The organism is Lachnotalea sp. AF33-28, from assembly GCF_003477885.1.
Lineage (GTDB): Bacteria > Bacillota > Clostridia > Lachnospirales > Lachnospiraceae > AF33-28.
This window is the reverse complement of record NZ_QUEE01000002.1, coordinates 346,029-403,699: the sequence shown is the minus strand read 5'-3', so window position 1 is coordinate 403,699 and position 57,671 is coordinate 346,029. Positions and strand designations below refer to the sequence as shown.

Here is a 57,671-nt window from a genome sequence, read left to right as displayed (position 1 = left end):
CATCAAACCTTCCTCATATGCCTGCCGAAACATCTTCAGCCACTGGATATAATCCTCATCGGTCAGCCTGTCATACAGTGTTCCCTCCACTTCATATGGCACGGCAAGGAAATTCTGCAGGAAGGTGGACAGCCCATAGCCGGAACCGCCCTGGGCATAAAACGGGGTGATCGCCTCTCCCTTGTAGGTGCTGTAATCGCTTTTCAGCAGGCGCAGCGCTTCCAGAAAGCCTTCCGGCGTCGTCATGTCCGGTGATCCCATATCTTCATACAGATCCTTGCGCACCAGAAATGTCTGGGTCGCCGCGGTCATGCCGGTCTCGGCCATCTGTTCCTCTCCATAAGCATCGTTAGGGATTGCGTAGAGGTTGCCGTCTTCCTTGGTATGCCATTTGATCACACTGCCATCCACCACCTTATAGAAATAAGGATCATACTGGTCTGCCAGCTCATTTAATGCATAGACATAGCCGCCTTCATACAGCTTGCTGTAGCTGCTCTCCCAGCTTCCCAGAGAAATCAAATCCGGCAGTTCTCCGCTGATCATCAGCAATGACAGTTCCTCATTGACATCGCCGGTGGGCGTAACGATTTCCACATTGACGCCTGTCTTTTCAGTTATGTTCCTGGATACCAAGCTGTCGCCCCAGGTATAGGGGTACCACGATGCGCCCACAAACCAGGACAGATCCACCGGATCCGTATTGCTCTTCCATGCAGGCTGCGCTGCATCGGCTTCGCTGCCTGCTGCCGTTGTTTCCTCACGGCTGCCTTCGGTGACAGCAGCAGAAGTTTCCGCCTGTCCGGTCTGTGTGCTGTCAGCGTCCTTGCTGCCGTCCTTCTTACAGGCGGTCAATGATAACATCATGACCGCCGCCAGAGCTGCCGCTGTGATTCTTTTCCATTTTTTCATGTTACTTCTCCTCCTTCTTTATCCTTTTATTGCTCCGATCATAACCCCTTTCACCAGATATTTCTGGATGAACGGATAGATACAGATAATCGGCAGAGTCGCCACAACCATGGAAGCGAATTTGATCGTCACCGATGGTGTGGAGCCGCCCAGTGCCAGCATGGCCTGCTGTTGCTGCGTCGTCATGGAACTTTCCGCCAGCAGCTTATACAGGATGGTCTGCAGCGGCTGCAAAGATTTATTTCTGATATAAATGATACCCTGATAATAATCGTTCCAGTGGTATACACCGGCAAATAATACGATAGTGGCAATGACCGCCTTGCAGTTAGGCAGCAGTATCTTCCAGAATATTTTGTATTCCGAAGCGCCGTCGATCTTGGCGCTCTCCAGCAGGCTGTCCGGAATAGTCCTAAAAAAACTGATAAAAATGATCATATCATAAAAGGTGAACATGCCCGGAATCACAAAGACCCAAAAAGTATTGTAAAGGTGCAGCTTTAGCATCAGAATGAAATTGGGAATCAGACCGCCGTTAAAAAACATCGTGATCATGGCAATTTTCATATACAGCTTACGGCCCACCAGCTGTGGCCTGCTCAAACCGTAGGCCACCACCGCGGTGAAGATGACATGGGCCGCCGTAGCGATCACAGTTCTTGCAATCGTCACCAAAAATCCGCTGACAATATACTCATTTTGAAATACCACCTTATAGCTGTCAAAGCTTACAGAGGAAGGCCACCACGCGGTGGCACCCAGCGATGCGGAATCGGCGGCCGCAAGGGAATTGGCCACAATGTACCACATCGGATACAGCGTAATAAAACAAACCAGAAGCATGATGATCATCAGAAAATAATCAAAGGGCTTACAGGCCTTCTTCTTTAATTTGCCTTTCATACGAACCCTCCTATATAATGCTCTCGCCGGTCAGCTTTTTCGATACGAAATTGCACAACTGCAGCAGGCCGAAGGCGATAATGCTCCTGAAAAACAGGACTGCCGTGGAAAAGGAATACCGTCCTTGCCCCAGACCCATATTGTAAATATACAGATCTATGGTTTCCGCCTTGGGCATGTTTGCCGAATTTTTCATAAAGAAAATCTGATCGAAATTGCTTCCCAGGCAGTTGCTGACGCCCAGTATGAACAGGATCGCAATGGTTGGCCGTATACACTGTACGGTGATATGCCACATCTTCTGCCAACGGTTTGCGCCGTCCAGTTCCGCCGCCTCATACAGGCCCGGATCAATGCCGGATATGGCCGCCAGATAGATGATCGCGCTCCAGCCCATTTCCTTAACCGTATCCGATACAAATGCGATTCCCCAGAACTTATCCGGATCGGCATTGTAAAGCATCGGCTTGCTCTGCAGTCCCAGCCCCACCATCAACTGGTTGACGATTCCGCTTTCCGAAAGCCAGTTTAACAAAATTCCCCCGAAAATCGCCCAGGAAATAAAGTGGGGAAGATAGGAAATAGTCTGTACTGCCTTTTTGAACTTCGGACTGCGGATCTCGTTGAGCAGCAATGCGAACAGTATCGGGATCGGAAAACCGATACAGATTCTTAATGCGCTCATTCCCAGTGTGTTCTTTACTGACCGCCAGAATCTGTCGTCAGACAGAAACGCCTTAAAATGTTTCAGCCATACCCATTCATTTTCAAACAGATGTACCGCAATGTTGTAATCCATAAAAGCAATGATCAGATACAACAGGGGGATATAACAAAAGACCAGCATCCATGCTATACCCGGTATCACCATGCTCTGCAGCTGCCACTGCTTGCAGAACAGCTTTCGTCTGGATTTATTATTCATCATCTCTTCCCTCCTCCTGTTACCAGTCTATCAAAAAGGGAGGTTCAAAAAAACACCTGTATTTTGGATCGTATCCCAAAATTTTGGGTTTGCTTGACAGCCGCCCCAAACTTCAATAGACTGATGACAATGATGACAGAATTCTATAAAAGAAAGGATACACCGCATATGACTGAAGAACGACTGATATGGGAAGATCATTTTGATACGGCATCCCTGGATTCCACGAAATGGAATTACCGATATGGAAACTGGAGTGCAGATGAGAAAGGGCGGCCCGTTGCCGCCGGGTGGGGCAACAATGAACTGCAGTATTATACCGATTCTCCTAAAAATTTGTGGCTTCAGGAAAGCTGTCTGCATATCGCCGCCAGACAGGAACTGTCCCCGCCGCAGCTGCAAAAGCGCTGTGCTTATACCTCCGCCCGTATCGATACCCGTGGACGCTTCTCCTTCTGTTACGGCAGGGTGGAGATACGCGCCAGATGTCCCGCCGGCACAGGTCTGTGGCCTGCCGTATGGATGATGCCGGAAGACAGCGCCTACGGGCCCTGGGCCGCTTCCGGCGAAATCGATATCCTGGAGGTCAAAGGCCGCCTGCCGGACAGGGTCTTTAGCACCATCCACTATGGAGGCGTCTCGCCTGATAAGACGCATCAGGAATACTGCTTCCGTCTGCCCGAAGGAGATACCGTCTGCCGTTTTCATATTTATGAACTGATCTGGAGGGAGGGAGTTCTGTCATGGAAGATGGACGGACAGGAATACGCCTCTGCCTCGTGCTGGGAATCTTTCACAGATGGAATCTCTTATCCGCAGCCCTTTGACCGGCCTTTCTATCTGCTGATCAATCTGGCCATCGGCGGATGGTTTGATACGGAGGCTTCCGGGTATGTGGAGGAACAGGCCCTGCCCGGTGAATTTGTGTTGGATTATATCAGAGTATACCAAGAGGCGGATACCCCGAGGTGAAACGAAACAGCGGACGGCCTTTAAAACGGCTGCCCGCTGTTTCGTTATACCCTACTTTACCGGTAAACGGCTGTTGTATTACGGTTTCCCATTTTCACATGCCACGGCGTTTAAGGATTTTTTACCACGCTTACATTATCGATCTGTACCGTATGCGCCGTATTTGCCGTATCTCCAACATTTCCCAACATAAACACCAGTTTCGCCCCGCTAAAGGCGGAGCCTCCCGTAAATGTAAATCTCTGTGTGCTCCATGTATCTGTCACATTCACCGTCTGATTCAATGCAGGGGATACCCCTTCTTTCTCAAGCGCCACCGTGATCTGCCGGGCAATGCTGCTTTTTATGTCAAAACAGATGGTATAGGTTCCCGTCGCAGATGCATCTATGTTCTGATAGAGCTGTGAAGACCAGGCGTTGGGCAGAACAGTCGGCATATAGGCTGAAAAACATCCCAAAGTGCTGTCATAGCTATAGACACTTCCGTTTTCCGTCCAGGTCGTCCAGCCGTCCAGGTTTCCGTCAAAATCCCCGTTTACCACCCGCTCTTCCTCTGTCACCGGCATCAAGGTAATATTGTCAAAATAAAGGCTGTGCGCGCTGTTCACCGCGCCATCCACATTTCCGAGGAAAAAAAGAAGTTTTGCATTGCTGCAGCCGGACAGCGGCACAAAATCAAAGGAATAATGCTGCCACTGCGTCCCCGCCGTAACCGTCCGCGCAAAAAGCGGCGCATTGCCGGCGCCTTCCAGACCCACCGTCACAGGGCGCTCCATTGTTCCTTTCATATCAAAGTCCAGGCGGTATGCCGTTCCGGTCACAATTTCAGCGTTCTGATACAGCTGTGTCGACCAGGTATTTGGAAGCGTCGTATAAATATCCGCTTTTAATGCCCCATCCTCCACCTGGAATACAGAACCGTTCTCTGTCCAGGCAGTCCAGCCGTCCATCCCGTTATCAAACCCGGAATTCGTCAGCAGATTCACAAAGGGAATCTGTCCCTGTCCGGCCGCCTCTTCATAATTTCCTGTATACTCATATACTCTGACATAATCAATCTCAAAGGTATCCGCGGTCCATGTTGATGTGTCCGGGTCTCTCGGAAAAAAGCCGCCCACCGCAAGATTCAGCATCAGATAAAAATCCCGGTCAAATGGAGCCGGATAAGCGTATTGAGTTCCGTCTGTATCCACGCTGTACCAATCCTTCTGAATCTGGTACAGGTTGCCATCCACATACCAACGGAATTCTCCGGGAAGCCATTCCATGGAAAAGGTATGAAAGTCATTGGCAAAAGACTCTGTGCCGTTAAGATAGTAGTATCCGGTATTATATACCCATGGATTTCCGTAATGCAGCGTACCGAGCGCCGTATTCGGTTCACTTCCCTTATACTCCATAATATCTATCTCACCGCTGATGGGCCACTCACCGCCGTATACATCGGAATCCGAGGGCAGCATCCAAATCGCCGGCCACAACCCCTGGCCTTTGGGCAGCTTCGCCCGGAACTCAAATTTCCCGTAAGTCCAGTCAGCCTTCCCCAGAGTCGTTAACTTTGCCGATGTATAATTCTCTCCGCCGTAGCTGCCCGGCACCGCCTGTATGACCAGCATGCCGTTTTCCAGCCGCACATTTTCCGCATTAGACGTGTAATATTGCTGCTCATTGTTTCCAAATCCGCCGCCTCCGACAGTATAATTCCATTTGCCTGTATCCAGCGCGGTTCCGTCAAACTCATCGCTCCAGCACAGGCTCCACTTATCCCCGTCCAGATTCGGATACTTTGTTCCCAGCTCCTCCGGGGTTGCCGCCTGGCAGACATTTAAGCTGCCTGCCCAGATAGTCAGCGCTGCAGTAACTGCCGTCAGGGTACTCATCCACCTTTTCTTCATGTTTTTCCTCCTTCATTTGATTGACCGGTTAAGCAATCCGGCCGTCCATGCAATTCCGCTTTTACTATATCAAATTTGCATTTATAAAAATATGCCTCAATTTTGTATCATGTCCCATTATTTTAGTTCAGTCTCTCCCTCTCCTGCAGAGAAAAAGCCGAAGAGAATCCGTCTATACGGAAATCCCGCCGGCTTTTCTGCATGTTACGCACATCATCCTTGTTTTCTGCCTCTGACTTACAACTTCACAAATCCATCACCCGATGAGGAACTGGGATATTTACTTAACATAGTCAGGTAACAATACTATTCTGATCACATCAGGCGGTAATTCTTCCTGTACGCATGTGTGATGTCCTTCATATCCCACAAAATCCCCCGCTTCTCACATTCCTCCTGCAGTATCCCAAAAAGCGTCCGCGCTCTGGGACTCTGGCAGCGATAGCGGCTGCCATACCGTTCCAGATACTTCTCCGCCAGCCCCTGCCCGGGAAACGTTTCCTGCAGCTTTTCTAAGAACCAATCCCGCTGGTTCTGCCGCAGCGTCACTCCAAAATAGGGATAGATAAATCTTGCGCCGCTCTCCTCTGCCATCCGCACCAGTTCGCGGATATCCTCCGGTGAATCCTCCAGAAAGGGCAGCACCGGCATCAGCAGGATGCCCGTAAAGATCCCCGCGTCCGCAAGGCGCCGGACCGCCTCAAACCGTTTGGATGAAGGAGGAACCCCGGGCTCAATCTTCTCCGCCAGATCGTCGCGGGATGTTGTTATGGTAATCTGGCACAGCACAGGAGAATGCTCCGCGATATCCGAAAGGATATCGGTATCACGTGTGATCAGGGTACTCTTTGTGGCGATGGCCATGCCAAAGCCAAAGGCATCCGCCAGCTCCAACGCATGCCTGGTCAGCAGCAGTTCCTTCTCATAAGGATTATAAGGGTCGCTCATCGCCCCCGTACCGATCACGCCGGCGCTCTTACGCCTTAACTCATCCCGGATTATCTCCAGAGCGTTCTGTTTGGCCTTTACTACATCAAATTCCCCGATCCGATAACAGGAAGAACGGCTGTCACAGTAAATGCAGCCGTGGCAGCAACCTTTATAAATGTTCATGTTGTACTCGATGCCAAACCAGTTTCCCGGCTTTTTCGTTCTCGAAACAATCGTACTTGCAGGTATGTACTCCATCACAATCCTTCCCATTCTACAGTTCTGCAATCCTGCCGCATTTCAAAACGATAGTCTCCCAGAAGTCCCTGCTTGCGTAAAAGCAGCATTCTCGCCTGCTTCACAGTCAGATCATATTCCATAGCGTCCCCTTCTGATTGTCAGGTTTTCATATTTCAGCAGCATACTTCCTCCTCTTCGATCATCCATTTATTGGATTCAAGATAATAAAACAGCCGGATCTGCTGCAGGCATTCCTTTCTTTCCACCATGCAGACAAATTCCATCCGGCGGGTTCCGGCTGTCCGGTCCTCCTTCGTATAGCAGATACGCTCAATCCTGCAGGTACACAGTTCATGATTTTCCTCCAGCCGTATATAGCTGGGCTTTATCTTTCCGATCGTATTAAAGGCGGCGATGACATCCACCGGAATCCTCATTTATCTCACCTTACTTTCTTCAACTCTTTTTCATAATCCACCGTCTGCTTCTCACGGCCGATTCCGCCGGACATGTGGCAGATCTGTCCGTTCAGGAACACACCGCGCATAATGCAGTCTTCCCCATACTTTTCCCGCAGCTCATCCAGCGTCCTGCCAAGCCTCTGCAGCTTCTGGGGCCTTTCTCCCGTAAAAAGGTTCATCTGGCGGGTATCCTTGCCGTAGACGGCTTTGCCGGTATGGACGCCTAAATGGCGCGCCGCGCGGCCATCCCACAGCTCCTCAAACAGCCGGACGGCATGCTCCCACAGTTCATCGGTCAGATCCGTCTCCTCCGGCAGCGTAGTCTGATGGGATCCCCCGGTAAAATCGCTGTAAACGATGCTCACGGATACCACTCCAACGGAGGCGCCGTCCTTTCGCAGCCTGCTGCCGATTGTTTCACACAGCGCGAGAAGCACCAGACGGGCCTCTGAAAGGTCTGTCACATCCTTAGGCGTCGTCATGCTGTTCCCATACCCCTTGTTAGCCAGAGGCGCGGAAACCACCTGTGATACATCCACCCCATTGGCAAACGCATAGATGAGCTCTCCCTGTTTTTTCAAATGCGTGCGCAGTACGCCCTGATCCGTGCGGGCCAGGTCGCCGATCGTGCGTATGCCCAGCGCAAACAGCTTCTTTGCTGTGGCATGCCCTACAAAAAACAGCTCGGACACGGGCAGCGGCCACATCTTTTGTGGAATTTCTTCCGGAAACAGCGTATGAACCTGATCCGGCTTGCGAAAATCCGAAGCCATCTTGGCCAGCAGTTTATTGCTTGAAATACCGACATTAACAGTAAACCCAAGTTCCTGGCGGACCGTATCTTTTATCAGATGGGCGGCAACCATGGGGAAACCGTAAAGCCCCGCAGTACCGCTCATATCACAGTAAGCCTCATCAATGGAATACTGTTCCACGTTCGGGGAAAAACGCCGCAGGATTTCCATGAGCGCTGCCGAACAGCGGTCATACAGCCGGTAATGGGGAGGGACCAGCTTCAGGGAAGGGCATTTTCGGCGGGCCTCAATCAGAGTTTCCCCGGTCTGAACGCCATACTTTTTAGCAGGCTGGGATTTGGCCAGTATGATTCCATGCCGCAGCCTCACATCCCCGCCCACTGCGGAGGGTATGTCCCGAAGATCTTCTTTGACATGCAGTATCTCTCTGCGGTAAACAGCCTCCCAGGAAAGGAAGGCGGAATTTACATCAATATGGAATATGATTTTATCAAACACACGTTCACCTTCTTTCTATTCTCACTATAGCAAACGTGTGTTCTAAAGTAAAGTGGTAATATCATCCAGCGCAGATACTAACATGCGCGGTTGTTAAAATAAGCTCATCTGCTCATAGTCCGAGCTCCGGTCAAGTTCCTCCGGTCTGACCGCTAAGAGCGCTTCCACATTGCTGTCATCAAGCAGCCAGGCTTCTGCCGTCTCCCTTTTAAGCACCAGAGGCATCCGGTCATGGATATCCTGCACAGAAGGATTCGGCGCTGTGGTCAGGATCACAAAGCGCATCCCCTGGTCAAAGAGCTTATAGATTCCCGCCATATACAGCGTCCCGGCATTTTTCGGACGAAATGCGTATTTGGTCCTGTCCCGGCTCCATTCATAATATCCGCTGGCAGGCAGGATACAGCGCCTGTTTAGAACGCTGTCACGAAACATCGGCTTTTCCAGAACGGTTTCGGAGCGCGCATTGATGATCAGCCCTTTTTTCTGAAATCCGGGAAATCCCCATTCAATCATCTCTGCGTCAACCGCTCCTTTTCTGGCCGTCAGGACAGGCGCCCGGTCGGAAGGGCGGATATCCCTGCATCCGAATTCACTGCTGGCACTTTTTTTGTCAATCTGCTGCAGTATCTTTTTAATTTCCTTTGAAGTCTCATCATCAATGAAGTATCTTCCGCACATAATCCCTCCTGATAATTTTTATTTTTCTATTGTAACCCTTTTTCCATTCCGACATAACATGTAGTGTAAACAAAATTATTTTCGGAGGAATTCAAAGATGAGTGATTTAGCAGCAACAAATTGCGGAACAAACTGTGGTGGATGCAGCAACGGCGGCGGTGGCTGCAATATTTTATTCCTGTTACTGATCCTGTGCTGCTGCGGCGGCAACAACGGCGGCGGCTGTGGCTGCGGCGACGGAATACTGGGCGGCGGCTGCGGAGGCGGCTTCGGCGACAACAATTGTCTGTGGCTGATCCTGATCCTCTGCATGTGCGGCGGATGCTGCTAATACCGGCATCATTTGGGGGGCGGCCATTGTGCCGCCCCTTCCGTATTTTCCTGCAAATTTCTCCTGATCCTATTTCCCAGAAAAGTAAATTTCTTCCGTGCACTTCTCCTTATATACATATCCGGCAGCGCTGCCGCCCGCATCCCCATACCAGTTCCCGGTCACTTCATTCACGATGTACAGCTCCCCGTTCCTCTCCTCCATCTCAAACAAAAGCATTTTCTTTCTTGGATGGTCATTCGGACAGTGCAGGGCCATCATGAGCCTTCCTTCAAAGGTGTGAAAAAGCATGGAATGGGCGCCGTCATGGAAATAGAGCGGCTCTGGCCTCTGCTCCCAGGGTCCGAACAGATCTTTGCTGCGGCTCTTGGCGTACCCGCAGGCGTACCCTTTCGCTGTAAAGGTAGACCACAGCATGATCAGGGAACCGTCCTGCATCCGATGCAGGAAAGGTCCGTCGGTCACAAAGCCTCCCTGTGCGAAGCTCCCCCTCCAGGGCGCATCGGAAGCCCGAAACAGGATAACCGGATCTCCGACGGCACTTCCCAGATCCTCCGACAGCGGAATCGCCGCAATCTGCCCGTCTCCCACCTGCAGCCACTCATGGCAGAATACCATCCACGGTCTGCCCTGCCTGTCCGCATACAGTGTTCCGTCGAGACAATGCCATCCCTTCGGTGTCACCGGTTCCTTTTTCACAGGGACAAAGGGGCCCAGCGGAGAATCGCTGACCAGGCACTGACAGGCCCGATAGCTGCCAGGCGCGCGGAAAGAGGAAATCAGGACATATTTTTCTCTCCAGATATGGCATTCGGGAGCCCAATAATCCAGCTTGGCCCAAAAATCGGTCTCATCGCTGTCAAACACCTTCTTTGGATCGCTCCAGTGAATCAGATCCTCACTCTCCAGCGCATAAAAACAGCCCGGAAATTTCAGGTCGGGATAGCGGTCCCTGTTAAAAACTGCGGCATAAGTATAGTACTTCCGGCTGACCGGATCGGCCAGTATAAAAGGATCACTGATATTAATCTCTCTGACGTGAAATGTATACTTCATTTTCTCCCTCCTCGATGTTCATAAACACTTAGCTTAAGTATAGAAGATCTGCATTTAATATGCAACCAAAAGGAAGGGACAGTCACAGTAAAACTGCAGCAGTCCCTGCCTTTATGCGGCTTTTACTTTCCCTTTTCCCCCTTATCGTTCTTTTTTCCTTCTTTTTCCTCCTGTTTTTTCTTAAGACATTCTTCATCTATCTCATAAACAGCGTTGCCGTCCACAACCAAACGACCTTCCATTTCATTCACTCCTATCCTATGGCAAAACTGCCATCTCTATTTATAATATGCTGTCATACCAAAAAGGCTCTCCGCATAAAATAAATAGAACTAAAGCATGCAGATGCCAGGAGGCTTTGCCCATGGAACAGGATGATACTCCAAAATTAACGGAATTTGACACTTTAATCGCTGACCACAAAATGCAGCTGATCAAAGCGGCCATTCCTTACATACCATATAGTGAACAGCGCTTTATCTCTGTCTATATTAAATTTAATGAGCTGATGACCACCATGCGGCTGTTTGATTCCAACAAAGACGCTCTGGGAATCTGTTCGGTAAATGAAAATGCCACCACAGCCGACATGTTAAACGCATTAAAGGTACACTGTAACCAATCTGAAAAAGAAATGCTGGAAATGATTGAAAACTTCATGCAGGTTTCCGCTCTCTACCGCCAGTATGCGGCATCCTCTCCGGATTCGGGGGACGGACAAAATACCGCTTCGGCCGGCGGCGCTTTTTCACCGATGGATCTGCTCAAAGGAATGCTCACGCCGGAACAGCAGTCCACATTTGACACCTACAGCACGCTGTTCGACACCATGAAGTGAGGTTCACCGCATATGGGATGAAAGCTGCTGAAGGCAGCGTTCACAAAGAGGGAGGTTTGATTATGGATGCACAAAAAATGTCGTTTTTACTGGACCTGGTGAAAGAGGCAAACACACAGAATTCCAATTCCATGATTCCGTTTCTGCTCTCCGTAACTTCCAGAGCAAATCAAAAGGGAATTACCTTTTCGGATGATGAGACGGAACTGATTGTAAACCAGCTGAAAAAAAATATGAAGCCAGAGGATCAGGCAAAAATTGAAATGATACGTAAAATGTCTTCCATGCTGGCAAAAAACAGCAGTAGCTCATAAACTGCCGCAGCATAGCGAAAAAATGAACATCTACGGCGCACACCAGCGCTCCGGGATGTTCATTTTTTGTTTCATCATTTATGTCTTTCTGCCGCTTCCGGCACAGTTTTTCTTATTTCATTTCCTGGCATCTGGGGCAGAAATAGACATTTCCGCCCAGATATGCCTGCCTGCTGATCATGCCGCCGCAGACAGGGCAGGGCTCTTCCAGCGTTTTTTTGCTAAGGATCGTCATATAGCCGCCGTATTGCCCGAACAGCGTCTTTTCCGTATCCCGGCCTCCCTGCTGCGTCATCCTAAGAAGGACCCGCTTTATACTGCGGTAAAGGGAATCCAGATCCTCATCCGTAAGATTTTCCAGCCTGGCCTTCGGATGCAGCCCCGCCTCAAACAGGATATCCTGCAGCACGCCGTTGCCAAGTCCCGGAATCCTCTGCTCCGTAGCCAGAAAAGCCTTCGCGCTCATATTCTTCTTTTTATTTTTCGCTTCCTCATACATCCGGAGGAAATAGGCTTCATCAAACGCATCGGTCAGGGGAGAGGGCTTTCTTCTGGCCGTCAGGTAATACGGATTCTGATCCTCTCCCGCTCTTGAAACACTGATTCCCCCATACATCTGGATGGTACAGACGATACAGGAGCCGTCCTCAAATCCGATATACATCTGATGCTTAGCGGGCAGTTTCGCACCCGCCTCATAATAGCGCACATTCACCCCGTCATTAAAACGGATCACCGCATCTCCTGCATCGGTTTCCAGATATCCCCCCCAGGCGCGGCTTTCCCCGATTGTCTTTCCTTCCAGCAGGGCCGGATAATCTTCCTTATTGCCATAAAAGAAGGCGAATCTGTGAGGTGTCAGACCGGCTGTAACCTCTTCAATCACTTTTCCTCTCACCGCTTCATTCATACAGGCCGCAAGCGCATGGCTCTCCGGTAATTCAATCATTCTCTCTTCCTCCTGTCCCCCGTTTGTATTTCAATCTGCAAGTTCGGCCGCACGGATATAGCACATATAGTCCCCGGGCCCAGGAACCGCCTGAAAATTAGGGCTGCAGCAACCGCTCTTTAAATCCTCCTTAGGATACAGGGCGGTATATGTCCCATGTATCGGAAAACTTTCAGGATAGGATATCAGCTCTTTTCTTCGTAAATCTGCCCATCGCGTTATCCAGGTATTCATGATTTCCTCCGCTGTCTGTGGATTTAATATTTATACAATACCACATCTAATATGACATAAGAGTGTCATATTTAGTTATTATTCACGGTTGCCGATAAAGCAGCGTATGACAGACCATACTCTGGTCTGTCATACGCGGGAAGTTTACGGCAGCTGTGAATAGCAACCATATTTAAGCAAAGATCATCTGCCGGCAGTTCTTTTTCATTTCTTCTCTGGCCTCTTCCTCCATGCTGCTGTCCGTAATCACGCAGTCAAAATCCGAAAGCATGGCATGGCTCATCAGGTTTACAATGCCAAACTTCGTGGCATCGGCCAGCAGGAAACGCTTTCTGGCAGCCGAAAATAAAGCCCGCTTCACCGCCGCGTCCCATGTTTCCGGCACCGTAGCGCCTTCGGCGGCCGTGCAGCCGTGGGTGCCGATAAATACCCGGTCGGCATGGATCATCTTCAGATATTCCACAGTCATATCCCCGAAGACACCTGCTGAAATTTCATTGTATTCACCCGGAAGCAGCACCAGACGGAGCCGGGGATTACCGGACACGTGATGAATCGCAGGCCAGGAATTGGTGATCACCGTCACCCGTTTTCCTGCCAGATATTTTAACATCTGCAGGGTGGTGGTGCCGCAGTCGATGAGGATCGTATCTCCATCCTCCACCATGTCGGCTGCCGCCTTTCCGATCCGCAGCTTTTCATTCACCATATGGCCGGCTTTCACCGTGAAGCTCGGTTCATGGGAGACATTCCGGTCCAAATAAGCCCTTCCGTAATCAATGGTAACCAGGCCCTGATGCTCAAAGATCTGCAGATCACGCCGCACAGTCATGGAAGAAACTGCAAGCTTCTCTGCGAGCTCATTTAGATCCGCCGAACCGTCTTTCTGCAGTAAATTGAAGATTTCCGCTCTTCGTTCCGTAGCATTCATGGGCGCAGCCCCTCCTTTTCTCTCATCCTCCGACGGTGGCCTTAAGGCCCATCCGGCCGGCCAGCCTAACCGCATCTTTTGCAGCCTCTTCCGGGCATTCCGGCACTTCTTCCAGTGGGTACGGAAGGCCCAGCGCCTTGTACTTACCAAGTCCCAGCTTATGATACCGCAGAATATCCACCTGACGGACGCAGCTGCCCAGCGATTTCACAAACTCCAGCCGCCTCTCGATATCCGCGCGGCCGTCATTCAAGCCGGGCACAATGACCATGCGCACGATCATCTCTTTTCCCATATCCGCCAGCTTCTTTGCGTTATCGAGGATTATCTGATTATCTGTACCGGTGCATTGTTTATGCACCTTACGGTCCCAGGCCTTGATATCATACAGGATCAGATCCGCCAGTTCAAGTGCCGGATACACAGCCTCAAAATCCCACAGCCCGGCCGTATCCAGCGCCATATGGATATGATCCTGCTTAAGCAGCTTCATAACCTCATACAGAAACTCCCTCTGCAGCAGGCACTCCCCTCCGGAGAAGGTAACCCCGCCCCCGGAGTTTTCATAAAACGCACGGTCACGGACCAGCTTCCCGTACAGCTGCAAAACGGTCATCTCCATGCCTTTTTCCTCATAGGCGTCATAATAACAGATATCCGGCATTTCGAAGAGGTTTGTGCATTTCTCACGGTCGATGATACAGCCCTCATCCCCAAATATAACGGACCCGTCCGCCCCATGGGCCACGCAGGCGCCGCATCTATGACAGCGGGAAGCATAATACATGATTTTCCTGCCGGGATACATCGCCTCCGGATTGGAGCACCACAGGCACCGCAGATTGCAGCCTGTAAAGAAGGCGGTGGTGCGGATTCCCGGTCCGTCCTTGGTGGAATACATCTGTATATTGGATAAAAGTCCTGTTAACGCTGACACGTCCAACGCTCCTTATCTTTTTATTTCATTGCTCTCCTCTATTGCCAGTCATGCTCTGTTCTTGCGATGATGGCATCCTGCGCCTCCGGCATCAGGGTGGAAAACAGGGCACAGTAACCGGCCACACGCACCATCAGATCCACGTGATCCTCCGGATGCTCCTTGGCATCCTTAAGCGTGGCGCTGTCCACAATATTGAACTGGTTATGAAACACATTATAAAATCTGGCGGACTCAATAAACGCCGTAAATTTCTCCAGATTTTCCTCCCCTGCCAGCGCTCCCGGTGAAAACCGCATATTCAGCAGCTGGCCGCCTGCAATCTTCTTATTGGGCAGCTTGGATATGGAATGGATCACCGCGGTGGGGCCGTTTCTGTCCGCTCCCAGGCAGGGAGAAGCGCCCTCATTCAAAGGCTTTCCCGCCAGCCGCCCATCCGGCGTGGCTCCCACATCAAATCCGTTGGGCACATAGGAGGTGATATTGGAGGTGGACATGGTATAGCGGCATCCCTTGGGCCCGCAGCCATAGCGGTCCGTATGATAGTTGGGCAGCAGCTGCAAATAGGATTCATAGACATCCGCCACAATCCGGTCCACATAGTCCTCATCATTTCCAAATTTCGGCGCTTTCCGGCACAGCTTGCGTATCCTGGCGCCCTCCGGCCCTTCAAAATTGGCATCCATGGCCTGACGCAGCTCCTTAAGCGTCAGCACGTGATCGTCAAATACCAGCTTCTTGACCGCCGCCAGGGAGTCTCCTACCACGGAAGGGCCGATGTTGGACTGGCTGATAAAGTCGTATTCAGAACCGCCGTTCTTTAATGTTTTTCCTCTTTCCAGGCTGTAATTGATGGTGCAGGAAGCAAACGCGTCCGAATCGTGATACTTCAGCGAACGGTCACAGACCATGTCACAGTCAATAGCCAGCTCAAAATAAAACTTCAGCGCCTTTTCCCAGGCGTCCCAGAGCTCTTCATAGGACTGATAGTCCACATCCCGCCCTTCTTTACCGGTGACGGTAAAGAGCTGAATGCCGGTGGCCGGGTCCATGCCGTTATTCATAATCAGCTCCATGATCTTTCCGAAGTTGATATAGGTCATGCCCGTGGCGCGGTGTCCCCATCTGCCCGGAATCGCCGTTTCCACGCATCCCATAGAAGCGTAATCCCTGGCCACCCCGATGTCAAGCCCCAATGTCATCATGGCCGGTATCACCACCTCGTCACAGAAGACGGAAGGCATACCGAATCCCTTGCGGATCAATTTCGCCGCATCCTTTATCAGGGAATGAGGCGTCGCCTCACAGAACCGCACGCTCAGGTTCGGTTCCGGCAGTCTGGACTGGTTCATCGCTTCCAGGCACAGATAAGAAATATCGTTGGTTCCTTCGCTGCCGTCGGGGCGCATGCCCCCCACCATCAGGTTGGAATACAGCGGGTAGCCGCCGCTGTACTGTGTATGGTCCCAGGGCCGCACTTTATTCAGGCTGTTGGTCATGATGAAGAAATCGGTGATGATTTCCAGCGCCTTCTCCTTTGTGATTACGCCCGCATCCAGATCGGCTTTATAATAAGGGTAAATATACTGGTCAAATCGGCCGAAAGAGAAGGAATGCCCGTTGCTCTCGATCATCATCAGCAGATGCGTCAGATACACGGTCTCCACCGCCTCATGGAAGCTGCGCGCTCCCCCTTCCATCAGATGAGCAAACATCCGGCCAAGTTCTTCCAGCTCCGCCTTCCGCTTCGGATCCTTCTCCGTTTCCGCTTTCTGCGCGGCCAGAATGCTGAAACGCCGGATATACTTCAAAGCAGCATTCATCGCGATCACAGCCGCCTGGTAAAAATCCTTCTGTTCCTTGGTAAGCCCTTCCTGTTTCAGCTTTTCTTCAGCGATCTTCGCCATACCGCCGTATCCTGTTTCCAGCACAAATTCATGGTTGGGTATGATATGGCCGTCTCCCGACATGCTGATGCCGCCCCGGTGCAGGACGCCCTGAGCCTCCGCCTGCAGATTGATCTTCGGCAGATTTCTAAGCACCTCGTCCTGATGGGTGATTCCCTTCCAGCAGTCCTGAAGCCCTTTCAGTTTCTCCTTTGTATCTTCTGTTATCTGAAAGGAATCGCCGGAACGATGTTCAAACTCATCCAGCTCCTCAATCACCCATTGAAAGGAATATTCCGGGAAAATCGGCGCGGCGAAATTTCGGCTGGCCTGATTTCCGATAATCAGCGTATCGTCCTCGATGTAAATGGTCATATTGGACAGAATATCGTCAAAGGCCTTAGCCCTGCGGATCACGATGGGCTCGCCCTCCGTGCGTTTATAAGATTCGGTGATGATACAGGCCCGTTCCGGGCAGATGGTCGCCGTGCGGCGGTTCATCCTGTCCTGCAGGCGTTCTATCCGTTCAAAATCGCAGTCCTGATTCTGCGGCTGAAAGCTTAAAAATTCTACCATAAATTTCTCCTCCTAATTATATTGTCACCAGCCAGAGGCTGATGACCTGCGCACACGCACCTTTATCCTACAGATAATCCGTGATATGGCTGTCTTTGAAGCGCCTCTCCCAATCCTTCTTAAAATCCTCCAGGGACTTCACCGTATACGGATGGTTTACAAATGTGTCGATCAGATCCGGCGTCATCGTGGCAGCCTGACAGCCCGCCACCGCCAGCGCCTGTATCTGCTGTACATTCTTGAAGCTGGCGCCCAGGACCTTTGTAGCAAATCCATAGTTATCCAGAATCCGGATAATATCGCACACCACTGAAACACCGTCACCTGAAATGTTGTCAATCCGGTTCACATAGGGAGCCACATAGTCCGCCCCGGCCTTGGCCGCAATCAGGGCCTGCGCCGCTGTAAATATGGCCGTCACTGTCACCTTCAGCCCCTTTGCCTTGGCCATTTTCGCAGCCTTTATTCCCTCCGGATTCATCGGGATCTTCACATGAAAGTTCGGCCCGAAATAGTCCGTCAGCTTCTCGGCCTGTGAAACCATATCCTCCGCTTTTTCTGCCGTAGTCTGCATATGAATGGTCTGCGAAGGCTGTATCAGTTCTTTAAACTGAGCCAAAACCGTGCGCACCTCGTCTCTCACCCCGGATAAGATCGATGGGTTGGTGGTGAAACCGTCCACCGGATAATACTCCACCGCCCGCCGGATTGCCGCCATATTCGCTGTGTCCAATAAAATCTCCATTCTGATCTCCTCTTTTCTCTTAGATTTTTTTCTCACAAAACTTTCTGCATGGAATGCCTTCGCATTTGAGCGCCGAAGACTCCGATCCGCCTATGTAAAGTGCCTTATATAGTATATGGGTTCTTATCTTTATTGTAACACATATTAACATTTTTTCAAGTTATTATTTGTTACTATCTTGCATCGTTTCAGACTTTACGTTACAGACTTCCAGCAGCACAGCCCGGATTCGGCTGGGATTTTAGCAGGTTATATGCTATAATACCGACAGACATTATAACGGCGATGATTTCCGTCTAAGGAGGAAGCAATTGATGAGCAATTCATTTTCAGAAATCATACTTTTTCAGGTGAAACCCGACAAACTGGATGAATTTGAAACACTGGTCGGTTTAATCAAAGGAGAACAGGAGGAGCTGCCCGGTTGTATCAGCGTTAAGTATATGAAACGCTTTTATACTTTTGACGGCGTCGAAAATGGCGAGCCGCCAAGGCAGCTCGCCAAAATTGTGAAATGTGTAAAATACTATTTATTTTTGGAATTTGACACCATAGAAAATTGCGGAAGGGCAAATGGCTGGTTTTTTGATCATTACGCAAAACGTGTTATGAAATTGCTCCTTATGCCATTTGATATAAACAGCGGTTATACGATCTGATGGGAGGCATTGCGAAACGCATGATCTAACGCGTTCAGCAACGCCTCGGCGAATTCACCTGGCTTATCCGCTCAATGAGCTTTTCAAAATTCAGCATCCATTTTAAATCAGCAAATGTCATATACGGCGAAAGCACACGGAAAGTAACTGTGATGGTAACTTACTGCTATACTCCCAAAAATGCAGCCAGACAGGTCATCACCAGCAGGCTTGCGAAGATGGAGATGGAATTGGCAAAACTGGACAGAGCTCCGTTCCCGCCGCTTTTTTCCGTAAAAGCCGGCGCCAGCGCGCTGACAGGCGCGAATACTACAACGGCCAGAACCCTTCGCACCTCGTAGGAAAAAGGCGTGCACCAGAACAGCAGCAGGGAAAAACAGGCTCCCATCGCGAGACGGACCGCCACAACTTTAGCGGTATCGGTAAGATAGACCGGATTTTTTTCCGGTTTGAACATCAGACCCACCATCAGCATGGCCATAAAACCGTTGGCATTGGCAATGGGTTTTGTCAGGGTCAGGATCCATTCCGGTACCGCGATGTTTAAAGCATAGAGAAGCAGCATGAGCATATAGGCGTCAAAGGGCACTGAAGTCAAAAAGCGCTTCCATAACGGGGGCAATGCGGGCTGTCCGTCTTCCCTCCCGGCGCCTGTTTTCTGCCCCTGCAACAGCGAAGTGGTGATGCCGAAGGAGCCGCCTGTCACCATCACCGCATTTCCCGTGTCAAACATACAGGCGATGGCGGCACCGGCCGGGCCGAAGAAGCTCTGTATCAACGGAAGGGAAAAGCAGCCGATGTTAAATCCGGCGGCGTTGATCATGGAAAACACACGTCTTCCTCTCTCCTGCCCTCTCGTCAGCAGATACATGACAAGTAAAGGAAGAAGGCTGCAGCAACATCCGATCAGCACCACCAAAAACAGGGACATATCCCGTTCAAAGCCGTCAAACGCGTGGATCACCGCTGCCGGCAGCGTGATGTTCAGCACAATTTTGCTTACAGGGCGGTAATCGTTCTCCCCGAAAAATCCGCCTCTTTTCAGGAAATATGCTCCGAATATAATGATGATAAAAGCCGCTGGCGTCAATAAAAAGCTCATGTTCTTCCTCCCATAGCCGGATCGAAATAATCTAACTGGATTTTAGCACAGGGAATGTTCCTTTGCAACCTCAATGCAGCCCGTCCACCTCCGGCCGTTCCTTTGCGCTGTGGAATCCCGGCCAGCGGCAGATTTCTCCTCTGGTCTGCCGTTCCTTCACCGGCGCCGGCAGCCCGCCCTTTACACAGCAGGCCGCGCCGTTTTCCAGCATATGCGCCGCAAGCAGCCCGCGGAAATATTCGAGCCGGTCAGCATATTCCGGATTTTTTGACAGGTCTTCTCTTTCCATAGGGTCTTTTCTAAGGTCAAAGAAAAGTTCCGCTCCTCCATAGGCTGTCCACAAATATTTCTCATATCCCTCCATGACGGTAAACAAACGGTTTTCCACGTTTCCGTAAAAGGGCGTCCGACGCTCTTCATCCGCAGAAGCCAGCAGATTGACGCCCTCTGCCTGCTGCGGCGCATCGATGCCTGCCATGGACAGTATGGTCGGGAATAGATCCGCCATCTCCGCCAGGCGTTTTGAACGCTTTCCTTCCAGACTGTGATGGGAGAAAGGCGCGTAGGGCGGCCGAATCAGCAGCGGCACATGGGCGGAACCTTCCAGGAATACAAATTTTGCCCCCATATGATGGTCCCCCAGCATCTCACCGTGATCGGAAGTGAAGATAATCCAGGTGCTGTCAAGCAGTCCCAGCTCACGCACCCTGGCAAAGAGCAGGCCCAGCGAATAATCGATCTGCGTGATTAACGCGTAATAAGCCCGTTTCACCTTTTGCAGCTGCGGCGGCGTCATGCGGTAGGCATGGTTGAGCATATAGGTATCATACAACCAGCTCTCATCCATGTCTTCAAGGCTGTCCGACCAGTTTCCGTAAACAGGCGCCTCCATCTGCCCGTCCTCATAGAGATTCCAGTAATTCAGGCAGGGGTCAAAAGGCGGGTGAGGTTTGGTAAAGCTGGTCCATAGAAAGAACGGCCTGGTGGGATCCCTGGTCTCCAGAAAATCAATGGACTTTTTTGTAACCCAGTGGGTCATGCTGTAGGATTCATGCACTGAAGAAAGGGCCGGTTCCATCTCATTTTCCCCGGTGCCGTGATCTTTAGGGATGCCGCGCTCCGGATGCTCCCTCATCTCCCTGTAATAATTCAGAGCAAGATCGATGTGCTCGAATCCGTAATTGGCTCTGGCCGGCTCAAAATGCATCTTTCCCACGCCCCGGGTCTGATAACCGTTCCGGGTCAGAATCCCGGGCAGCGTATCGTGGAATTTCATAGGCAGCCGGTCCGGAAAGTTACCCACGCAGCCGCTTTTATAGCCCTGCAGTCCGGTCATGATGGTCCCCCGGGACGGCATGCATACCGGGCAGTCCGCGTAAAACCGTTCAAAGACGGTCCCTTCCTCCGAAAGCCAGTCCAGATGCGGCGTCAAGATGGTGCGGTTTCCCAGCGCCGCTATGGTGTCAAAACGCTGCTGATCCGTGGTGATTAAAATTATATTGTTCTTTTTATTATCTGACTGTCCCATATGCATACCTCTTTCAGTGCGATCCTAAGCGGAGTGTTTTAGTTCAATAGGGCGTATTTTTCTATTGACAAAGCGGCCTTCCGGAAAACGGATGCTAAAAATCCGTCCCGAAAAGCCGCTTTTTTGCTTATCACAGGATGTGCTTTATTTTGCAACCGCTTCTCTTAAAACAGCATCATCCTCTTCCATGCGGGCGATCCAACCGTCCACATCCATTTCCTTATTCACCAGGCTGTTGATGGAATTGAACAGCTCGTCCATGATTGTGATCTCTGTCTTTTCCGTCAGCGTCCAGTTCACAAAGCAGGGCATCAGTTCGCTGTCCAGCATCTTCAGATTCTCATAGTTGGACTCTGTCATATACTCCTTCACCATATCCGCGCCGCCCTTGATCGCCATACAGGCCTGTGTCTTCTCAGCATTCATCAGCAGATTGTCCTGGCGGTACAGGAATTTCAGGAATTCCTTTGCCAGCTCCGGATTTTTAGCTGCTGCCGGAATCTCAAAGGTTTCAAAGCCGATGTTGGCATACTGCTGCTGTCCGGCCTGGGCTGTAGGGGTGGGAAGGAAACCGTACCGGAAGCCTTCCGGAGCCGCGTCCGCCATCTCTGTTTCGATCCAGCTGCCGGATACGCAGAAGACTGCCTTGCCCTGTACGAATTCCGTCTGCGCCTGGGTATGGGTCAGCGCCACGCTGCCATCTAAGATATATCCGTTATCCACCATCTTCTGATAGAAATCCAGCACCTCTTTCACTTCCGGCTTCTCCCATACGCCCTCTTCATAGTTTGCGATGGCATTCAGCAGATCCGCACCGCCTGCACTGGCCAGAGCCGCAAATAAAACACCCTGATTATATCCGGGATACACGCCCGGGTATACGAACAGCGCCATGCCTTCCTGTTTCGCCTTCTCCCCCAGCGCCAGCATTTCATCAAAGGTCTTGGGCAGTTCCCAGTTCTTCTCTTCAAACAGCCCCTTATTGTACCAGGTTCCCCAGGAATAGTACCAGCTGGGCGTATAGAGAATACGTCCGTCCTTATAGGGCTGGCAGTAATCCAGGATGCCGTCTAAAAGCGTGTCTTCAAATTCCCCCACCACATCGCTTAAATCCAGCAGCGCATCTTCTTTGATCATAGTCGTGATGATGTCCTGCTCCTGTGCAAAAGCGATGAAATCCGGCGGATCTCCGGATACCACGCTGGGCCGGATGATGTCCCCCAGCTGCGGCGAGCAGGTCAGCTCCACCTTCACATCATACTCATCCTCGAATTTTGCACATACGCTGTCCCAGAAATCCGTTCCATAGGCTCCGGCAAACGCCGCCACCTCCAAAGTCTGGCCGGCAAATGCGGACTCCTCACCGCTGTCCTTTGTATTGCCCTGTGTTGTCTGCACTGCCTCTGTCCCCTTTGTTGTCTGCTCCTGTGCCGTAGTCTCCCCAGCAGGTTTCTTCTGGCATGCCGCCAGAGAGGCCATCAGCAGAGCGCCTGCCAGTAACAGGCTGACACCCTTACACAATTTTTTCATACGAAATCCTCCTTCCGACTTTCATTTCTTTGTACGATACTATCTTAACAGCAAACCTCCCGTTTGATAATAAACAAAATTGACCAGCGCATGTAATATTTCATCCTGTTCCGTCATTTTATACAACAAAATAATACATCTCTTTTATTTTATATCATTTTAGTCCATCGTTTTTCAGTTTCAAGCCGTTATTCCATGTGTTTTTATTGTATTTTTGCAGTGCTTTTCCCATATATCCGATTATTTTGTACAACATCGGCCGGACATGTCTATTGCCGGTGCATATTACAGGTTGACCGGCACTGCCGATCCGTTCAGAGGTTTCACAGACAGGGCGGGCCTTTTTTTGTCCGTTTCTATCCGGATATATTTTTCCTCCCCCGCCTCCAGGTTGAAATAATTGTCGGAGAGCCTCACGTCCTCAAGCTCCCCGTCAATCCCGACAAAGCGGGCGAATACATCCGACTGTATGCGGATGCCGCCTTCTGCAGCCCGGACCGTAAGCTTCGCATCGGGCAGCAGGGTTTCCTTATATTCTCCAAAAAACCTCCATGCCTTCTGTCCGCCTGCTTTTGACTCCGCCGCCACATAAAACAGCCTGTGGCGGTTCGGGATAATGACATTGGGATAATACCGGCCGCCTGCCTGCAGCGCCCTGCATCTTTTGGCACTGCCCGGCTGCACCTGTACCTGTATCTCCTCCTGATGGTACAGATTGCCCAGATAATCGCATACCCTAAGCTTTACCGTATCCTCATAGGTATCCCGGCTCTGATTCACCACCCAAAGCACGGTGGAAACCGGACTTTCCGCCTCCAAAAAGATCTGTACCGGAGCAAAAAAGCGCTTTGCATAGTACCAGGATGCCTTCGGAATCAGATCATAATCGATCATGCTCCAGCTGTGACAGGGCGCGCTGTCATTAAGCTGCCAGATCAGCGCGCCCGCGGTGGCAGGAAAATTGCTGCGGTAATGCTGCACCGCATACGCAAGTCCCTCCGCCTGCACAAGCATGCTGTAATCGATATACTGCTCCGCATTTTCCGGCAGACCGGTATGCTGCTCCATATAGTAATACATGCGTTCCAGGCTCTGATCCCGATTGAAATATCCGAAAGAAAAGCTGTCCGTCCGCAGGTTCTCTTCTCCTGTATATTTCTTTACCGTGCAGGCGGCCGGAGCCCCGTGCAGACCGAATTCGCTGACGAATCTGGACGTATCCTCTTTATAGGCCGTATAGGGAACATCCGTAAACCATACATCCCAGTTGTGCCGGTCTCCGCTTTCCATGGAATTAGCCGGACCGCTTTCGCTGAAAGGGGAAGAGGGCAGGTATATCCGGCTCTGATCCAGTTTTTTAAGCCATGACGGGATCAGCTCTTCAAACAGCTTTTTCCCGTAATACTCCCGCTGCAGCCCGATCTTCTCGCAGAGCATGGTAAGCTCCACATTGCCGGCCCACAGCGCGATACACGGATGGACCCGCAGCCTTATCACCGCTTCTGTGATCTCCCTCTTTACATTTTCCAGAAAGTCCTGATCATAATCCGGATACTCTCCGCAGGCGAACATGAAATACTGCCATACCAGTATCCCCTTCCGGTCGCAGAGTTCGTAAAACAGCTCCTTCTCATAAATACCGCCGCCCCAGAGACAGAGCATGTTCATATTGGCCTCTTTGGCCATTTCCAGCAGCCTGATATACCTGGCATCCTCCCCGGCCTTACCGAGTATCCCGTCCACCGGCACCCAGTTAGCCCCCCTGGCCATCATCGGAATTCCGTTTAGGCAGAAGAGGAATCTGGCCTCTCCGTCCATAGCGCGCGTAATCACCTCAAGGCTGCGTATGCCGTAGCTGCAGGCATAGGAATCCACGGTCTCTCCGTCCACAAGCATCGACAGTTCAATCCGGTACAGGTACGGCGTTCCCAGATCATGGGGCCACCAGAATTCCACCTCATCCATCTCCAGTTTAAAGCAGCGCTCCCCGTATACCTTCCGGTAACGGCATCCGTTTTCTCCCGACACCGTCAAAAGATACTGCACCGCATGTTCCCCGGACGCCTCATTTCCTTTGATGAACAGTTCGCTCTCCACCTCAAACAGCAGGGCCGCCTTTTTCTCTTCGATCCGGATATCCGCCGCATCGATGCGGACTTCCCGAAGCCTGCCTGTCTGATAACTGTCCAAATGCACCGGGCGAAACAGCCCTGCCGAAGCGATCCGCGGCGCCCAGTCCCAGCCAAAGGAATATGCTGCTTTTCTCGCATAGGCCCTTTCCGTGGAATAATTGGTCCAGAAGCCTTCCGGCAGCCGCTTTTCGGCCGCCTTTTGGCTCATCACCGGAAAGACCGCCATGAGATCATTGTTCCCAGGCACAAGCATTCCTGTAACATCAAATCTCCAGCAGACAAACATGTTGTCACAGGATCCCAGCAGCTTGCCGTTGAGATAAATATCCGCATAGGTATCGATCCCCTCAAATACCAGTTCAAGATACGGAGCAAGGCACATCTGCTCTGTCAGCTCCAGCCTGGCGCGGTAAGTCCATTCGCTTTTTTCCGCCCAGGCGGCTGCCAGGTCATTGGTTTTGTAACAGGGATCCGGCAGCCTTCCGTTATTTATCAAAATCTGCTGCACCGGCTCCGGACGCTCTGTCTCCATCCATTCCCGCGCCTCATTCCCGGATAAACCTCCCTGTCCAATCTGCCACCGGCTGATCTCCAATGAACCATGAAATTGATCTGTCATTTTTCCACCTGTCCCCCTTTACCGGTCACCAGCCGAAGGCTGATGACCTGCGCACACTTTCCGTTTATGCCCGCACCGCCGCGATCACTTCAATCTCCACCGGGATATTGCCATTCGGCAGATTATGCGTGCCCATTCCGGTTCTGGCATGATATCCCCGCTCTTCCAGCACATCGGCCACAGTATCGGAAAATCCGTCCATCACCTGATCCACATCGGTAAAGCCTTCCGCACAGTTTACCAGGCCAAAGGCCTTTACGATTCCTTCCAGACGGTCCAGACTGCCGAGGTAATCCTTCAGCGCGCCCAATAGAATCACCGCGCACTCCCTGGCAGCCGCGTATCCTTCCTCAAGCGAAAGCTCCGCTCCGACCCGTCCCTGATACAGGGGCTTCCCCGTAATCTGGTCCTCCGGCCCGTGCCCGGATACAAAGATCAGGTTATCCACCTGGCGCAGCAGGATGATTCCCCGTTTTTGCTTAAACTTCAGTTCGATCTCCGTACTGTTCTCTATCACTCTGTTGATCGTATCCATACCGAATCACACTCCTCTTTTGATGGCGCGGCCGGCAAACAGCCCCGTCACCTTCTCTTTATACACGGCGATCCTGCCGTTTACAATCACATGGGCAATTCCTTCCGGAGCCCTTCTTGGATCCCGGTAGGTAGCGGTATCGGTCACTTTCTTTTCATCCAACAGCACCAGATCCGCATAATATCCCTGTTCGATCACGCCTCGGTCCTTCAGACCAAACACCGCGGCCGGGTTTGCCGCCATGCGGTTTGCCATTGTACCGAAGGAAACTCCCTGTTCCCTGGAAAGCCGCAGAAATCTCGGGAAGGTTCCGAAAGATCTCGGATGGGGTTTCAGCCCATAGGGTATGGAATCCGTACACACCATATAATAGGGTCTGGTCAGAAGCCATACGAAATCCCGGTCCATCTGCGCACGTTTTTCCTCATCTTCCACAGGATTGGAGTAATACCCCACATCCAGCTCCTCTTCCAGCAGGATATCACAGATCATATTCTCATTGCTGGTGCCCCGCAGCCTGGCCACCTCTGCGAAATCCATCCCTACATATTCTTCATTTTCCCTAAGATGCGTAAAGGTTCCTGTGGTGGGAATGGTATTTTTCCGCATGCCTTCGCAGATCTTTTCGCGCAGGGCAGGATTTTTCAGCCGCTCAAGCGTGGCCTCATAGCCGCCCTCCACCGCCCAGGGCGGCAGGAAGATCACGGCGTAACCGCTTCCGGAATAATAAGGATAAGTTTCCAGCGTAATCCTCATCCCCTCCGCGATGGCTTTTTCAATCGGAGCCATCAGTTCCTCCGCCCTGCCACAGTTATCCGGACCGGTGCGGAAATGTGAGAAATGGAGCCTGCAGCCCGCTTCCTTCGCGATTTCTATGGCTTCCAGCGTAGCGTCGAAAGGCTCTTCCCTAAACACCGTGCGCGTATGGGTCACATAGGGCACATCATATTCTGCACACACTCTGCACAGCTCGATCATCTCTTTCGTATCCGCGTAAGAACAGGGATAGTAGCTTAGGCCTGTGGAAAATGCCACGGCGCCCTCTTCGAAAGCACGGCGCATCAAATCCTTCGCCTTATCCAGCGCATATCCGCTAAGGGGCCGGTCATGAAATCCCATAGCTTCCAGCCGCACAGTGCCATGGGGCACCTGGTAGGCCACATTAGGTCCGGCCTTTTTATCAAAGCGGCTCAAGTATTCCGACACGCTGCCAAAATCAAGGGGCACATCCTCAAACCATCCGTTCAGCCCTCTTAAATATTTCGCATACATTTTCAGATTGTCCGGCGACAGCGGCGCATAGGACAGCCCGTCCTGTCCCAGCACTTCTGTAGTGATTCCCTGTGCCAGCCCATTGGCATGCTGTCTGTCATATAGGAGAGTCATATCGGAATGGCAGTGGGTGTCTATAAATCCAGGCATGGCACACAGTCCTCTCCCGTCAATTTCATCCCTTCCTTCGGTTTCATCCAGCCTGCCGATTTCGCGAATCCGCTCTCCCCTGATACCGATATCCGCCACATAGGGGGCGGACTCTTTTCCGTCATAGATCTTCACATTCCGTATGATCAGATCCAACATTGTGTTTTCTTTCATTTTGCCCGTCCTTTCAATGTCACCAACCGCAGGTTGATGACCTGCGCACGCTTCAGCGTGCTTCCGCTTTCAATGTCACCAACCGCAGGTTGATGACCTGCGCACTAAAACACGCTCTAACGCAGTTTCACAATCGCTTCCACCACCACAGGCACATTCTGCGGCAGCGCAAACGCGCCCATGGCGGATCTGGCGTGCTGGCCGCGGCGGCCGAACACCTCCACCATCAGGTCGGAAAATCCGTTCATCACAGCTGGCTGGCTGGAAAAATCCGCTCCGCTGTTCACAAGGCCCAGCGCTTTCACCACGCAGTCCACACGGTCCAGCTCTCCCACATAATCCTTGATGGTGGCCAGCATATTCAGGCCGCAGAGCCTGGCCGCCTGATAGGCTGTATCCAGATCCACATCCGTTCCCACCTTGCCGGTATAAACCGGGCAGCCGTCCGAATCCACCGGCAGATGGGCGGATAAAAACATCAGGTTCCCTTTGATTACGGCATCCACCACGCCTTTTCCCCTGCGGTCACGCACCGGCAGGGTAATTCCCAGATTTTCCAGTCTTTTTCCTGTTTCACTCATCACTTATAACCTCTCTTTCTGTCATCAGCCGCAGGCTGATGGCCTTCGCACGCTTCAACGCGCTTTTTTTCCTCATTGATTACATCTTTCAGCGCCCGGATCACCGTATCCGTCTCCTCTTCTGTCAGATTCAGGGGGCTTACGTATACCGCATGGCGAAGCGGGTCCGTCCCTATATAGATGCCCCGGCTTCTCATCCTGGCCGCTGCTTCCTCCGGTTTAAGCCCTTCCGGCAGCTTCAGAAATGCCCTGGGATAGGTCTGTCCCACAGGTCCCCTCTCTTCCCGCCAACCTGCCGTTTTCTCTTCCCGAAAACTGCTAAGTATTCGGTCCACGCGGCAGGATAGCGTTTCCCAGTCGGTTACATGATCCTTCCTCACATAGGCCTCCACCGCTGTGCACAAACCTGCAACAGCCTCTCTGGAGATCTTGCAGCCGCGGCAGACGCCGTGGGCCGGAGCGCCAAAGCGCAGACAATCCTCCAGATAGGATCTTTTTCCGACGATTAATCCGCTGTCCTGGGGCCCTTTCAATGTCTTTCCCCCGCTGAAGATCACCATATCCGCTCCCAGCCGGGTAAACCGCTGCAGATTTTCCACCGGGGGCAGCTGCGCCGCAGCGTCCACCACCACCGGCAGGCCATGCCGGTGCGCGATCTCCACCGTTTGCTCAAGAGAGAGAGATCCCCTTTCATACAGCCCCGACGGGAAATAAAACACGGCTGCCGTGCGTTCGCCGATCTTCCCTTCCAGTTCAAACGCCAAAGTCTCATCCGCATCCCCCACTAAAACCACATTCGCCCCGCTGGCTTCAATGGCCTTATCATAGCAGTTATGCTGACAGTGAAATACCAATATCTCATTCTTCATTCCGGAGGTATCCGGCAGCCTGCGGTACAGGTACTCGTTTCCCTGCGCCATACATACCGCTGCGCAAAGCTGCATGGCGGAGGCCGCGCCGCTTGTCACATAAGCCGCCTCATTTCCGGTGACCGCAGCCAAAAATTTCCCCGCCTGCCTCTGCAGCTCATCCATATCCACAAAGGCCCTTGAAATCTCTTCCATCGCCCTTACCGTGGCCTCTTCCATACGGCTTCCACCGTAAACCGTATAAGTATCGTGGGCATTGATATATCTTCGGATGCCCAGCTTCTCAAAAATATCCATAACCCCCTCCTATGTCACCAGCCGAAGGCTGATGACCTACGCACACTTCAGTGTGCTTCCTCTTTCCTATGTCACCAGCCAAAGGCTGATGACCTGCGCACACTTCAGTGTGCTTCAATGTGCTTTGATACTGGCTCCGCCGTCCACCATCAGTGTCTGTCCCGTCACATATGCGGACATATCGCTGGCCAGATACAGCGCGGCGTTTGCGATATCCTCCGATCTGCCCGGTTCCATCGGCTGCATGCTTCTAAGCAGGTTCACAAAAGCATCCCGCTCCTCCCCCTCCGGATACTGGCGGATCTCGTCGGTCACCGCATCGCTTAGGATTACCCCGGGGCAGATGTTGTTCACCCGTATTCCGCTTTCTGCATAGTCAAGTGCAGCCGCTCTGGCCGAGGCGTTCATGGCCCCCTTGGTGCCTGCATAGATAAAATTGCCAGGCATGGTCATCACGCTGTGGATGGAGGAGATATTGATAATCACCCCGTAATGCCTCTCGAGCATGCCGGGCAAAAGCTGCCGCATGCAGCGCACTCCGCTCTTATAATTGGTTTCCAGAAGCTCCTCCAGGCATTCCATGGAAACCTCATGGGCGGCGCAGCGGCGGTTTACTCCCACCGTATTGACCAGAATGTCGATTCCGCCGAAATCCTTTAGTACCTGGCGGCAGGTTCCTTCGGTCTGTTCCGCCCTGGACAGATCGCAGACATAACCTTTAGCCGCAGGGCAGATTTCCCGTATCTCCTCCACAGCCTTCAAAAGCTTCGGGCGGTTTCGTCCTCCCACCGCCACCGCCGCTCCATGTTCCGCAAACAAAAGGGCGATACTTTTGCCGATCCCCTGGGAGCCGGTGGTGATAAATACCCTTTTTCCTTCCAGCATTTTTTCGTAATTCATAATTTCCTCCCCATCTGCCCAAAACCAAACCGGCATTTCAACGTGATCACTTCAAACGGCCGGTACGGCACTGAGGCTTCATGATCCTCTACTGCGAGGAATGATTCCTCCTCTTCCATCAGGCTGCACATCGCACAGGACTGCAGCGGCAGACCAAACCTCACCGAGGCACAGCCTCTGGCATTGTCATATTCATAGAGCCTTATAATCAGAGCATCCCCGTCTTCCGCCTTTTTCACAGCGGAAACGTTCAGACTTCCCTTCACACAGCTGACAAGCGAAAAGGTATCCGCCGCCAATACAGCGCCGGTTCTGGCCATGAGCGGCCGGTTTAGGTTCTCCGCCTGCCGGATCACCTCTTTGCTGCTGCCGCCCCCATGTGGAAGCAGCGCATAGGTAAAACGGTGGCATCCCTGATCCGAATTGGGATTTGGATAAGTTCCCGCCTTGATCAGACTGATTTTCATCGTCTGCTCATGGACGTCATATCCGTATTTACAGTCATTTAACAGCGCCACCCCATATCCGCCTTCTGAATAATCGGCCCAGCGGTGGGCACAGACCTCATACTTTGCAAAATCCCAGGAAGTATTTCTGTGAACCGGACGCCGGATGCTTCCGAAAGCGATCTCATAGGATGCTTCCGAATTGTTGATCTGCACCGGGAATTCCGCCTTTAAGAACAGGTGGTGTTCCTGCCAGTCAGCCTCGGTCACAAAATCGATCCGGCGCGAGTGCCTGTAAAAAACGATCTCCTGCCGGATACAGGAATGCATAAATTGCCGCTCGGTCCGAACTACGGTCCGCAGCGGATCCGTCTCATCTGTCTCCCATGCATCCAGGCTGTTAAGCTCATATCTTTTCTGAGTGTAATAAGGGCTCAATTCCCAGTTATCATACTCATAGGGGATATCCTCATAGGCTGCCAGCACGTTGGCACGGCCGCCCTCTATAAGGACCTCCCGCTCATAGGCTTTATCATAGAGGGAAACGATCATCCCGTCTTCATCAAACCGCACCCGATAAATATCCGTTTCCAGCGCCGTCGGGGGACCGGATGCCTGCAGATCGGCTGTGCCCGCCCGTGCACCGTTTTTGCAGGCATGCGCGTACGGTTTACACACCTGTGAAAGAGCAAATTTCTTCCATCCCCACGGCGGCACATCCTCCGCCCAGATTCTCTGTCCATCCTCCAGCACGGCCTCTCCGCTCTGAGCCATTCCGCCGGTATTCCACACGGTGACCGTCCCTTCCTCCGGCTCCATAAGACCTTCGCACAATCCGGCCAGGAGCCCGTTTCCGGCCCGGCCGATCTCCTCAAATTCCTTCTCGCTGTCCTCATAGACCTCCTCAATAGAAGATCCCGGAAGTATATCATGGAACTGCTGGATCATCAGACGTCTGTGCAGCTCATAAAGCGCCTCCGCCGGATAGCGCTCCATCTCCCCGGACAGAAGGCCAGCAAGGGCGCCGAAATATTCGATATCGCGCAGCAGATATTCCGTCTTCCGGTTATTTTTCTTGATCCGGGCATTGGAGGTATAGGTTCCCCGGTGAAACTCCAGATACAGCTCTCCCTGCCAGTAAGGCGGATTAGCGGTCTTTTCAAGCTTTCCCGCGGCATAATCGGCATAATCCTTTATGCCGGAAAACTCCACCGAAGGGCATCCGCTGATTCCTTCCTTAAGCGCGTCCGCATACAATACCATCTCTCTGGTGGTGCCCCCTCCGCCGTCGCCATATCCATAAGGAAGAATCACCGCATCGCAGATCCCCTTATCCTGAAATCTTTTCCATGTCCCAAATACAGATTTCGCATCCATCTTTCCGTTATAGGTGGAAAAGAAGGAGTCTTCGGGAAACGCCGTCTCCGGCGCAGTGATAAACGCACAGGGGATCCGGCTCCCATCGATCCCCTGCCAGTAAAACAGGTCATGGGGCACCCTGTTATACTGATTCCAGCTGATCTTGGAGGTAATAAAGAAGTCAACCCCGCTGCGCCTTAATATCTGCGGGAGATTTCCGCTGTAGCCAAATACATCCGGCAGCCATAAGATCCTGCTGTCCAGACCGAATTCCTGCTTAAAAAAACGTTTCCCATAAAGCAGCTGTCTGACCAGGGATTCCCCGCTTGTCAGATTGCAGTCCGCCTCCAGATACATGGCCCCTTCGGTTTCCCAGCGCCCTTCGGCGATTCTTTCCTTAATCTGCTCATAGATCAGAGGGTGGTCCTCCTTCACGAACTGATACAGGACGGGCTGGCTGGAGGTAAAACGGTACTGCGGAAATTCCTCCATCAGCTTCAGCACGGTCTGAAAGCTTCTCGCCGCCTTCTGCCTGGTCTGCTCCACCGTCCACAGCCAGGCCACATCAATGTGCGTGTGACCCACTGCGAACACACGGGGGACGTCCGCGCTTTTTTTTACTGTCAGCGGTACCTTCAGAGCTTCCTCCACAGCCTGTTCAAATTCCGGAGAACCGGGCGATGAAAAGGGAAGCAGATTCATCAGCTGATTTATTTCCTTTAGCAGCGTCTCTCTGCGCAGATCCCCTCCAGGCAGCTGCATCATTACATCGTAAGCAGGCCTTAAACGGTAATACAAAAGCTCCGTCTTCCGACAGTGCAGCCCGCACTCCGCGCCCAGCCACCAGCGGATGTCATCCTCTCCCGCATAGCCGTTTAAATAAAGCGTCAGTGTCTCCCCAGGCAGCCTGTTTCCAAGAAAGATTTCTCGGTGGTTGATATCCGCTCCCTGGACCGGCCTGCCGTCCAGATACACCATGAACTGAGGGCGGTAATTTTCCCACTTCATCTGTTCTTTCATCCTAAGAAGCACCACGGGTTTCTTCTGTTTAAAATCCTCCGGCAGCCGGACACGGAACCGGAACCAGGCCATTGCATGCCTGCCTCCCCAAAGGGAGGTCTCCCCATAAGGCTCCCAGCCCGATTCCCGCCGCTGTGCTTCCCTCACAGAAGCGCAGGGCAGGTTCAGACATTCGATGCCGTCCACTTTTCTCCTGTCCGAGACGATGCTTTCTTCCAGCACCTTCAGCAGGGTTTCCAGACGTCTTTCCAGCATTTCCATAACTGCAGTCCTTTCCGCACAGCCTGTGCATCATCCCTTGATTCCCCCGGCGGCCAGTCCATCCGTTATCTTGTCCTGCATCAGTATGTAGACGATAAAGGTCGGCACCATCACGATCACCAGGCCGGCAAACAGCGCTCCCCAGTCCGTGGCGTACTTTTGGACTTCCATGATGTTTACCAGTCCTACCGTGATGGTTTTTTTCGCGTCGGTCTTGATCATGACCAGAGACATCACATATTCGTTCCAGAAGGACAGCGTATTAAAGATCACCGTTGTGAGGATGGCCGGTTTTGCGAGCGGCACCATCACGCGCCAGAGCACGCCGAAATGGGTGCAGCCGTCCATGATCGCAGCCTCCTCATATTCCTTGGGTATTGTGGCGAAAAAACCCATCATGATAAAGACGGTATACGGAAGAAAATACATCGCATCCACAAAGCTTAGGCCCAGCACCGTATCGTAGATATGCAGCTTTTTCATCAGCTGAAACAGCGGCACGATACCGAATATGGCCGGTAAAAACAGACCGATCAGATAGATTCCCCGAAACAGCCTGACAAACGGAAAGCGGAATCTGGCCAGCACATACGCTGTCATCACGGCCAAAACGGTCACTATCAAAAGTCCCGCGACGGTCAGGACCACGGAATTGAGGAAATAATCTCCGATCCTGGCTTTTACAAAGGCATTGACATAATTGTCAAACACAGGCTTTGCAGGCAGGGACCAGGGGCTTTCATAAAATTCCCTGGAAGTCTTAAAGGAGGTATAGATGGTCCATATAAACGGCGCCGCGACCATGATGCTGTATGCCCACAGAATCAGCCGGGCCGGGATATTCCTGATTATTTTTTTCACTGCAAAACCCTCCTAATATGTAATATCATTCTTGCCGGAAAGGCGGTTATTGATCAGTGACAGCACCAGCGTGATACACAGAATCACCACGCCAACGGCCATGGCATAACCGAAATTACCGTTGCCGAAAGCCTGATCGTACATGTACAGGGAAAGCACCATGGACTTGTTATCCGGCCCGCCGTTCGTCATGATCCTGGTAAAGGTAAAGCTGCCGTTGAATACCGCGATGATGTTAAAAATGATGGCCACATTTAATACATTGCGTATCAGCGGAAGTGTGATCCTGAAAAATTTCTGCAGCGTCCCCGCCCCTTCCAGGTCCGCGGCTTCGTACAGATCCACAGGCACGCCCTCCATGGCTGCGATAAAAAGGATCATATAATAGCCCACAGCCTGCCAGATCATCGTAACACCGATGGCTAAGACCACGGTGCCGCTCTCCCCCAGCCAGGTATGGACCAGAAAATCCGCTCCCACCGCTTTTAAAAAGCCGTTGATGATGCCCACCGACGGATGGTAGATAAAGCTCCACAAAATGGAGGTTACGGAAATCGCGATCACATTGGGGAAAAAAAACAGGATACGGTACAGCTTTTTCTCACGGATCTTTTTTCCGGACAGCAAAGACGCGAACAAAAGCGACAGCGAGATTGTCACTAACGGGACAAAAACCAGCAGGATCAGGTTATTTTTCAACGCGATCCGCACCGTCCTGTCTCCGATCAGCTTCCTGTAATTATTAAGCCCGATGAACTTATAATTCTTCCCCATACCCGACCAGTCCGTAAAGCTCATGGCAAAGGACGAAAGCATCGGATACAGCACAAATGTCGCAAACAACAGAAATGTCGGCACGACACATAAGAAAATAAACAGTCCCTTCCCATACATAAGTTTGCTTATCAGCTTATTCTTTTCTTTCATTTCCACCACACCCTTTTTTGTAACAGCTCAGCTTTGCCGAACTGTGACTTATTTTTTCATGACAACCTGACTTGAATCTGATCCCATGATAACAATTTTTTATGCAGTTTGCGATAAACGATATCGGCCATCGCATGTAATATTTTGACTAATGCCGGCAGGTGCCACTTCATTTTTTTACAAATCATACAGATTGACCAATATCTTGCGGAGAGATCTTTGCTTTACATTCAGCGGTTTCAATGTTATATTGTTACTGAATACCTTTTTATTTTTAGATCTTCAGACAGGAAAGTGAGGTTTCTGACATCTCTATGAAAAGCAAAAAACGATATGCCGTTCTGGTCGCACTGCTTTGCGCCGCCTTAACCGCCGGCGGAATTCTTCCGGCCTACGCTTCCGGCAAGACCGGCACCGCAGCCATCACGGACAGCGATATGCAGGATGAAATCGATCAGGCAGGCAGCGATTTGGATGAGCTGGAAAGTGAACTCGGGGACATAAAAGATGAACACAATGCTCTCTCCAAGGATAAAAAGAAAGCGCAGGACTATTTGAACTCACTGACTAACCAGGCTTCAAAGCTGGAGGATCAGTTAAGCGGCATACAGGAGCAGATTCAGTTAAAAGAGCAGGAAATTGCGGATAAGGAACTTCTGATTCAGGAGACCGAAAAATCCATCGCAGAAATGGAGACGCTTCTTGCAGAAACAGAAAGCGCGATTACAAGCGGCCAGGAGGATCTGGACGAGCAGTACGACAGCATGAAGCTGCGCATCCAGTATATGTATGAAAATTCCTCCGCCATGGCCTTTCTGGAGAGGCTGATGCGGTCCGACAGCCTGGCATCTCTGCTGAACAATATCGAATACATAAATCAGATCATCACTTACGACCGGAAGATGACGACGAAATTTGAGGAAGACCAGCAAAAGCTGGTGGATCTTAAGAATTCGCTGGAAACTCAGAAGGCCGCGCTGGAAACAAACCGCGAAACACTGATAGCTGAAACAAAAGAGCTGGAGAACGGCCGCAAAGAGCTTGCGGATATGAACACACAGCTGGCCAGCCAGCAAAAAGAAGTGAACAATAAAAAACAGGCCTCCGCTTCCGAACTGCAGCAGTACATAGACGAGCTGGCCAGGGCCAACGCCAAGATCGACGATTATGAGGACCTGATCCGCGTTAAGAAGGAGTATTATGACGAACTGCTGGCCCAGAAGAAAAAGCTGGAAGAGGCGGCCGCCAAGAAGGATGCGGAAAATGCCGCCAATGATACCAATGGCAGCATCACGGTCGGAGATTCCGGCATTGACCATAATATGACCGTAAATGCTTCGGAAGAGGATCTGCTGCTGCTCTCCGCCATCATCTACTGTGAGGCCGGAGGAGAAAGCTATGAGGGGCAGCTGGCTGTGGGATATGTCATCATGAACCGCGTGCGGAGCAATCTGTTTCCCAATACGATCTCCGGAGTCGTCTATCAGAAAAACCAGTTTTCACCTGCCGGCAGCGGCAGACTGGCCACAGTGCTGGCCATGGAAATGGACCCGGATGTTAAGGGCGTGGTCACCGATTCCTGCCGCAGGGCCGCCCGTGAGGTCATAGACGGGACAAGCAATGTAGGGGACAGCTTATTCTTCCGTACCTGGAAACCGGTTCCGCAGCTGGTAGAAAACCTTAAGAATAACAATATTCCCTATCAGATCATCGGGAACCACATATTCTATTACCGCTGGATCGCTTACAATAAGCCGGTGAACCCCACCACGGCTCCGACCACAGAAGCGCCTACTACGCCTCCGCCTACGGAAGCACCCACACCAGCGCCTACTGCGGCTCCAACTACAGAAGCTCCGACCGCCACGGCGCCGCCGGCCACTGAGCCTACCGAAGCGCCTTCTGACAGCTCCGCTCCTTCAAGTTCACAAAAGCCTTCGGAAAGCAGCGGCCAGACAGAGTCTTCTTCTGGTGCAGAAAGTCTATCGCCTACAGATGAAGCGCCATCCAACGATTAAGCCTTCCGTGCATGACAGCTGTCTGATACGGTATAAAATCGGCCCTTCCGTCATTCATGAGTTGAATGGCGGAAGGGCCGTTTGTTTTATCTGCTGTGAATCCTGCTGTAATATTGGGAAGGTGTTTCCCCCTTATATTTTTTAAACAGCTTGCTGAAATAGTACTGATCGTCAATCCCGATGCAGCCCGCCGCTTCCTTGACCAAAAGATCCTGGCAGGTAAGCAGCTCCGCCGCTTTGTTGATCTTATACTCATTTACATAATCGCTGATTGTTTTTCCGGTTTCCTTCTTGAATACTCTGGTCAGATAGGAAGGGCTGAAATTCACATACCCGGCCAGAAAATCCAGGGACAGTTTCTCCTGGTAATGCGCTTCAATATAATCCAGAACCACCCTCACCTCGTAGGAAGTCTTTTTCTGTCCCGCAGCGGACCTCAAATACAGGCAGGTCTCCTCCAGAAGCTGCATCGTCTGGGTCAGGGAAACGGCATTCTGGATCTTTAGGTACCACCGCCCAAGTTCCTCCGAGTTCAGCTCTCCCGAAAAATCCAGAACCGCAGCTGTCTGGGCAAGGCCCACCTCCAGCCATTTTTTAAGGAGATCCGGATCCAGATACGTTTCTCTGCAATGGCGGCCGATCTCCTCCAGCACCGTTTTCAGACCTTCCTCATCAAAACCGCTGACGCCGCGCAGAAGCAGCTCTCTGATATCCAGCTTCAGCTCCCTGCTAAATTCCGGAAACCGCTCTCTTTTCTCACTCGCCATAGTCACCGGCTGGGTCCGTTCCTGATAGTAAGCATGCTTCGACAGTTCCCATAAGCTCTCAAATACCGGCCTCATTTCCTGATAAGAGGTAAAGGCGCCGCTGGCATAGACCGTATAGCTGCAGTTGGTATAAACCTTGATGCTGGAAAGCATCTTTTCCAATAAGAAAACCGAATCAAGCAGTTCCGCCCTTCCGATCACCGCGTTATTGCCGTTTATAATATGTACCGTACACAGATAAAAGGGATCCCCCAGCACCTCCTCAATGATATTGCTCACAAAATTCTCTTTTTCATTTTCTGCGCCCTCATGCACATCGCCGCAGATCAGATACAGCATACAGTAACGGCCTACGGGAAAATTCTTCTCCAGCAGATCCCGGTCATAGGAATCGCCCTGCAGATAACGCCGGATCTGTCTGGTTATGCTGCCGTACTGATAGGTGGCATCCGCCGCTTCTAAAACAGGTTCCGCTCTCCTTTTGCGTGACTCCGCAAGTTCCTTCTTAGCCGCCTCCAAAACCTCCAGCAGGTTAGCGCCGATCAGAGAATTTTTCAGTATATAGTCAAATGCTCCCATCTTCATAGCTTCCCGCACCATCTCGAATTCCGAGTAATTGCTAAGCACAATGATGCGCCCGTCATATCCTCGTGCCTTCAGCTCCCGGATCAGCGCGATACCGTCCATCTCATTCATAACCAGATCCGTGATAATGATGTCCGGCTGTTTCTCCGCCACCAGCTCCAGCGCCCGCTTTCCGTTAGAAGCGATGCCCACAAAGGTCATATCATACTCTTCCCATTTTATTATATTCTGCATTGCGATCCGCACGATCGCCTCATCATCCACCGCTATGACTCTGAACATAAGAAAGTCCCCCTTGATTTTCTTCTCTGAAATTCCCGCGAAGTGTTTTTGTTCAATAAGACGTCCCTTCCTCTTGAACCAAAAACGGCAGTGTAAATATCACCTCGGTGCCTTTTCCAGGCACGCTGTGTATCTCATAGCCATATTCTTTGCCGAAATAAAGTGCTATCCTCTCAGCAACATTGTCCATACCGATATGAAAGCTTTTCTGACGCGTGTCCTTCGCGGCCGCCGCAAGCGTTTCTTCATTGAAACCCACCCCATTGTCCCTGACAGTGATGATAACATCCTGTCCGTTTTCCGATCTGACAGCGCTGATTTCAATTAATCCCTTTCTATTAAGATTCGAAATACCATGTATAATGGAGTTTTCCACCATGGGCTGCAGAAGCATCTTAAGGATATACGTATCCTCCAGCTCTTTCGGAAGGGCAATATGAACATCAAAATATTCGTTAAAGCGTATCTTCATAATCGTGATATAGTTTTCGATATTATGGATTTCCTCTTTCAGCGTCACATATTCCCTCTTGGAGATGGCGCTGCGCAGCAGCTCCGACAGGGCATTGATGCCGTGGGCTACATTGTCGCACCGGCTCATTAAAGCCACCCATTTCAGGGAATCCAGTGTATTGAAAAGGAAATGCGGGTTGATCTGAGCCTGCAGGAGCTGCAGCTTCATCTCATTTTTATTTTTCTCATTCTCCTTAATCTCCTCAATCAGATCGCCAATCTGACTGATCTGGGCGTTGTACGCGTTAGCCAGCGTTTCGATCTCTCCGGACTGCTTGCTGCCGTTAAAGGGCATTAGGGAAGCCGGGTCCGCGCTACGCATATGGTTTACCAGCGCATCCAGCGGTTTGAATATGCTGTTGGACAGTGCAAAAAAGACCACAATGATCACAAAAAAGGCAAGTATGCCGGCCAGCAGCACCATTTTAAAAAAGGCGTTGGATTCTGAATTGAGATAGCTGTCTGCCACCAGCCCGACCAGCTGCCAATCCGTCTGATCGATCTTGGCATGCACCACGGTATATTTTGTGCCGTCTTCCGAGCTGGCGGTAAAGAAGCTGCCTGCTTCCCAGACCTCATCCTTTGCATCGGGCAGGAAAGACAGCTTCGTCCCAATCGCATCCCGCTCATCATTCACCGCTGAGGATACAACATCGTTATTTTTATCCAGAACCATAATCCGCGCATTTTCTCCCAGATACAGGTCGGAAAACAGGTTTTTGAAATAAGTTTCGGATATGCTGACGATCAGGTAACCCACACGCTCCGTCCGGAACCGGTAGTTGATGGCCCGGGTGGTGATGATATAATTGGTCTGTTTCCGCCCGATATCCTTGATATAAGACCAGACGGTCTTGCCCCCAGCCACATCCGCAGTCTCCATGATCTGCTCAATATATTTGCCGGTGCTCACATCATAGCCCTCGTCAAACAGAAACTGCCGGTCATCGGTGATGATATTGATCGCTTTAATTGAATTGAGAAAATAATACTTGGACGCGATAAAAGCCTCTATCTCCTTATGTATCCGCAGAAAATCCGTATCTGACAGTTGATCATAATTGCAGAGAGCTTCATAGATCGTGTCATTGGTGATGATTTCGTCGCAGAGCTTAAATACATTGTCAATGGTCATGGACATGATATTTCCCCGCTCTTCTATCATCTGCTGATACGATATCTGCAGCCGGTTCTTGGATATATTGGCGAATGCCATATTGATTGAAACGCCGACGAGGCTCATGATGCTTAGGACCACGATAATCATCATTAGAAACATATTGAATTTCAGACGGTGCTGCCGGTAAAATTTCACGCTGCGAGTTCCCCCTCCCGCTTACATCTGACGATACACACAATATCTACAGCGCATATCATGCATTTTTCGGATGGTTTTAAGTATACCACAGAATTTATATAAGAGCAAATCGGGCTAAATATACAATATAATAAGATTGAATATTTAAAACTGAAATGTTATGCTTAAAGCAGAAAGGCGTTGGCATATGATCTTCTTTTACTTACGGAGGTGTATTTATGAAGTCCTATCGAACATTTTTTATGGCTGCTGCAGCCTCTGCCGTTTTTGTATTGTTGGTGATTATCGCCGCTATTTTTAAACCGGCCAAAGCTTCGGCCGGTGAGTCAAACATGTCTGAATTAGGCGCCATGTGGGCGGCGTACGCGCAAGGGGATCACTTATCTTCGGATGGAGAGACATATTACGCGATTGGAAAAACAATAAATATTCCAATGGATGAAATGGATAGAGCTGTTGAATATTATCAGATTGGCGGCCGCAGTAACGCGGTCGCTCTGGCGGATCAGTATGTAAAAGAAAGAAATGCTTTATATGCCGCCGCTCTGGCAAATGGCTGTACGGCAACAGAGGATGAAATCAGACAGTATCTGGATGAGTTGAGAGACATGTTATACCGTTCCGAAAATAAAGAGGATATATTTGCCGTTATACAAGGATTTGGATCCGAGGATGAATATTGGGCTTATGAGTATACTGTATATCAGAAAGAGTATCCAATCATAAAGTATACGGAGGCTCTGCGGGATAATTATCTGGATAATATGAACGGGTCATATTCTGAAGAGGGCTGGCAGACGTATTTTGCCGATGTAAAGAATGCCCTGGTACAGGATCAGGTTTTTGTTATAAACGCCGAATATACCAAATAAAAACAGATAAGCCTCCCATTGTGTAAATGTTAACAAAATGTTAAGAAATATTTATATTTTTTGTGCGATAAAATAAAGCCTTCTGTGATACAATTAAAACAGATGAGAACATCTGATCACTGCGTGAATCACAGGATATGAAATTGGGTGCGATAGTTGAACAATTACCTTTGGGGGCTGATTATGACGGTTTACGAAGCAATTTACAACAGAAAATCAGTAAGACGTTTTAAGATAGAGCCGCTGGCGCCAAAGCTGCTGAATCATATTGAAAGATTTGAGAAGGAACTGCTGCGGCTCCATCCGGAAATTGGTTTTCAATTTGTTATACTGGATACCTTCGACAGCGATATGACGGTTCGGGGAATGTTTCATGTAAAAGCGCCGTATTATTTGGTGCTTATGGTGGAAGATAAACCCTATGCTATGCAGGAGGCCGGATATCTGGCGGAACAGGTTGTGCTCTACATGACTACCAAGGGCATCGGTACCTGTTATCAAGGAAATGCAAAAGCGGATGGCCTTGAGGTGCCCGCCGGCATGAAACCGGCCATGATCATCGCCTTCGGCATGCCGGACGGCAGCCCTTACCGGCCGGAAAGTAAAGCCAAGCGTCTGGAACTGAATGAGATCTGCTCTTTCAAGGAAGCGGTTTCCGATGATGTAAATACCCTTCTTAGGGCCGCCCGTATGGCGCCTTCCGCCCTGAATACACAGCCCTGGAGGATGGTGGCATACGGCAACCGAATCCATATCTTTTCCAGGAAGAAATATGGACTAGGGTACAATGCCGATCTGCAGAAGTTTGATATAGGCATCATGCTGTCCCATATTGCGGTGGCGGCGGAAGAACTCTGGATGCAGGTTTCCTTAAAAGAGATGGATACGGTATCTTTAAAGTCCTTCAGCCTGAAAAATAATGAATATGTCACCACAGTCTGCTTAAGCTGACAGCATCCGGTACGAACGGCCGGAAATATACAACGTTTAAAAGGGGCAGGATATATCAATACGGCACAGCCTTACTGATATATCCTGCCCCTTTATCATGCAATAACAGTCCGGGAACAATACCCGTCCGGGAATTTACAGCAGTTCTTCCATCCTGCTCACCAGATCGTCAAATACTTTCATCGCCGACATGATGGGCGCCTTCTCATTCATATCCACTCCGGCCATTTTCAGCAGATCGATAGGATCCTTGGATCCGCCGCCTTGTAAAAAGCTCATATAGGCCTCCACCGCAGGCGCCCCTTCGGTCAGTATCTTCTGTGAGAGCGCGATGGCAGCGGAAAAGCCGGTTGCATACTGATATACATAGAACGGCCGGTAAAAGTGAGGAATCCTCGCCCACTCCATGTCAATCAGTTCATCCACCTCCATATCCGGTCCGAAATACCGCACATTTAAGTCATGATAAATGCTGCAGATCTTATCGGCGGTCAGGCTCTGTCCGCTCTCCAGCATCTGATGGGTGATTTTTTCAAATTCCGCAAACATGGTCTGGCGGAACAGAGTTCCCTTAAAAGTATCCAGATAGCTGTTGATGATATATGCCTTCTCCTGATCGTTTTCTGCGTGTTCCATCAAATAGTGGTTCAGCAGCGCCTCATTGCAGGTGGATGCCACTTCCGCCACAAAGATGCGGTAATCCGCATAGCAGTATGGCTGGCTGGCCGAAGAAAAATAGGAATGAAGCGCATGCCCCATCTCATGGGCCAGTGTAGAAACATTGTCCAGCGTATAGTTAAAGTTCAGCAGCACATAGGGGTGAACGCCGTAGACACCGTTGGAATAAGCGCCGCTTCTCTTCCCCTTGTTCTCATATACATCGATCCAGCGGTTGTCAAAGCCTTCCTGAAGCACATTGAGATAATCCCCGCCCATCGGAGCCAGGCCCTTTTTCACCAGCGCCTTAGCTTCTTCAAACGTATACTTTTGCTCGTAGTCCTTTACAATCGGTGTATATACATCGTATAAATGCAGCTGATCCAGTCCCAGCACCTTCTTGCGCAGCGCCACATAGTGGTACATCGAAGGAAGATTCTGATGAACTGTTTCAATCAGATTGTCATATACGCTCTCCGGTATATTGCTTCCGGCCAGGTAATAAGCCCTGGTAGAACTGTATTTTCTGGCTTTCGCATAGAACATGGCCTGCCGGATATTGGCCTGGAAGGATGTAGCCAGCGTATTGCGGTAAGCGCCATAAGTCTTATAGACAGACTCATACGCTGCCCTTCTTACGCGGATGTCCGGGTTTTCCAGATAGGATATGAAGGTTCCATGGGTTACAGGTACCGTCTCTCCTCTTTCGTTTTCAATCGGCGGGAATGTCAGATCCGCGTTATTGAACATTTTATAAATATTGGAGGAGGCTTCTGTGACAGAGCCAGCCTCTGCCAGAAGATGCTCCGCTTCTGCCGACAGCGTATGATCCTTATCCCGGAAAATCAGTTCAAAAATCCGGTGGTACCCGGCCAGTTTCGCATCCTCTTCCATGAACCGATCCACGGTTTCCTCTCCCACCGCCAGTATCTCCACCGGTATGAAGGAAGAAGCGCTTCTCACCTTCACGCGCAGGTCATCCGCTTTCTGCTGAAGTGTCTGAGCTTCCGAATTGCCGGTATCCTGATCCAGCATCTGAAAGGCATAGCTGTCGAGCCTGTCCAGTTCCTCGCAGACAGAATCATCAAAGGCAAGACAGCCATACAGCATATCTGCAGACTCCCCAAGACGGCCTCTGAATTCATCATAACCGGCGCATTTTTCCGCAATCCGGTTCCACGCCGCTTCCCAATCCTCCACCGTCGGATAGATATCCGCCAGATTCCAGGTATCTTCCGGCCTGCATTCGCTTCTAAGCAGCATTTTCACTTCTCCCATATTCCTTACCTCTTTTCTTTATAAAGTCAAATTTAGTTTCTGCCATGGTTATGGCGATAAAAATCAGCACACAGCCGACCACCATGCGTCCGCTCATCCATTCACCCAAAAACAGTATGGAAAACAGCGCTCCAAACACCGATTCCATGGACAGAAGCAATGACGTGGTGGATGGATTTGTATATTTCTGGCAGACGTTCTGCAAAAGAAACGCCAGCATTGTGCTCCCAAGCCCCAGATAAAGCATGCCGGTGATCATATCGGGCGCCAAAGCCCCCATCGGGAATCCGCCGTCCATCGCCGGAGCTAAAAGCCAGGACAGCAGCGCCGCCACAGCGATTTGTACCACCGTAAGCAGCACCGGGTCCTGTGTTCTGGCATAACGGTCGATAAAGATCATATGCAGGGCATATCCCAGCCCACAGATCAGCGTCAGCACATCCCCCACATTCATGGACAGATCCCCGTTCAGTGAAAGGAGCCCGATTCCCACAACCGCCAGAAATGCGGCACAGACGCAGTACTTATCCGGCTTTTTCCGGTTGATCAGCCAGTGGAGAAACGGAACGATTACCACATATACCGTTGTCAAAAAGGCGTTTTTACCGGCTGTCGTATACTGTATGCCAACCGTCTGAAAAAAATAGCTCAAAAATAAAAAAATACCGAGAAAGGCACCACACCGCAGATCACGGCGGCTGATGTTCTTAAGCCTTCGCGCAAATATAATCATCAGGCCCAGCGCTGCTATGGTGAAACGGAATGCCAGCATATACACAGGCGGTACGCTGTCCACCGAATTTTTCACAATCACGAACGCAAAACCCCAGATCAGCGCGGTTCCCAAAAGCCCCGCTTCAGACAGCCGCATGATCTTCTTATCTTCCAACTTATTCATTTATATTATTCTCCCGTTTTTGTTTCAGTCTATTCGGCGCTGTTCCTTTACCAGCGCTGTAACGTCCCGGAAAGCCTCATCCTTTGCACTCCGCATCAATTCATACAAAAGCGATTCCGATGTGGTCAGATACGCGCCCTCCATCTTCATGCGTTCCAGCGCTGTCTCCCGGTCCTCACTGCGTTTGGATGCGACACAGTCCGCCGCAACAACCGGCACATAGCCCTGTCCGCACAGATCCACCACCGTCTGCAGCACACAGATATGGGCTTCAATCCCGCAGACTGCCACGAAGCGGCGCCCGGCCTGACATCCGATATGCTCCCTGATTTTTTCATTCTCCAGACAGCTGAATGTAATCTTGTCAAACGCGGTCTTTGTGCCTGCCGCTGTCAAAATCTTTGGCACGGTCCTCCCAAGTCCCTTGGGATACTGTTCGGTGACCGTAACCGGCACGCCAAGAAGCCTAAGTCCCTTAAGAAACATCGCCGAACGTTCCAGCAGGCGCTCCTTCTCCTGCATAACCGGCACAAGTTTTTCCTGATAATCCACTGCCAGACACTGTATGCTGTCTTTCATAATTCTCATCGCGTTCCTCCGCATGCGCTCTTTCCGCTGATTTTAACCTTACTGTTACAAGCTGTCAAAGAGAAACGGCGAACCACTTGACACATCTGCTTCCTGCCGTTAAACTTTAAACTATGTGCAAGAAATGAGAAAGGTCGATCCCATCATGAAAATTCAAAAGCTAACCAAACTGTCGCCCAATCAGCTGAAAAGAGTCGAAAAATTAATCCGTGACTGCAAAGACTATGAGCCGGTCACGCTCACGCCTTCGCTGACCAACGAGATGAATTATTCCAGGGAACTTCCCTGTTTCTATCTGCTCACGGATCAGGGCGAGGTATTAAGTTTTCTATCCCTGTTTCTGCCGGATCCTTCCTATGGGGAGGCCATCGCCTTCACTCACCCCATGGCCAGAAGACGCGGTTTTTTTAAGCGTCTCTGGGATGAGGCGCTGAATGAGCTGATCGATATTATAGAAGATATGGAACTTCTTTTTGTCACCGACGGCAATAGCCCGGAAGCGCTGGCCGCTCTGGAAGCCATGGACGGCGAATACCAGTATACGGAGTATATACTGGAGAAAAAAACCGCCCGGGATTCCGGCCCCATAGCAGAGGATTCCGGACTGCCTGCCATGAGCCTGCAAAAAGCCGATGTCTCCTCACAGGAGGATTTCAGCCGTGTCTGCAGTCTGCATGAAGAGATTTTCTATGACGGACAGACAGGCACTTTAAAATTTACGCAGGAAGCCTTTCGCTCACCCGACACATCCACCTACTATATTCAAAACAAAGACAGGTGCATCGGGCTGTGCCATCTCACTTTAAGTCAGGGCTCCGCTTATCTTTACGGGTTCGGCATACTGCCTGCACTTCAAAACCAGGGCTACGGACGCGCCGCGCTGCGGCTTTTATACGCTTCTCTGCCCGAAGGCACGGACAGGCTGTGGCTGCAGGTGAGCAGTCTGAATGAACCGGCCTTCAGTCTCTATACCTCCGAAGGCTTTCAGGTCCGGTCCAAACTCGATTATTACTATTAGGCGCTTTAAAGCCGGACCGTCTCTAAGCGGTCCGGCTTTATTAATTAATCGAAGGATCCGACAAGATGCGCCACCGGCGCATTTGACCGGATGATCAGCTGCGGATATCCAGCAGCTTCTGCTTTAACTGATTTTCAATCCTGCCTAGCTCTGCTTCCGCCTCTCTTCTCTTCTGACGCCCTTCATCCTGGATACGGATCACCTCATCCAATGTACTGATCAGGCTCTCATTGGTAACCTTCAGTGTTTCGATATCCACAATGCCGCGTTCGGATTCCTTGGCGGTTTCCACCGTAGCCATCTTTAAGGTGGCGGCATTCTTCTTGAGCAGTTCGTTGGTCATATCCGTGACCTCACGCTGCGCCTGTGCGGCCTGCCTGCTGTGTGCAACGCCCAGTGCCAGCACCATCTGGCTCTTCCAGAGCGGTATCGTATTGACCAGCGTGGACTGGATCTTTTCCGACATCAGCGTATCGTTATTCTGTACCAGACGGATCTGCGGAGCCATCTGTATGGATATAATACGTGTCAGCTCCAGATCATGCAGTTTCTTTTCAAATCGGTTGCAGAGAGAGGACAGGTCATTGGCAGCCTGGGCATCCTCGGGCAGTCCGCTCTCCTTCGCCTTCTGCATCAAAGCGGGCAGGTCCGTGGTCTGTACCTGCTCAAGTTTTTTCTTGCCAGCCAGGATATACATGGACAGCTCTTTAAAATACACTTTGTTCAGCTCATACATCTTATCCAGCATCGCAACATCTTTTAACAGCTGCACCTGATGATTCTCCAGAACCGTACAGATCTTATTGACATTCACTTCCGCCTTGTCGTATTTGGCCTTCATGGCGGTCATCTTGTTGGCGCTGCGTTTCCAGAATCCAAAGATCCCCTTTTCCTCTTCCTCAATTTCGAAACTCTTGAGTTCCGTCACCACTCCGGACAGCAGCTCCCCGATCTCTCCGAGATCCTTGGTTTTTACATTGTCCAGTGCGGACGCAGAAAAATCGGCGATCTTTTTCTGAGCGCCGGAACCGTATTGGAGGATCATATTGCTGTCGTACAGACTGATCTTTTCCGCGAAATCGCTGACCATCTGCCGCTCCTGCGGGCTTAACTGGCTCTCATCTAATACCTCCGGTTCCTTCTTCTCCTCCGGTATGGCCATGGCGGCCGGCGCTGTCCCCTCCTCTGTGACAGGATCCAATGTCAGGGTGGGGGCTGCCTGTGTATCGAAATCAAACTCCATATTCTTTTCCTCCTCTCATGTCACCACCCAAGGGTTGATGACCTGCGCGCATAGCCGCGCCGTTTCTCCGGTATCTGCTACGAATTAAAATCGCTGCCGGTAAGCCCTTCCTGCTTCAGCATGGTTTCCAGCACGGAAATATCCGTGGACACATCCATCACCGCATCCTCAAACAGGCTGTCCAGCAAATTAGCAAACGCTGTATTAATTGTATCCAGTGTATCTTCGATTTCTTTTTTTGCCGCGGCTACATTTTCACCCGCCACCGACTGCTGGTCGAACTCGCAGTAAGCCTGCACCAGCTTCAGGGTTGTCGGCAGATAATAGCTCATAAACTTCCTTATATCGGCAAGTTTTTCCGGATGCTTCTGCACATAGTCAAAAATCTTTGTAACGATATGCTCCAGTCTGGTCAGCTTTTCAGAAACCACAGGCCCGGGAATCCGGTCGTTGGCCAGGCGGATCTGCCGGATATACTCCTGCCCCTCCTGGATCGCCGTCTCAAGCTCCTTTGCAGGTTCCGATTTCTTCGTCTCTTCTTCGGCCTCCGGCACAACATCCGAGCGGACTGCCTTTTCTTCCAGCTCCCTGTATTTCGCGCTCTCTTTCGCACGGAGGTACTGGCCATACACCTCGCTGGTGAGCATCAGACAGGTTTTTTCATCATCCAGATGACCCTGGGGAAACATTCCGAGACGGATCATTTTCCGAAGATCTTTAACAACAAACTGCGGGCTCTCCCCCACACTGGATGCCAGCTCTTTGACAGAACAGAAACTGCGTCCCTGAAGCTGTGTCAGATACCTGCGGTAACGCTTCAGCCGACCCCTGATATGGAAACCGCCTCCGATCAGACCGAGGCTGACCGCTGCAGCCGGCAGCGTAAATCCAGTCAGATAAGGAACTGCGCTGGCAAATCCGTCCGATACCCAGGATATCACAGTCCCAAGAAGGGACAGGGGCAGAACGGAGCCCATAAGGATAAATCCAAATACAAGAAATAAAACACTGGCCACTCTCCCTGCCGGTTTGCGCGTATAAACCGCGGGAAGACGCCTGGGCTGACGATATGCGCCCTGTCCGCCGCCCGCGCGGGAACTCTGTGGGTGTACCGCAGCACCGCCTGTATTTGCCGCATTGTTTGGGCGGTAAGGGATATCCGGCCCGCCTTTTTTGCCCATGCCTTCACTGATTGCGTCCCGTATCTCCTGTACGGTATCCTGCATGGCGCTGCTCATGTATTTCTTCATATTCTTCACAGAATCCGAATTGAGGGCATTCTGTACCGCAGATTCTATCTGTTTACCTAAATCCGAAAAATCATTATTTGTCATGTTTCACTCCGCCAAAGATATTTCCAAGCCACAGCCGGCCAAAAAAGGGATGGACAGCCAACACTAAATATCATTATAGATGCTCTCCCCTATTTTCGCAATACTAATTTTGCAGCTTCTATACTTCATGCAGGCTCTTAAATCCTTCCCCAAACACTTCATTGGATTCCGTCACGATCACAAATGCATCCGGGTCGAGCTCTTTGACCACCCGGCGCACCTGCACTGCCTGGCTGTTGTTGCAGGCGCACATCACCACCTTTTTCTCATCCATGCTGTAGGAGCCCTGAGCATTTAAAAATGTGGTGCCTCTTCCTGTCGTATTGACAATGCCCTCCGCCATAGCCGCAGGATGATCGGTTACAATAAAAACCAGTTTGCCGCTGCCGATATTATACATGATCTTATCGATGATCATCGTGGTTGCGGCTGTAGCGATCAGGCCCAGGATCACCGCATCCAGGTTGCGGAATACCACCCCGCCAAGCAGAATCACGCAGCCGTCCACCACCAGCGTAAACTGCCCTATGGAAAACTGCGGGAACAGTTTGCGCAGCGCCATCACCAGAAAATCCGTGCCGCCGGTGGAACCGCCCCTCAAATAGACGATGGAGAGGCCTGCGCCGGACAAGACGCCGGTACATATGGCCGCAATCAGAGGTTCTCCCTGGTAGACCGGGAAAAACGGAACCACAAGGTCCAGCATCAACGAAAAGATCAGCATGCTTTTAATGGATTTGATCATGAAACGCCGCCCCAGAAGCTTATAGCTGATAAGCAGGATCGGTATGTTCAGCAGGATGCTGGTAATACCCATCGGCGCCTTAAACAGATAGTTTATGATGATCGCCAGGCCGGAAACACCCACAGGCGCAAATTCCGCGTTTGCCGCAAAATTGTAAATGCCCAGATCAAACAGCAGCGCGCCTGCCAGATCACAGAGCACATCGATGGCCAGTTCTCTGGCCTCCAGTCTTTTCACTCCAAATTTTTTCAATCACAGTTCTCCTTTCTCTGCGGGGGATTGTCCTCCCGCACATACCATGCGCTACAGAAGGCCGAAATGGCGCAGCGCTTCGCACAGCCCGCCCTTCTCAATATCATCCGTAATATAATTTGCAGCCGCTTTCACACTCGACTGCGCATTGCCCATCGCCACTCCGATACCCGCGTATTTCAGCATGTCCACGTCATTTTCACCGTCTCCCACCGCCATGCACTCGCTGGGGGAAATCTGAAAGTGCTTCAGCATTTTCTCCACGCCCACACGCTTACAGCCATCCGCCGGTATGATATCCGCCACGGTATCGGACCAGCGCGAGATGCTGCAGTGCGGCATGCTGGACATAATCAGCTTTTCTTCCTCCATGCTCACATAGGGCACCACCTGATATATATCGGCACAAAGCGCGCGGCTTATGTCTTCTATGGGCGGTATATCCAGATCCACCCTCTCCTGTTCTTTTATCACACGCTCATTCACAACATTGATATAGATATCCTGCCGCTCCAGGAATACGCAGGGAAATGGGGTTGTCCTAAGAAGTTCAACCAGGCTCTTTATATCGGACGCCGGGATCGGATGTTTATGAATTACCTGCTGCTTTTCACCGGCGATACAGTACTGTCCGTTAATCAACACATAGCCGTCAAACGGCACGCCCTCCAGCAAATCCCCCTTCGCTGTCCGGATATCCTGCATATGCCGGCCGGTTGAAATAAAGATGCGGATGCCTTTTTTCTTAAGCGCAAACAGCGCTTCTTTCGTATCTTCACGCATCCTGTGTGTATCCATGCTCACTAGAGTTCCGTCTATATCAAAAAAAGCCGCTCTGATCATAGTTTACCGCATTTTCTGCAGCCTAAAGCAGCCGCTTCCTCCATATTTAAAGACTCAACAATCGGCAGCACCTCGTCCAATGTATCTATATAGTAATTGGCGAGAGACTGATCGAAATTAAACCGGTCATCCCGAACAGCCGCCACCGTCATGCCGGCGCGTGCCCCGGCCGTAACGCCGTAGGTAGAATCTTCCACAGCAAAACACTCCGATGGCATACAACCCAGTTTTTCTGCCGTATGCAGATATATCTCCGGATTCGGTTTGCTTTCCCGGAACATATCTCCGCTGATTATATACCGAAAATACCCTTTAATCCCGCATTCCGTCACCACACGCTCGATTCCTTTTGTGTCGGTTGACGATGCCAGCGCTGTCAGATATCCCTTTTCATTCAGCGCCTTAAGGAGCGGCACCGCTTCTTTTCTTAAGATATCCGGATAACTCACATTGCAGGACTCCCACAGCATCTTATATTCCTCATTAAAAGAAACAGAGTCCATCGGTTCTCCTGCGACTTCAAATACAATTTCCTTTGTCCTGCGGTTGGTGGAACCCACAATGGGAAACAGATCCTCTCTTTTCACCCAGGGGTGTGTGACCGCCAGTTTTTTATACATTTCATCCAGATAGACAATCTCACTGTCAATCAGAACTCCGTCCATGTCAAAAATTACCGCTCTTATCATATAAACCTCCTGAAGCTGTTCTTTTATCCCTCCGCACACCCAATATCCTACCCCGTGCACTATTTTGTTTATTGCCTGCCGCAAATATGCCAGTACACTAGCAATCATATTCGGATTCCTTCCCGTTGTCAACCGGATTTGCAAAACTGCGGGCCTTATGCGGGCTTATCCGGATACCGGATGAAAAAGGATTCCGCTCACGGTCTTCTCCGGCTAAGACGGACCGCCCTGTTTTCCTATTGAACAGAAAAATCCCCTGCATATATTGCATCCCGGGATGCTTCAATATATGCAGGGGATTTTTCCTTCCTATTCATACCGTTTCGGTACAGCCTGCAGGATCAGATTCCGTCTTCCTCTTCCTCCTGTACCACAGGCTCAAATACATAATTTCCAACCTGCTGCTGGCCAATCTGTACCAGCTCCTGTGTGAGGGCATCCATATCCACCGGGTCATCCCCGCTCATCATGTAGCGCATGGACAGCTCCACTGCCATCCCCAGATTGGTACCGTAAATCACACGGTATTTGTCATTTCCCAGGGTCAGGGTCACCGCATTTTTAAATGGAGATCCGCCCAAAATATCGCAGAGGATAAAGATCCCGCTGCAATTCTCAAGACGGGCAAATGCTTCCTTCAGATGATCCTGCAGGTCCTCCTCCCCGTCTCCGGATTTAAAATCCACCCCCACCAAAAACTCCTGCTGTCCTGCCAGCAGCTCAATCGCACTGGTGATTCCGGTGGCAAATTCTCCGTGTCCTGTTACAATCATTCCCAGCATACTAAATACTCCTTTCCGCTTCAATCATTATAAACCACAAAATCAAACCGGTGCGTATTGCCCGGATAGGTCTCCAGACTGTAATCCATCGGTCGTTCAAACTGGTCAAAAGTGATGCTCTCGATCAGATGGATCGGCCCCTTTCTCTCCACATGCAGCAGAGGCGCCAGAGAAGGCTTAATGATCTCCGCCCGCATGGAGCGGACTGCCCGGATCGGGTATATCCCATATTCTTCCTTCATCACCTTATAGAGGGATTCATGGTTGTAATCATGTTTCTCTATTCCGGGAAAACGTTCCATCGGAACATAATTCTCAATATAGGTGAAAGGCTGTCCGTCCGCATAACGCATCCGTTCCAAATGGAGGCAGCGCTGCCCTCTCTCCAGATTCAGCTTACTAAAGATATCCAGGTCAAAAGGGATCTCTTCGATCTTTTTTAAGTCTGTGCCCGGTTTCATGCCGGCAGCCGCCATCTCCTCACCGAAATTCATCAGGCGCATGATAAATATCCCGCGATCTTCCATGGATCTTACAAAACTACCCCTGCCTCTCTTTCGTTCCAGCATGCCGTCCTTGACCAGATTGTTATATGCCTGACGCACCACCGGCCTGGAGATGCCGAACTGCCTGCAGATCTCATCTTCTGTGGGCAGCTTCTGGCCGGGCTTAAGCAGACCTCCCCTCATCGCTTTCACCAGACACACCTCGAGCTGCTCATATAATGGTATAGAGCTGTACTTGTTAATCCGGATAAAATCGGCTTCCATATGGATACCTCCCGCCGTCCTGCAGCTCAAACAATGGCCTTATAGCCAAAGCCTCCTTCCACCAGACAGTTTTTAGCCGAATAAGCGGCTCCGTCTGCCAGCGCCTTGGCGATAGCCTCCCTATGCATTCTTTTCCCCTTTTTCCACCCCTGGTGTGCGAGGCTTAAAATAAACGCGGTGATAAATGCGTCTCCGGCGCCCATCGTATCCACAGGCTCCACATAGACCACTTCGCCTTTCAAAAGGGTATCCCCATTGGATACATACTGTCCCTTCGCCCCCATTGTGATGACCACATGGCCGGCCCCTTTTTCATGAAACCTGCGGCAGAATACCTCCGCCGCCTCTACATCCATGGGTTCGCAGGAAAACAGCGCCAGATCCAGATACGGACATACCTTGTCCAGATATTCATCCGTCCTGTACTTATCCTTAACAGAAAAATCATATGTCAGAAGCGCCGGCAGATCCGCAAGCTTCCTGATCTCATCTTCCATCTTGGCATTGCAGCAGCTGTGGATTACATCAAAATTCCTCATATAATCCAACTCCCAACCCCCTAATACCATCGGTCCGGACCAATGGTTTCCAAGCTCAACGCTCACAAAGCTGCGCTCTCCGTCCGTCACGGTATAGTCGCAGTATTTCGTGGTTCCTCCGGCAATGACCGCGCAGTGTGAGAAATCCACGCCAAATTGTGTCAGCGCATCCCTGATCACCTCTGACATCTCATCGTCTCCGAGATTTCCCAGATAAGCGGCTTCTTCGCCCAGTATTGCGGCATGGGCCGCCGTATTGACCGCATTGCCGCCGGGATACATCACTCCCAGGTTGGAATAATAATCAATCACATTGTCTCCAAGGCCCAGAAACTTCATCAATATTCACTCTTTCTGTAATATCTTCTGATATCCAGGGAATGGCCTGTAATCACTTCGATATTCTTGCTGATTCTCTGCAGCACCGCCGCCATCACCACCGGCGACAGATACCTGCGAAACTGATCGCTTATGCCGGGCAGCGTATAATCCTTCGTATCAAAACAGGTCAGCTTTTTTGTATGCTGCATGGCAAAGCGCTTCACCCTCTCGTCCATCGGCCTCGTAACACCTTCCGTCAAAAGAAGTGTCACGCACACATCGTCCTCCAAAAGCTCAATGGTGCCGTGAAAGAATTCCGGCGAACTCACGGACTTTGTGCGGATCCACTGCGATTCCTCCAAAACACACATGGAATAGGAATAAGCCGTAGGCCACAGATCCCCCGAACCGATCCAGATGTTATAGGGCTCTTTATGGTATTTCAGCGCATAATCCCTGCATTTATCATCCGCCTCTTTGCGGACCTGAACCAGAGCGGCAGCCAGGTTTTTCAGATCATCTGCAAAGGCCGGATATTCCGGAAAATCACCGTGATTATATAAAAGCCTGCCGATCAGCAGATAGAACACCAGCTCCTGCGGGCGGCCTTCCTTATAGACTACACAGTAATCGGACAGATCCTCCAGGGGCGAATCCGCCACACCGTTTACAGAAACCAGACGGACGCCTCTCTCCTTCAGATACTTTGCCGCGGCCACCGTCTCCTTCGTGTCACCGGACTTGGATGTCAGAAACGCTACCGAACGGTCCGTCAGGCGGTTGCTCCCCATCGCCATCAGATCGGCCGAAAGCATTGCATCCACCGGAATCTTCGACATCTGATTCACCCAGATCTCAAAGGGCTGCATCATCGCCATGGAACCTCCGGAGGATGTAAAAAGCAGAAGATCATATCCCTCTTCTGTCAGTTTATCCGCAATTCCCTCAATTTTCTCTCTTTGATTGTAAATGTACGCTCCGTTTTCCAACATTTTGTTTTCGTCAAAATTAATCATAACCAATCCTCATTCATATGCCGCATCCTGCGAACCGCGGCATCAAGCTTATGTAAAATATTCCCCTTCCACATTCTCTTTTAATACGCCCCCAAAAGACGGAAATGCTCCCCATGTCCGCCTTTTTACTTCAAACGGATTCTTTACAAACACCCCTGTTTTTGCAAGCAGGGGTGTTTGTAGGTATGACTTACTATTTAATTATCCCTGCTGTTTTCAATCGGATACATCGTCTCTGAAATTACATAACCTTCAGGAATGACAGCGCAATTGACAGTAAAATAATTAAAACAATCAGCATCAGGGTATTTACATGTTTCTTCTTAAACAGCCAATACAGGAAGAAAACAAATCCCAGTGGCAGAATGTTGGGCATAATTGAATCGAAAATACTCTGAATTGCAACACCGCCGGGTGCAACCAGTGTTTCCGCAAATGTAAAGGAAACATAGCTGGGAATCAGACCGCCGACCACCATCATACCGAGGATACCTGCTGCTTTAGTAATTGCGTTCGCGTTCTGGCTGATCATATCAACCGCGCCAACACCCATGTTATAACCCATACGTCCGAACCAGAGCCTTGAGAAGCAGGCCGCCGCCCAGATCAGTATGTAAAGAATCGGTCCTAAAACGGAGCCGTTGCTCGCCAATGAACAGCAGATCGCTGCTGAAATGGGAAGCAGGGTGAACCAGAAAATTGCATCGCCGAGGCCGGCCAGAGGGCCGAACAAACCGGTCTTAATATTTTTGATCAGAGCGCGGTCCTGTCCGTTCTCCTCTAAGGAGAGGATCAGGCCCTGCAGGAATGTAGCCATATGGGGCTCGGTATTGATAAAGTCCATATTGTTCTGCATAGCCGCAGCGACTTCTTCTTTCTGATCGCCGTAAATCTTCTTGAATCCGGGAATCATACCGAGGACGAAGCCCGGCGCCTGCATTCTTTCAAAGCTGAAGCAGGACTGCTCTAAGATGGAAAGCAAACTCATCTTATCAATATCTTTTTTTGTTAATTTTTCTCTAGATACCGCCATCGTCTTCACCTCCATCCGGAATTGCCGCAACGGGGCTCTTCTTCTCACTGTCCTTTAAGAAACCGATAAATGCTACCGCAACACCTGCAACGGCAACGGGCAGGATGTTGTTCAGGCTTAAGAAGGTAGCCATTAAAAAGCCGATAAACAGGTACGCAATGTTCTGCTTTTTCAGCATTACAACCAGCAGCAGGGTAAGACCAACTGCAGGAAGCAGACCGCCTGCAACCTCAAATCCGTGAATCAGCCATACAGGGAACATTTCTACGAAACCGGAGATCTGTTTCTGCAGAGCAAATGCGGAAAGGAAGGTGATCACGGCGTAAAGACCCGCTTTAATCACAACTCCGGTAAGAGTGATCCTGATGAATTTCTTGTCATCAGCAGCGGCCGCTGCACGGTCCAGCGGTGCCAAAAAGCCGGCAAACGTTGTGTTACAAATAATACCAATCCACTGAGCCAGCAGGGCGAACGGAAGGGACAGACCCAATGCAGCTTCAGGGGTTTGTTTTGCGGTAAATGCGATTACCGTAGTCATCATACCGGCCATTAACGGATCCGGCGGAACAGTTCCTCCGACTGTCAGCAGCCCCAAATAGGAAAGCTCTGCAACTGCGCCTGCTGCCAATCCGAGTTTGACATCTCCCAGCACAATACCTGCAAAGAATGCCACAACCAGCGGACGGAACCAGTAAAAGGCTTCCCAGCAGGCATCAGCACCGCAGATAAATGCGATCAGGGCAAGCAATAGCCCTTGTACCAATGTGATTTCCATACACATATCCTCCTTGTAGATTCTATTATTTTAACCGTGAAAGCCGTTCTCCTCTCACGGCAAAAATCTGTTTCATCCAATGAACATATCTGTTACTTCACCTCAAAATCGTGCTTCTTATCGCCCGGAGCAATCTGTATATATACATCCACTCCCTTATTGCGGATAAATCTCAAATCCTCCAGATCCTGATCGTCCACATACACATGCGCTTCATTTGATAAGCGCTTGCCCGGCGCAACATGCATGTTGCCGATACAGAGCTTATCAATCGGCACTCCGCCTTCCAACAGAGTTCTGGCGGACTGCGGTGTTCTTACTACAATAAAAATTTTCTGTGACGGGGATGCTTTATGGATAACATCAATGGTCTTCTGCAAAGTGAAGAAACGG

At 50.8% G+C, this 57,671-nt stretch carries 54 protein-coding genes (2 of these 54 cut by a window edge); 9 read left to right on the top strand and 45 right to left on the bottom strand.

Annotated elements, in window-relative coordinates:
- The 3 genes in view from DWZ56_RS04225 to DWZ56_RS04215 are tightly spaced (at most 18 nt apart) and all read right to left on the bottom strand, a layout consistent with a single transcriptional unit that may run on beyond the window.
- A protein-coding gene (locus DWZ56_RS04225; RefSeq protein WP_118555134.1) for an extracellular solute-binding protein crosses the window boundary here: on the bottom strand, window positions 1–912 show its 5' portion. It extends 777 nt beyond the left edge of the window; only the first 912 of its 1,689 coding nucleotides appear in the window; it begins with the start codon at window positions 910–912; its stop codon lies off the left edge, out of view.
- An 18-nt stretch (window positions 913–930) separates the two neighbouring features.
- Window positions 931–1,815: a carbohydrate ABC transporter permease gene (locus tag DWZ56_RS04220; RefSeq protein WP_118555133.1), complete on the bottom strand. Its 885-nt coding sequence runs from the start codon at window positions 1,813–1,815 to the stop codon at window positions 931–933.
- A gap of 10 nt (window positions 1,816–1,825) precedes the next feature.
- Window positions 1,826–2,743 (bottom strand): ABC transporter permease, encoded by a 918-nt coding sequence (locus DWZ56_RS04215; protein ID WP_118555132.1) that lies wholly within the window; start codon window positions 2,741–2,743, stop codon window positions 1,826–1,828.
- A 165-nt stretch (window positions 2,744–2,908) separates the two neighbouring features.
- Between DWZ56_RS04215 and DWZ56_RS04210 the strand changes: the two genes are divergently transcribed.
- Window positions 2,909–3,712 (top strand): glycoside hydrolase family 16 protein, encoded by an 804-nt coding sequence (locus DWZ56_RS04210; RefSeq protein ID WP_158584439.1) that lies wholly within the window; start codon window positions 2,909–2,911, stop codon window positions 3,710–3,712.
- 110 nt (window positions 3,713–3,822) lie between these two features.
- On the opposite strand, the gene DWZ56_RS04205 is transcribed toward DWZ56_RS04210, so the two are convergent.
- The 6 genes from DWZ56_RS04205 to DWZ56_RS04185 all read right to left on the bottom strand — a co-directional run bounded on the left by DWZ56_RS04205 (window position 3,823) and on the right by DWZ56_RS04185 (window position 9,172).
- Window positions 3,823–5,607, bottom strand: coding sequence for a carbohydrate binding domain-containing protein (locus DWZ56_RS04205; RefSeq protein WP_118555130.1), 1,785 nt, complete (start codon window positions 5,605–5,607; stop codon window positions 3,823–3,825).
- Window positions 5,608–5,922: 315 nt separating this feature from the next.
- Window positions 5,923–6,795, bottom strand: a complete 873-nt coding sequence (locus tag DWZ56_RS04200) for an SPL family radical SAM protein (RefSeq protein WP_176927888.1) — start codon at window positions 6,793–6,795, stop codon at window positions 5,923–5,925.
- Window positions 6,795–6,917 (bottom strand): hypothetical protein, encoded by a 123-nt coding sequence (locus DWZ56_RS23290; RefSeq protein ID WP_279220273.1) that lies wholly within the window; start codon window positions 6,915–6,917, stop codon window positions 6,795–6,797. The genes DWZ56_RS04200 and DWZ56_RS23290 overlap by 1 nt, the downstream gene beginning before the upstream one ends.
- A gap of 33 nt (window positions 6,918–6,950) precedes the next feature.
- Window positions 6,951–7,214 (bottom strand): hypothetical protein, encoded by a 264-nt coding sequence (locus tag DWZ56_RS04195; protein WP_118555129.1) that lies wholly within the window; start codon window positions 7,212–7,214, stop codon window positions 6,951–6,953.
- Between the two features lie 5 nt (window positions 7,215–7,219).
- Window positions 7,220–8,491, bottom strand: a complete 1,272-nt coding sequence (locus tag DWZ56_RS04190) for a DNA polymerase Y family protein (RefSeq protein ID WP_118555128.1) — start codon at window positions 8,489–8,491, stop codon at window positions 7,220–7,222.
- Between the two features lie 93 nt (window positions 8,492–8,584).
- On the bottom strand, window positions 8,585–9,172 hold the full coding sequence (locus tag DWZ56_RS04185) for an SOS response-associated peptidase (protein WP_118555127.1): 588 nt from the start codon (window positions 9,170–9,172) through the stop codon (window positions 8,585–8,587).
- 97 nt (window positions 9,173–9,269) lie between these two features.
- On the opposite strand from DWZ56_RS04185, the gene DWZ56_RS04180 reads away from it, so the two are divergent.
- A complete protein-coding gene (locus DWZ56_RS04180) occupies window positions 9,270–9,503 on the top strand; it encodes a chorion class high-cysteine HCB protein 13 (protein WP_118555126.1) in 234 nt (77 codons plus the stop codon).
- A gap of 69 nt (window positions 9,504–9,572) precedes the next feature.
- Here DWZ56_RS04180 and DWZ56_RS04175 read toward each other — a convergent pair whose 3' ends face one another.
- The gene (locus DWZ56_RS04175; protein ID WP_118555125.1) at window positions 9,573–10,559 is read right to left on the bottom strand and encodes a glycoside hydrolase family 43 protein; all 987 of its coding nucleotides are present in this window, start codon (window positions 10,557–10,559) and stop codon (window positions 9,573–9,575) included.
- 364 nt (window positions 10,560–10,923) lie between these two features.
- On the opposite strand from DWZ56_RS04175, the gene DWZ56_RS04170 reads away from it, so the two are divergent.
- Both DWZ56_RS04170 and DWZ56_RS04165 read left to right on the top strand, forming a co-directional pair.
- Window positions 10,924–11,397: a hypothetical protein gene (locus DWZ56_RS04170; protein ID WP_118555124.1), complete on the top strand. Its 474-nt coding sequence runs from the start codon at window positions 10,924–10,926 to the stop codon at window positions 11,395–11,397.
- Window positions 11,398–11,459: 62 nt separating this feature from the next.
- The gene (locus DWZ56_RS04165) at window positions 11,460–11,711 is read left to right on the top strand and encodes a hypothetical protein (protein WP_118555123.1); all 252 of its coding nucleotides are present in this window, start codon (window positions 11,460–11,462) and stop codon (window positions 11,709–11,711) included.
- Window positions 11,712–11,823: 112 nt separating this feature from the next.
- Here the strand turns inward: DWZ56_RS04165 and DWZ56_RS04160 are convergent, their stop codons facing one another.
- The 6 genes from DWZ56_RS04160 to DWZ56_RS04135 form a co-directional block, all read right to left on the bottom strand.
- Entirely contained in the window at window positions 11,824–12,660 is an 837-nt protein-coding gene (locus DWZ56_RS04160) for a zinc finger domain-containing protein (protein ID WP_118555122.1), read from the bottom strand.
- A 30-nt stretch (window positions 12,661–12,690) separates the two neighbouring features.
- Window positions 12,691–12,894, bottom strand: coding sequence for a hypothetical protein (locus DWZ56_RS04155; RefSeq protein WP_118555121.1), 204 nt, complete (start codon window positions 12,892–12,894; stop codon window positions 12,691–12,693).
- Window positions 12,895–13,066: 172 nt separating this feature from the next.
- On the bottom strand, window positions 13,067–13,825 hold the full coding sequence (locus DWZ56_RS04150; protein ID WP_118555120.1) for a DeoR/GlpR family DNA-binding transcription regulator: 759 nt from the start codon (window positions 13,823–13,825) through the stop codon (window positions 13,067–13,069).
- Window positions 13,826–13,847: 22 nt separating this feature from the next.
- On the bottom strand, window positions 13,848–14,762 hold the full coding sequence (locus tag DWZ56_RS04145; protein WP_118555119.1) for a glycyl-radical enzyme activating protein: 915 nt from the start codon (window positions 14,760–14,762) through the stop codon (window positions 13,848–13,850).
- 38 nt (window positions 14,763–14,800) lie between these two features.
- A complete protein-coding gene (locus tag DWZ56_RS04140) occupies window positions 14,801–17,224 on the bottom strand; it encodes a glycyl radical protein (protein ID WP_118555118.1) in 2,424 nt (807 codons plus the stop codon).
- Window positions 17,225–17,291: 67 nt separating this feature from the next.
- Complete coding sequence (locus DWZ56_RS04135) at window positions 17,292–17,969, bottom strand: transaldolase family protein (protein ID WP_118555117.1); 678 nt, start codon at window positions 17,967–17,969, stop codon at window positions 17,292–17,294.
- A gap of 314 nt (window positions 17,970–18,283) precedes the next feature.
- Here DWZ56_RS04135 and DWZ56_RS04130 point away from each other — a divergent pair, with 314 nt between their 5' ends.
- Window positions 18,284–18,628, top strand: coding sequence for a hypothetical protein (locus DWZ56_RS04130; RefSeq protein ID WP_118555116.1), 345 nt, complete (start codon window positions 18,284–18,286; stop codon window positions 18,626–18,628).
- Between the two features lie 166 nt (window positions 18,629–18,794).
- Here DWZ56_RS04130 and DWZ56_RS04125 read toward each other — a convergent pair whose 3' ends face one another.
- The 12 genes from DWZ56_RS04125 to DWZ56_RS04070 form a co-directional block, all read right to left on the bottom strand.
- Complete coding sequence (locus DWZ56_RS04125) at window positions 18,795–19,730, bottom strand: AEC family transporter (protein WP_118555115.1); 936 nt, start codon at window positions 19,728–19,730, stop codon at window positions 18,795–18,797.
- A gap of 70 nt (window positions 19,731–19,800) precedes the next feature.
- The gene (locus DWZ56_RS04120) at window positions 19,801–21,258 is read right to left on the bottom strand and encodes a sulfatase-like hydrolase/transferase (RefSeq protein WP_158584438.1); all 1,458 of its coding nucleotides are present in this window, start codon (window positions 21,256–21,258) and stop codon (window positions 19,801–19,803) included.
- Between the two features lie 144 nt (window positions 21,259–21,402).
- Window positions 21,403–22,788: a carbohydrate ABC transporter substrate-binding protein gene (locus tag DWZ56_RS04115; RefSeq protein WP_118555113.1), complete on the bottom strand. Its 1,386-nt coding sequence runs from the start codon at window positions 22,786–22,788 to the stop codon at window positions 21,403–21,405.
- 285 nt (window positions 22,789–23,073) lie between these two features.
- Window positions 23,074–25,539: a beta-mannosidase gene (locus DWZ56_RS04110; RefSeq protein WP_118555112.1), complete on the bottom strand. Its 2,466-nt coding sequence runs from the start codon at window positions 25,537–25,539 to the stop codon at window positions 23,074–23,076.
- Window positions 25,540–25,603: 64 nt separating this feature from the next.
- Entirely contained in the window at window positions 25,604–26,074 is a 471-nt protein-coding gene (locus tag DWZ56_RS04105) for a RidA family protein (RefSeq protein WP_118555111.1), read from the bottom strand.
- Between the two features lie 6 nt (window positions 26,075–26,080).
- Entirely contained in the window at window positions 26,081–27,670 is a 1,590-nt protein-coding gene (locus tag DWZ56_RS04100; RefSeq protein ID WP_118555110.1) for an N-acyl-D-amino-acid deacylase family protein, read from the bottom strand.
- Window positions 27,671–27,786: 116 nt separating this feature from the next.
- Complete coding sequence (locus tag DWZ56_RS04095) at window positions 27,787–28,251, bottom strand: RidA family protein (protein WP_118555109.1); 465 nt, start codon at window positions 28,249–28,251, stop codon at window positions 27,787–27,789.
- On the bottom strand, window positions 28,251–29,417 hold the full coding sequence (locus DWZ56_RS04090; RefSeq protein WP_118555108.1) for an aminotransferase class V-fold PLP-dependent enzyme: 1,167 nt from the start codon (window positions 29,415–29,417) through the stop codon (window positions 28,251–28,253). Before DWZ56_RS04090 ends, DWZ56_RS04095 begins: the two co-directional genes overlap by 1 nt.
- Before the next feature lie 114 nt (window positions 29,418–29,531).
- Window positions 29,532–30,317, bottom strand: a complete 786-nt coding sequence (locus tag DWZ56_RS04085) for an SDR family NAD(P)-dependent oxidoreductase (RefSeq protein ID WP_243095056.1) — start codon at window positions 30,315–30,317, stop codon at window positions 29,532–29,534.
- Window positions 30,314–33,403 carry an alpha-mannosidase gene (locus DWZ56_RS04080; protein WP_118555107.1) on the bottom strand — a complete coding sequence of 1,030 codons (3,090 nt, stop codon included), beginning with the start codon at window positions 33,401–33,403 and terminating at the stop codon, window positions 30,314–30,316. The genes DWZ56_RS04085 and DWZ56_RS04080 overlap by 4 nt, the downstream gene beginning before the upstream one ends.
- 30 nt (window positions 33,404–33,433) lie before the next feature.
- Window positions 33,434–34,264: a carbohydrate ABC transporter permease gene (locus DWZ56_RS04075; RefSeq protein ID WP_243095054.1), complete on the bottom strand. Its 831-nt coding sequence runs from the start codon at window positions 34,262–34,264 to the stop codon at window positions 33,434–33,436.
- Window positions 34,265–34,276: 12 nt separating this feature from the next.
- Window positions 34,277–35,191, bottom strand: a complete 915-nt coding sequence (locus DWZ56_RS04070) for a carbohydrate ABC transporter permease (RefSeq protein WP_199679542.1) — start codon at window positions 35,189–35,191, stop codon at window positions 34,277–34,279.
- 314 nt (window positions 35,192–35,505) lie between these two features.
- Here DWZ56_RS04070 and DWZ56_RS04065 point away from each other — a divergent pair, with 314 nt between their 5' ends.
- Window positions 35,506–37,209, top strand: a complete 1,704-nt coding sequence (locus DWZ56_RS04065) for a cell wall hydrolase (RefSeq protein WP_118555106.1) — start codon at window positions 35,506–35,508, stop codon at window positions 37,207–37,209.
- Between the two features lie 86 nt (window positions 37,210–37,295).
- Here the strand turns inward: DWZ56_RS04065 and DWZ56_RS04060 are convergent, their stop codons facing one another.
- A complete protein-coding gene (locus tag DWZ56_RS04060) occupies window positions 37,296–38,843 on the bottom strand; it encodes a response regulator transcription factor (RefSeq protein ID WP_118555105.1) in 1,548 nt (515 codons plus the stop codon).
- A gap of 52 nt (window positions 38,844–38,895) precedes the next feature.
- The gene (locus DWZ56_RS04055; protein ID WP_118555104.1) at window positions 38,896–40,671 is read right to left on the bottom strand and encodes a sensor histidine kinase; all 1,776 of its coding nucleotides are present in this window, start codon (window positions 40,669–40,671) and stop codon (window positions 38,896–38,898) included.
- Between the two features lie 221 nt (window positions 40,672–40,892).
- Here DWZ56_RS04055 and DWZ56_RS04050 point away from each other — a divergent pair, with 221 nt between their 5' ends.
- Together DWZ56_RS04050 and DWZ56_RS04045 are read left to right on the top strand one after the other, a co-directional pair.
- Window positions 40,893–41,546, top strand: coding sequence for a hypothetical protein (locus tag DWZ56_RS04050; RefSeq protein WP_118555103.1), 654 nt, complete (start codon window positions 40,893–40,895; stop codon window positions 41,544–41,546).
- A 183-nt stretch (window positions 41,547–41,729) separates the two neighbouring features.
- Window positions 41,730–42,497 (top strand): nitroreductase family protein, encoded by a 768-nt coding sequence (locus DWZ56_RS04045; protein WP_118555102.1) that lies wholly within the window; start codon window positions 41,730–41,732, stop codon window positions 42,495–42,497.
- 135 nt (window positions 42,498–42,632) lie between these two features.
- Here the strand turns inward: DWZ56_RS04045 and pepF are convergent, their stop codons facing one another.
- From pepF to DWZ56_RS04030, 3 genes are read right to left on the bottom strand one after another with little or no spacing between them, the layout of a single operon-like run.
- A complete protein-coding gene (pepF, locus tag DWZ56_RS04040; protein WP_118555226.1) occupies window positions 42,633–44,417 on the bottom strand; it encodes an oligoendopeptidase F in 1,785 nt (594 codons plus the stop codon).
- Window positions 44,407–45,330 (bottom strand): DMT family transporter, encoded by a 924-nt coding sequence (locus DWZ56_RS04035; RefSeq protein WP_118555101.1) that lies wholly within the window; start codon window positions 45,328–45,330, stop codon window positions 44,407–44,409. The genes pepF and DWZ56_RS04035 overlap by 11 nt, the downstream gene beginning before the upstream one ends.
- A gap of 24 nt (window positions 45,331–45,354) precedes the next feature.
- A complete protein-coding gene (locus tag DWZ56_RS04030; RefSeq protein WP_118555100.1) occupies window positions 45,355–45,918 on the bottom strand; it encodes an isochorismatase family protein in 564 nt (187 codons plus the stop codon).
- Between the two features lie 145 nt (window positions 45,919–46,063).
- Here DWZ56_RS04030 and DWZ56_RS04025 point away from each other — a divergent pair, with 145 nt between their 5' ends.
- Window positions 46,064–46,936 (top strand): GNAT family N-acetyltransferase, encoded by an 873-nt coding sequence (locus DWZ56_RS04025; protein ID WP_158584437.1) that lies wholly within the window; start codon window positions 46,064–46,066, stop codon window positions 46,934–46,936.
- A gap of 94 nt (window positions 46,937–47,030) precedes the next feature.
- On the opposite strand, the gene DWZ56_RS04020 is transcribed toward DWZ56_RS04025, so the two are convergent.
- The 12 genes from DWZ56_RS04020 to agaB form a co-directional block, all read right to left on the bottom strand.
- The gene (locus DWZ56_RS04020; RefSeq protein WP_118555098.1) at window positions 47,031–48,179 is read right to left on the bottom strand and encodes a toxic anion resistance protein; all 1,149 of its coding nucleotides are present in this window, start codon (window positions 48,177–48,179) and stop codon (window positions 47,031–47,033) included.
- Window positions 48,180–48,256: 77 nt separating this feature from the next.
- Window positions 48,257–49,513 carry a 5-bromo-4-chloroindolyl phosphate hydrolysis family protein gene (locus tag DWZ56_RS04015; protein WP_118555097.1) on the bottom strand — a complete coding sequence of 419 codons (1,257 nt, stop codon included), beginning with the start codon at window positions 49,511–49,513 and terminating at the stop codon, window positions 48,257–48,259.
- A gap of 118 nt (window positions 49,514–49,631) precedes the next feature.
- Window positions 49,632–50,510: a YitT family protein gene (locus DWZ56_RS04010; RefSeq protein ID WP_243095049.1), complete on the bottom strand. Its 879-nt coding sequence runs from the start codon at window positions 50,508–50,510 to the stop codon at window positions 49,632–49,634.
- A gap of 51 nt (window positions 50,511–50,561) precedes the next feature.
- Window positions 50,562–51,353 (bottom strand): Cof-type HAD-IIB family hydrolase, encoded by a 792-nt coding sequence (locus tag DWZ56_RS04005; protein WP_118555096.1) that lies wholly within the window; start codon window positions 51,351–51,353, stop codon window positions 50,562–50,564.
- Window positions 51,350–52,042 (bottom strand): HAD family hydrolase, encoded by a 693-nt coding sequence (locus tag DWZ56_RS04000; protein WP_158584436.1) that lies wholly within the window; start codon window positions 52,040–52,042, stop codon window positions 51,350–51,352. Before DWZ56_RS04000 ends, DWZ56_RS04005 begins: the two co-directional genes overlap by 4 nt.
- A 341-nt stretch (window positions 52,043–52,383) precedes the next feature.
- The gene (locus tag DWZ56_RS03995; protein WP_118555094.1) at window positions 52,384–52,824 is read right to left on the bottom strand and encodes a PTS system fructose subfamily transporter subunit IIA; all 441 of its coding nucleotides are present in this window, start codon (window positions 52,822–52,824) and stop codon (window positions 52,384–52,386) included.
- 20 nt (window positions 52,825–52,844) lie between these two features.
- Window positions 52,845–53,594: a GntR family transcriptional regulator gene (locus DWZ56_RS03990; RefSeq protein ID WP_147369380.1), complete on the bottom strand. Its 750-nt coding sequence runs from the start codon at window positions 53,592–53,594 to the stop codon at window positions 52,845–52,847.
- Window positions 53,595–53,620: 26 nt separating this feature from the next.
- Window positions 53,621–54,472, bottom strand: coding sequence for a PfkB family carbohydrate kinase (locus tag DWZ56_RS03985; RefSeq protein ID WP_118555092.1), 852 nt, complete (start codon window positions 54,470–54,472; stop codon window positions 53,621–53,623).
- Window positions 54,472–55,470, bottom strand: a complete 999-nt coding sequence (locus DWZ56_RS03980; RefSeq protein ID WP_118555091.1) for an SIS domain-containing protein — start codon at window positions 55,468–55,470, stop codon at window positions 54,472–54,474. The genes DWZ56_RS03985 and DWZ56_RS03980 overlap by 1 nt, the downstream gene beginning before the upstream one ends.
- Before the next feature lie 241 nt (window positions 55,471–55,711).
- Window positions 55,712–56,503: a PTS system mannose/fructose/sorbose family transporter subunit IID gene (locus tag DWZ56_RS03975; protein WP_118555090.1), complete on the bottom strand. Its 792-nt coding sequence runs from the start codon at window positions 56,501–56,503 to the stop codon at window positions 55,712–55,714.
- On the bottom strand, window positions 56,490–57,278 hold the full coding sequence (locus DWZ56_RS03970; RefSeq protein ID WP_118555089.1) for a PTS mannose/fructose/sorbose/N-acetylgalactosamine transporter subunit IIC: 789 nt from the start codon (window positions 57,276–57,278) through the stop codon (window positions 56,490–56,492). The genes DWZ56_RS03975 and DWZ56_RS03970 overlap by 14 nt, the downstream gene beginning before the upstream one ends.
- Before the next feature lie 92 nt (window positions 57,279–57,370).
- Window positions 57,371–57,671 carry the 3' portion of a PTS galactosamine transporter subunit IIB gene (gene agaB / locus DWZ56_RS03965; protein WP_118555088.1) on the bottom strand. 176 nt of this gene lie beyond the right edge of the window, so 301 of the gene's 477 nt are visible here — the last part of the coding sequence; the start codon falls outside the window, past its right edge — the gene reads right to left on this strand; the stop codon is at window positions 57,371–57,373.

Bases quoted from the DNA above. Each gene is read 5' to 3' on its own strand.
- DWZ56_RS04200 (WP_176927888.1), bottom strand. From the start codon at position 6,795: ATGGAGTACATACCTGCAAGTACGATTGTTTCGAGAACGAAAAAGCCG.
- DWZ56_RS04165 (WP_118555123.1), top strand. From the start codon at position 11,460: ATGGATGCACAAAAAATGTCGTTTTTACTGGACCTGGTGAAAGAGGCA.
- DWZ56_RS04215 (WP_118555132.1), bottom strand. From the start codon at position 2,743: ATGATGAATAATAAATCCAGACGAAAGCTGTTCTGCAAGCAGTGGCAG.
- DWZ56_RS04035 (WP_118555101.1), bottom strand. From the start codon at position 45,330: ATGAATAAGTTGGAAGATAAGAAGATCATGCGGCTGTCTGAAGCGGGG.
- DWZ56_RS04060 (WP_118555105.1), bottom strand. From the start codon at position 38,843: ATGTTCAGAGTCATAGCGGTGGATGATGAGGCGATCGTGCGGATCGCA.
- DWZ56_RS04080 (WP_118555107.1), bottom strand. From the start codon at position 33,403: ATGGAAATGCTGGAAAGACGTCTGGAAACCCTGCTGAAGGTGCTGGAA.
- DWZ56_RS03985 (WP_118555092.1), bottom strand. From the start codon at position 54,472: ATGAAGTTTCTGGGCCTTGGAGACAATGTGATTGATTATTATTCCAAC.
- DWZ56_RS04110 (WP_118555112.1), bottom strand. From the start codon at position 25,539: ATGACAGATCAATTTCATGGTTCATTGGAGATCAGCCGGTGGCAGATT.
- DWZ56_RS04205 (WP_118555130.1), bottom strand. From the start codon at position 5,607: ATGAAGAAAAGGTGGATGAGTACCCTGACGGCAGTTACTGCAGCGCTG.
- DWZ56_RS04015 (WP_118555097.1), bottom strand. From the start codon at position 49,513: ATGACAAATAATGATTTTTCGGATTTAGGTAAACAGATAGAATCTGCG.
- DWZ56_RS04220 (WP_118555133.1), bottom strand. From the start codon at position 1,815: ATGAAAGGCAAATTAAAGAAGAAGGCCTGTAAGCCCTTTGATTATTTT.
- DWZ56_RS04150 (WP_118555120.1), bottom strand. From the start codon at position 13,825: ATGAATGCTACGGAACGAAGAGCGGAAATCTTCAATTTACTGCAGAAA.
- DWZ56_RS04155 (WP_118555121.1), bottom strand. From the start codon at position 12,894: ATGAATACCTGGATAACGCGATGGGCAGATTTACGAAGAAAAGAGCTG.
- DWZ56_RS04160 (WP_118555122.1), bottom strand. From the start codon at position 12,660: ATGATTGAATTACCGGAGAGCCATGCGCTTGCGGCCTGTATGAATGAA.
- DWZ56_RS04210 (WP_158584439.1), top strand. From the start codon at position 2,909: ATGACTGAAGAACGACTGATATGGGAAGATCATTTTGATACGGCATCC.
- DWZ56_RS03970 (WP_118555089.1), bottom strand. From the start codon at position 57,278: ATGGAAATCACATTGGTACAAGGGCTATTGCTTGCCCTGATCGCATTT.
- DWZ56_RS03980 (WP_118555091.1), bottom strand. From the start codon at position 55,470: ATGATTAATTTTGACGAAAACAAAATGTTGGAAAACGGAGCGTACATT.
- DWZ56_RS04020 (WP_118555098.1), bottom strand. From the start codon at position 48,179: ATGGAGTTTGATTTCGATACACAGGCAGCCCCCACCCTGACATTGGAT.
- DWZ56_RS04045 (WP_118555102.1), top strand. From the start codon at position 41,730: ATGACGGTTTACGAAGCAATTTACAACAGAAAATCAGTAAGACGTTTT.
- DWZ56_RS04030 (WP_118555100.1), bottom strand. From the start codon at position 45,918: ATGAGAATTATGAAAGACAGCATACAGTGTCTGGCAGTGGATTATCAG.
- DWZ56_RS04175 (WP_118555125.1), bottom strand. From the start codon at position 10,559: ATGAAGTATACATTTCACGTCAGAGAGATTAATATCAGTGATCCTTTT.
- DWZ56_RS04100 (WP_118555110.1), bottom strand. From the start codon at position 27,670: ATGAAAGAAAACACAATGTTGGATCTGATCATACGGAATGTGAAGATC.
- DWZ56_RS04105 (WP_118555111.1), bottom strand. From the start codon at position 26,074: ATGGATACGATCAACAGAGTGATAGAGAACAGTACGGAGATCGAACTG.
- DWZ56_RS04180 (WP_118555126.1), top strand. From the start codon at position 9,270: ATGAGTGATTTAGCAGCAACAAATTGCGGAACAAACTGTGGTGGATGC.
- DWZ56_RS04140 (WP_118555118.1), bottom strand. From the start codon at position 17,224: ATGGTAGAATTTTTAAGCTTTCAGCCGCAGAATCAGGACTGCGATTTT.
- DWZ56_RS03995 (WP_118555094.1), bottom strand. From the start codon at position 52,824: ATGCTGGGAATGATTGTAACAGGACACGGAGAATTTGCCACCGGAATC.
- DWZ56_RS04185 (WP_118555127.1), bottom strand. From the start codon at position 9,172: ATGTGCGGAAGATACTTCATTGATGATGAGACTTCAAAGGAAATTAAA.
- DWZ56_RS04070 (WP_199679542.1), bottom strand. From the start codon at position 35,191: ATGAAAGAAAAGAATAAGCTGATAAGCAAACTTATGTATGGGAAGGGA.
- DWZ56_RS04130 (WP_118555116.1), top strand. From the start codon at position 18,284: ATGAGCAATTCATTTTCAGAAATCATACTTTTTCAGGTGAAACCCGAC.
- DWZ56_RS04170 (WP_118555124.1), top strand. From the start codon at position 10,924: ATGGAACAGGATGATACTCCAAAATTAACGGAATTTGACACTTTAATC.
- DWZ56_RS04125 (WP_118555115.1), bottom strand. From the start codon at position 19,730: ATGAGCTTTTTATTGACGCCAGCGGCTTTTATCATCATTATATTCGGA.
- DWZ56_RS04085 (WP_243095056.1), bottom strand. From the start codon at position 30,317: ATGAATTACGAAAAAATGCTGGAAGGAAAAAGGGTATTTATCACCACC.
- DWZ56_RS04120 (WP_158584438.1), bottom strand. From the start codon at position 21,258: ATGGGACAGTCAGATAATAAAAAGAACAATATAATTTTAATCACCACG.
- DWZ56_RS03975 (WP_118555090.1), bottom strand. From the start codon at position 56,503: ATGGCGGTATCTAGAGAAAAATTAACAAAAAAAGATATTGATAAGATG.
- DWZ56_RS04065 (WP_118555106.1), top strand. From the start codon at position 35,506: ATGAAAAGCAAAAAACGATATGCCGTTCTGGTCGCACTGCTTTGCGCC.
- pepF (WP_118555226.1), bottom strand. From the start codon at position 44,417: ATGCTGCTTAGAAGCGAATGCAGGCCGGAAGATACCTGGAATCTGGCG.
- DWZ56_RS23290 (WP_279220273.1), bottom strand. From the start codon at position 6,917: ATGGAATATGATCTGACTGTGAAGCAGGCGAGAATGCTGCTTTTACGC.
- DWZ56_RS04095 (WP_118555109.1), bottom strand. From the start codon at position 28,251: ATGAGTGAAACAGGAAAAAGACTGGAAAATCTGGGAATTACCCTGCCG.
- DWZ56_RS03990 (WP_147369380.1), bottom strand. From the start codon at position 53,594: ATGGAAGCCGATTTTATCCGGATTAACAAGTACAGCTCTATACCATTA.
- DWZ56_RS04195 (WP_118555129.1), bottom strand. From the start codon at position 7,214: ATGAGGATTCCGGTGGATGTCATCGCCGCCTTTAATACGATCGGAAAG.
- DWZ56_RS04090 (WP_118555108.1), bottom strand. From the start codon at position 29,417: ATGGATATTTTTGAGAAGCTGGGCATCCGAAGATATATCAATGCCCAC.
- DWZ56_RS04115 (WP_118555113.1), bottom strand. From the start codon at position 22,788: ATGAAAAAATTGTGTAAGGGTGTCAGCCTGTTACTGGCAGGCGCTCTG.
- DWZ56_RS04135 (WP_118555117.1), bottom strand. From the start codon at position 17,969: ATGGAGATTTTATTGGACACAGCGAATATGGCGGCAATCCGGCGGGCG.
- DWZ56_RS04025 (WP_158584437.1), top strand. From the start codon at position 46,064: ATGAAAATTCAAAAGCTAACCAAACTGTCGCCCAATCAGCTGAAAAGA.
- DWZ56_RS04000 (WP_158584436.1), bottom strand. From the start codon at position 52,042: ATGATAAGAGCGGTAATTTTTGACATGGACGGAGTTCTGATTGACAGT.
- DWZ56_RS04050 (WP_118555103.1), top strand. From the start codon at position 40,893: ATGAAGTCCTATCGAACATTTTTTATGGCTGCTGCAGCCTCTGCCGTT.
- DWZ56_RS04005 (WP_118555096.1), bottom strand. From the start codon at position 51,353: ATGATCAGAGCGGCTTTTTTTGATATAGACGGAACTCTAGTGAGCATG.